Source organism: Catenulispora sp. GAS73, assembly GCF_041262085.1.
Lineage (GTDB): Bacteria > Actinomycetota > Actinomycetes > Streptomycetales > Catenulisporaceae > Catenulispora.
Genome location: NZ_JBGCCM010000008.1, coordinates 286,838 through 344,111, shown reverse-complemented (window position 1 = coordinate 344,111; position 57,274 = coordinate 286,838). Strand labels below are relative to the sequence as shown.

The following is a 57,274-nucleotide window of genomic DNA, read 5'->3' as shown; positions in this document are numbered from 1 at the left end:
GGCCACACCATCGGTGCCGCCATAAGCCGCATGCGAACCAACCACACCTTGCTCAGCGACCGCAGCCTCGGCAGCCTCGGCCGCGGCAGCCTCAGCCGCCGCGCTTTCCGCAGCCGCAGCAGCCTCCGCCTCATCCGCGCGGTTCGCCGCGGCCACCATCTCCGCCAGCAACGCGGCCTCCTCGGCCGCCGCCGCCTCGTTCGCTGCGGCGAGTGCCGCTTCCTCGTCCCCGGCTTCCGCGGCGGCCACGGCCTGCGCGGCGAGCGCCACCGCCTTGTCGTCCACGAATTCCGCGGCCGCGTCGGCGATTTCCGCCGCCAGCTCCGGGGCGCCTTCCTCGGCCACATCGTCGGCTTCGCGTTCAGCTTCAGCTTCGGCTTCAGGTTCGGCTTCGGCCTCCACCGCCTCGGCGGCCGGCTCGCCGTCAGCAACCACCGCGGCCTCGACCTCAGCCTCAGCCTCAATCTCAGCCTCAGCCTCAGCGACGACCTCAACCTCAGCCGCCGCGCCGACGATCACCTCCGCCGCCAGCTCCCGCCGCACGCCCTCCGCCGCCGCCTCCAGCACCGCGCGCGCCAACGCCCGCAGCGCGTTCTCGTCCGCCGCGTGCAGGGCGGCCAGGACTTGGGCTTCGGCCGCGGCGACCGCCGTGTCGAGGACGCCGCCGGCGTTCAGGACCTCGGCGAGTTCCGAGTCGATCGACTCCGACACGATCGCCTGCGCCATCGCCTGAGCCGTGGCCGCTTCCGTGAGGGCGGAGGCCGAGGCGAGTGCGTCGGCCGCGGCGGCGTCCGCGAGGACCGCCTCGACCGTGGCCATCGTGTCCGGCTCGGATTCCGTCTCCGGGGTGGCGGCCGCGGCTGCCGCCTCGGCGAAGGCCTCCTCGACCGCCGCTTCCACCGCCGCCTCGGCCGCGGCCTGGCCGACGGCGCCCGCCGCCTGGGCCATCAGCTCGGCTTCGGCGTGCACCACGCCGCCGACGATGCCCGCGATCGCGTCGGCCTCGTGGCGGCGGGCACGTTCGGCTTCCTCGACGCCGGCCTGCGCGACCGCGTCGCGCTTGTCGGCCGGGACGCGGTCGCCGAGGGCGCCGAACAGGGCCTTGTCCGCGGCCAGCGCCATGGTGGCGACGTCCCAGTTCTCCGGGACGGTGGACAGCAGCGGGTTGTCGCTGAGGTCCAGCTCCTTCAGCGTCAGCTTCTGCCAGTTGCTGGTCGGGAGGTCCGACAGCCGGTTGCCGCGCAGGACCAGCGTCTCCAGCTTCGGCAGGTCGCACACCGAGCGCGGCATCCAGGTCAGCTGGTTCTCGGCGACGTCCAGTTTGCGCAGCGACTCCAGGCCGCCGAGCGCCCGCGGCAGCGAGGACAGCTCGTTGTCCGCCAGGTCCAGGTTCACCAGATTCCGCAGCATGCCCAGGGTCCGGGGCACCCACGCCAGCTGGTTCGAGGCCAGGTTCAGCGTCGTCAGCGCGCCGAGGCCGGACAGCTGGAAGGGCAGCTCCCGCAGGTTGTTGCCGACCAGGTCCAGCGTCTCCAGGCGGTGCAGCCCGCCGAGTCCGGCCGGCAGCGTCTCCAGGTCGCAGTACGCCAGCGACAGCCACGTCAGCCGCTTCAGCGCGCCGACCGAGGCCGGCAGCGACGTCAGCGGGTTCTGCGCCAGGTTCAGGGTGTCCAGGTTCGCCAGGCCGTCGAAGCTGTCCGGCAGGTCGCGCAGGCTGTTGCGGGAGACGTCCAGCGACGTCAGCACCCGCAGCGCGCCCAGCGACGGCGGCAGCTCGGTGAGCCGGTTGTACGTCAGGCTCAGCTTGTCCAGCGACGCCAGCCGCCCGATCGCCTCCGGGACGTGGGTCAGCCAGTTGTCGGCCAGGTTCAGGTCGGTCAGCCGGCTCAGGTCCGCCACCGAGGCCGGCAGCTCCTCCAGGTGGTTGCCGCTGAGCGCGAGGGTCTGCAGCTCGCTGAGGTTGCCGATGGACGCCGGCAGCGTCTGCAGCTGGTTCTTCTGCAGGTACAGCTTGGTCAGCGAGGCCATGTCCCCGATCGACGTCGGCAGCTTGCGCAGCCGGTTGCCGGTCAGGCTCAGCTCCTGCAGCCGGATCAGGGCCCCGATGCTCGGCGGCAGCTCGGTCAGCACGTTGTCGTCGGCGGACAGCGTCACCAGGGTCTGGGTGTCGCCGATCCAGTCCGGCAACTCGGTGAGCCGGTTGCCGTCCACGACCAGCGAGCGCAGGCTCGGCGCGCCCAGCGAGTTCGGCAGCCCGGGCAGCTGGTTCTTCTGCAGGTACAGGTCGGTGAGGTTGGCCAGCCGCCCGACCGCGTCCGGCAGGGCCGCGAACGCGTTCTCGTCGAGCCAGAGGCTGACCAGCCGCTCCAGCTGGGCGAAGTCGTCAGGGAGCGTGGACAGGCCGTTGCCGGTCAGGCTCAACTCGACCAGGCCGGTCAGCAGGGACGTCTGCGGCGGCAACTCTCCGCACTCGTTGTTGTCCAGCCACAGCCGACGCAGCCCCGACAGCTCGCCCAGGGTCTCGGGCAGCGCCCGGAGCCGGTTGCCCGACAGGTTCAGGAAGGTGACCGGCGCGAGCTCGGGCAGACGGCCGAACTCCGCGGGCAGCCCGGTCAGACCCAGATTGGACAGGTCCAGGCCGACCTCACCGTTGTCCTCGGTGGTGAGACGGTCACTGATGAGCCTTCTGATGTGGTCGATGTCCGGATTCACAGTCCGTCCCCCTGCGTCGTTCTGAAGTGGCAACCGCAATGCGTTCGGCGATCACAGACTGCCATCCCCGACAGGCGTATGTCGCATTGACGCTACCTTGCTTATAGTCCGCGCCGTGAGCGAACCGAAGAGGAACGCCGAAGCCGCACCGGACGCCACCCGCCCCCGGACCAGCACTCGCGACCCCGAAGCGCTGCGGGCCGCCCTCGAACCCTGGCTGGCCCGCCGGACCGGCGGCACCGATGTCCGGATAACCGATGTCCGAACACCCCAAACCAACGGGATGTCCTCGGAGACGTTGTTGTTCGACGCCCGATGGAGCCTCCCCGACAGCGAAGCGCAGTTCTGCCAATGCGTGGCGCGACTGGCACCCGCGTCCGACGCTATGCCCATCTTCCCGGAATACCGGATGCGGGATCAGTTCACTGTCATGGCGTTGGTCGGCGAACGCACGGCCGTCCCCGTCCCGCGAACTCTTTGGTATGAATCCGACCCGGAAATCCTCGGTGCGGAGTTCTTCGTCATGGAGCGCGTCGAGGGGCTGGTACCACCGGACATCCTGCCCTACACGTTCGGCGACAACTGGCTCTCGCAGGCCACCGACGACCAACGCCGACATCTCCAGGACGCCACAGTCGCCACCCTCGCGCGCATCCACGCCATCCCCGCGACGGCTGAGGAAGTCACCTTTCTGGGCGACCTCGGCGCCGACGGCGACGCGGCGCTGCGCGCGCACGTCGACGGCTGGCGCTCCTATTACAGGTGGGCCCACGGCGAGCATCCGATCCCCATCCTGGAGAAGACGTTCGCCTGGCTGGACGCGCACTGGCCGACGGACGTCGACGCCCCGGTCCTGAGTTGGGGCGACGCCCGCATCGGCAACATCATGTACCGGGACTTCACTCCGGCCGCGGTCCTGGACTGGGAGATGGCCGGGATAGCGCCGCGCGAGGTGGACCTCGGCTGGCTGGTCTTCCTGCACCGCTTCTTCCAGGACCTCGCGGAGTTCTTCGAGCTGCCGGGCCTGCCGGGCTTCCTGACGTTCGGCGACGTCGCCGCCGAGTACACCGCGCTGACCGGATACCGGGTCCGCGATCAGGAGTTCTACGAGGTCTACGCGGCACTCCGGCACGGGATCGTGATGGGGCGCGTGAACCAGCGCCGCATCCGGTTCGGGGAACAGGAGGCGCCCGACGAACCGGATGGGCTGGTGAACCATGCGGCCACCCTTGAGCGCATGATCGGGGAGGGTTATTCGTCCTGAAGCGAGAACGGCGGGTAGGCGTCGGTCAGGAGATAGCCGTAGCTCGACACGCGCGTCTGCCAGCGGATGAGGCCGGAGGTGAAGTCGAACAGGCCCCGCGGGTACCGGCCGGTGAACAGGATCGCGAACCACGCGATGATCGTCACGAAGTAGGCGCAGATGCCCAGCACCAACAGCACGATGAAGTGCGGGATGAGAAGCAGGCCCTTGACGAAGATGAGCAGACGGCTCAGCTTCTGCGGGTATTCGAACTGCACCTTCACCGGGTAGCCGGCAGCCTGCGGGGGCTGGCCGTAGGGGTTCGGCCCGGGGCCGTAGCCCGGGCCGCCCTGACCGTAACCGGGTCCGTACTGATCTGAAGACATGTGATCCCCTCCGTAAGTCGACTGAGTAGCGTAGGGAACCTACTGTGTGATCATGGCTCGCGGATAGGGAATCCATTAGGTGGAAGACCTCGATCATCAGCAGTCTTCACCGCGATCATCTCCCCGTAAACCGTCAACCCCGTACTTCGTCGGCCACCTTCTGCGGCTTCCCGGGCTGCCGGTCGACCGGGGTGATCACATCGATCTGGGCCTCCGAGCTGCGCCGGGGGCCCGACCAGCGGGCCGGGACCGCGTCGATCCGGTAGGCCAGGGCGTACGCGACCGCTTCGTAATTCACCCGCCAGCCCTGGAAATGCGGCCAGGCCTCATCGGGCGTGCGTTCGAACTCGTATCCCTGAGCCCGCATCCGTTGCACGCCGTAAAGGAACTCTTCCTTCGTGAGCACGATGGGATCGTCCGGAGAGGGGTCCGGGTTATAGGGAACGCGTTCCGTACGTGCGATCTCCCGCAGAGTCACATATCCGCTCCGCAACGCCATGCGGATCTCCCCGACGTTCTGCGACGGATTGAACGACACGTGGAGCGCGGCGGCGTCCAGAACGGCCAATAGCGCGATGAGCCAGTTGCGCTGCGCGCGGGGAGAACGGAAATAGATGAGAACCGGATAGCTCGTGTGGCTCTCCGAGACGTCGGCCGTCCACCGCTCCCACCCCCGGTAGAGGTCGGGGAGCTGGTCGTTCAGATTGACCATCGCGTAGCGCGCCAGGATCTCCGGGCCCCAGGCCGGTCCCCCGGCGCGCGCCTCCAGCATCGTCACCTCGGTCTCGCGCCGGGCGTAGGCGGCGTAGAGCGCCGGCAGGTATCCGACCAGCAGGCCGATGGAGACCGGTCCGGTGACCGCGGCGCAGAAGTCGATGGCGTTCAGCCGGGACTTGTCGGCCGAGGCGAAGCCCAGGGTGAACAGCGAGGAGCCGGCCTCGCGGATCGAGGCGCGCAGGTCCAGGGCGCCCAGCGAGAAGTTGAGCATGGAGTAGCCGGCCAGGAAGGACCCGAGCCAGCCCACCAGCTTGGCGACCACCGACAGCGGCCCGGCGTAGGCCAGGATCCGGTCCTTGGTCTCGTACCGCTCGAAGCGGTTGGCGAGAAGCTGGAACGACACGTACACGGCGCGCCCCAGCATGTTCGACATCCCGGGGCGGAAGACGCGCGGGACCACCAGGGTCCGCACCTCCGACATGAACGTGCCCAGCACGATCAGACCCCCGGCCACGCCCCAGATCGTCCGCACAGCGCCAGCTCCGTTGATCGTCGATACTGCGTTTGAACCGCGGCCTGCCCCGCTCCTTCCTGGGGTGATCGTAATAGGCTCGGAGACATGTTGCGTCTCGGCGTCTGCGTCCTGCCCGACCGTCCCTTCCGTGAGGCCGCCGCACGCTGGCGCCGGGCCGAGGAACTCGGCTTCGAACACGCCTGGACCTACGACCACATCACCTTCAGCAGCATCCCCGACGGCCCCTGGTACGACGCGGTCACGACGCTGGCCTCGGCGGCCGCGGTGACCGAACGGATCAAGCTCGGGACCCTGGTCGCGTCCCCGAACTACCGCCATCCGGTCCCGTTCGCCCAGGAGATCATGTCGCTGGACGACGCCTCCCGGGGCCGCTTCATCCTCGGCTACGGAGCGGGTTCCTTCGGTCCGGACGCCAAGGTACTCGGCTACGGCCCGGACGGCGCGGGCTGGTCGGCCAAGGAGCGCGGCGAGCGCTACCGGGAGTCGGTGGAGATCCTGGACCTGCTGCTGCGCGGGGGCGCCGAGGGCCGGACGCGCAGCACCTACCGCGGCACCTACTACGAGGCGGTCGACGCCCGGATGGAGCCGGGCTGCGTGCAGCAGCCGCGGGTGCCGTTCGGTCTGGCCGCGACCGGGCCGCTGGGCCTGCGCACCGTGGTGAAGCACGCGCAGATGTGGATCGCCGACGACACCCTCGCCGGCCGCGACGGGGAGGGCCCGACCGCGGCCGACACCTGGGCCGCGCTGGAGAAGGTGAGCAGGAAGCTCGACGACGTCTGCGAGAAGGAGGGCCGGGACCCGGCCTCGCTGCCGCGGCTGCTGCTGACCGGGCTCTCGCCGTTGCGGACCATGGAGTCCAAGGCCCGGTTCGACGAGGTGGCCGGGCGAGTGGAAGAGCTCGGCTTCACCGACTTCGTGGTCCACTATCCGCGGGAATCAGGGGCTTACGCCACCCCCGCGCACGTCCTTGACGAGATCGCGCCCGCCAACGCCTGAGGACTGCTTTACCCTATGTCACCATGGCGAACATAGACGTCCAGGGGTATCTTCGCCGCCTGGGCACGGAGCATCCCGGAAAGCCCACGATCGAGGGGCTTTTCGCGCTGCACCGCGCGCACGTGGAACGTGTCGCGTACACCTCCTTGCAGCTCCATCTCGGCCAGCGCACGACACCGGACCCGTACGACTCCGCGGCCCGCATCGTGGCCGGCGAGTCCGGGTACTGCTACCACCTCAACGGCGCGTTCGGCGCGCTGCTCGAAACGCTGGGCTATGACGTGACCACCCACCGCGGCCGGGTCTGGCGCGCGGCGCCGGAGGGCAAGGGGCTCGGGCCGATCACCGACGAACCGAACCACATAGTGCTTCTCGTGGAGGCCGAGAACACGCTCTACTACTGTGACGCCGGACTCGGCGACGGATTGCACGAGCCGCTGCTGTGCGTGCCGGGAGAGACGACGCAGGGCCCGTACACGTACAAGCTGGAGCGGACCCGCTTCGAGAACGGCGCGTCCGGCTGGAGCTTCACCCACGACCCGAAGGCGGACTCGTTCACCGGCATGGTGTTCGAGGAGCGGATCGCGTCCCTGCCGGACTTCCTGGCCCGGCACGAGTGGATGGAGACGGACCCGGAGTCCGGGTTCGTGAAGAACCTCGACGTGTACCGGCGCGACGCCACCGGCGTGGACCACCTGCGCGGATGCGTGCTGACCCGCTCGGACGGGACCACTGTGACCAAGCGCGAGATCACCGACTCCGAGGAGTGGTTCGACGCCCTGGCCGACGTGTTCGGGCTGCGGCTGCCGGGGGTCGGAGACGTCGCGCAGGAGCGGCTGTGGAAGCGGGTGTGGGAGCACCACGTGGCGTGGGCGGCGCAGCAGGGCTGAGGGATCGGGGAGCGAGGCGATGGGGTGGTTCCGGAGGCGGCGCGCGGCTGCGGCGGCGCGCGGGCCGGAGGGCGGCGACAGCATGCGCCGCGTGGCCGAACCAGATCCCGGGTCCGGCGCTCGGCAGGCGCCGGAAGCGGGGCGCTCTGACTTCGGAGAGGAGCCGGCCGCGGCGGCCGGGGCCCCGGTCCCGGCCCCGGACCGCATCCCGTGGCGCGGCCTCGACGGCGGCGTGTACCCGCGGCTGCTCGGTCCGCTCGCGGACGACCCTGGCGTCGGCGCGCTTCTGGACCACTGCGAGCTGGGCTCGCGGGGGCGGCCCGGCATCGCGCAAAGCCTGGTCGGGCAAGCGCCGCGGGCCGGGGAGGCGCTGGGCCGGCTGGTCGGCCGGGAGCAGCCCGCCGGGCTGCGGTCCGCGGAGTTCGTCGCCGGGGTGATCAGGGTCCTGCCTTTGCTGCCCGCCGAGGAGGCGGTGCCGCTGCTGGTGCGGCTCGCGGCGCAGGAGTCCGGGCTCACGGCCGAGTCGATGCCGTCGGCGCGCGCCGCGATCCGAGCGCTCGCCTCGGTGCCCGGGGAACTGGTGCCGCCGGCTTTGCACCGGCTGGCTTCGGAGTCTCCGTTGGCGGCGTTGCGGAAGGCGGCCTACGCGGAGCTGAAGCGCCGCCTGCGCACGCTCTCCGACGCGCCGGAGTGGACCGTCGACACCTTCGGCCTGGACGGCGACAGCCGGCTGCGGATGGCGGTCGGGCCGGATCACGTCGCGGTGGTGCGGGTCGAGCTCGGCGGGCGGGTGAAAGTCGGCTATCACGAGAGCCGCGGCCGCGCCTCGGCCGGCGGACGCGCCCTGGCCGGGAAGCCGACCGCCTCGACCGTCGACCAGGACACGCTGCGGGACGTCACGGAGCTGGCCGCCAAGCTGCGGGCCGCGGTCCGCGCGGCTCGGACGCGCCTGGAATCCGCCCAGAAGGAGCGTCGCGAGATCCCCACGGCGGACTGGATCGAGCACTACATCACGCATCCGGTGACCGGCACGCTCGCCAAGACCCTGTTGTGGGAGACGCGGGACGGCGACGCCGACGACGGGGCCGGGTGGCGCATGGGCCTGCCCCGCCAGGTCGAAGGCCGCTGGGGACTGGTCACCGAGAACACCGAGCGCATCCTGCTCGGGGACGGCGACGTGCTGCGGGTCGCCGCCCCGATGCGGCTGCCGGCGGCGCGGGCCCGGGCCTGGGAACGGCTGCTGGCCAAGGCGAAGGTCGAGCCGGCGCTGAAGCAGATCCAGCGCGGCTGAGGCTGGGGCTGCGGCCGAGACTGAGGCAGACGCTGGGGCTAAAGCCGAGGCAGACCCGGCGCGGCTGAGGCTGGGGCTAGAGCCGGAGCTGGAGCAGAGGCAGGCCCGCCACCGCCGCCGGGCCGCCCCGCCTCAGCGCCCGGTGGTCCCGTCGATCTGCTCCCGCAGGATGTCCGCGTGGCCGGCGTGCCGGACGGTCTCGCTGGTCATGTGGGCGATGACCCAGCGCACCGACTGGCTCGTGTCCCCCGGCGGGAACGCGGTCGGCGTGCCGAGGTCGTCGACGGCGCGGACCACGGCGTCGCTGGCCGCGATCGCCGCCTGGTAGTCCGCGAGCACGCGCTCCGCGCTGTGGCCCGCGGGCACCTCCATGTCGACGTCGCCGGGGTCCTCCTCCTCGCGGCCGGCCACGTAGTAGCCGAACCAGAGCCGCTCGGCGAGGGTGAGGTGGTGGACCAGGCCCAGGAGCGTCGTGCCGGAGTCCACCAGGACTCGGCGCAGCTGTTCCTCGGTCAGTCCGTCGGTCTTCTTCACCACGCATTCCCTGGCGAACGCCAGGAAGGCCAACGCGGTGTCGCGTTCGCCGGCGTCGTTGCGGGGTACCGGGCGGCGCTGGGTCTCGGCCATGGCACGCACTTTAGCGACGGGTCGCCGACTAGCTCTCCAGCCACCGCTCCACGAAATCGGCGGTGTCCTGCCAGTTCTTCACCGACACCGAGCGGATGCCCATCGCTTCGACCGGGTGGTCGTTGCCCTGCGGGTCCAGGCGGTCGCCGACGAAGACGATGACCTCCATGCCGACGTGCAGCTCGGCCATCAGCTTGCGCATCCCGTAGGCCTTGTCGATGCCCTGGGCGGTGACGTCGATCGAGGTGCTGCCGCCGCTGCGGACCTCCAGGCCGGGCAGGCGCTCGGCGGCCCAGGCGCGCAGGCGCTCCTTCTTCGAGCCGTCCGGGTCCCAGTCGGTCTTGGCGGCCACCGGGGCCTGCTGCCCGAGGGCGGAGAAGGTGATCTGGCTGCCGCGGTCCTCGATGATGTCGCCCCAGGTCTTGTCCTCCCACAGGCCCAGGGTCTTCGCGCCCTCGGTCAGCACGTCGACGACCTCGCGCTTGGTGGCGTCGGGCAGGTCCTCGGCGTAGATCTCGCGCCAGGTGCCGTCGCGGTAGAGGTAGTAGCGGGTCCCGTTGGTAGGCATCAGGTTCAGCTTGGCGAGCTGTGGCGGGGTGGCGTCCAGATGGTCCAGGACCTGCGTCTGGAACTGGGGGAAGGCGCCGCCGGAGATGACGCAGACCTGGACCTCGTCCAGCAGCCGGACCAGCAGGCCGGCCATGCGCGCGGTGATCGCGGACTTGGACTCGGCGAGGGTCCCGTCCAGGTCGAAGGCCATGACACGGGCATCAGGATCGTGAGACGTCATGCCTCCACTTCACCCCATAAAGTCCGAATGTGCCAAGGGCGATCTCAGAAGAACGGGAGCGAAGAAGACACCGGCCCCCGGCAGCTCCTGAGCAGCTGCCGGAAACCGGTGTCCCGTGAGCATTAATACTCCCCCGGACTACAGTCGCGCGACCCCGTCGCGCCGGGCGGCGTCGGCCACGGCCGCGGTGACCGCCGGGGCGACCCGCTCGTCGAAGGGGCTGGGGATCACCTTGTCGGCCGACAGCTCGCCCGCGACCACGGCGGCCAGGGCCTCGGCGGCGGCCAGCTTCATGCCCTCGGTGATCCGGGAGGCGCGGACCGACAGCGCCCCGGCGAAGACGCCGGGGAAGGCCAGGACGTTGTTGATCTGGTTGGGGAAGTCGGAGCGGCCGGTGGCCACCACGGCGGCGTACTTGTGGGCGACGTCGGGGTGGATCTCCGGGTTGGGGTTGGCCATCGCCGCGATGATCGCGTTCGGGGCCATCGTGGCGACGTACTCCTCCGGGACGCGGCCGCTGGAGACGCCGATGAAGACGTCGGCGCCGCGCATCGCCTCGGCCAGGCCGCCGGACAGGCGCCCGCGGTTGGTGATCGCCGCCAGTTCGGTCTTCACCGGGGTCAGGTCGGCGCGGTCGGCCGAGACGATCCCGCGCGAGTCCACCACGGTCAGGTCGCCGATGCCGGCGTCCAGCAGGATCTTGGCGATCGCGACACCCGCCGCGCCGGCGCCGGAGATCACCGCGCGCAGGTCCGCCAGCGGCCGGTTCACGACCTTGGCGGCGTTGCGCAGCGCGGCCAGCAGCACGATCGCGGTGCCGTGCTGGTCGTCGTGGAAGACCGGGATGTCCAGCCGCTCCTGCAGCCGGCGCTCCACCTCGAAGCAGCGCGGGGCCGAGATGTCCTCCAGGTTGATGCCGCCGAAGGCCGGGGCCAGCCGGACCACGGTCTCGACCAGCTCGTCCACGTCGGTGCAGTCCAGACACACCGGGACCGCGTCCACGCCGCCGAACTGCTTGAACAGGACCGCCTTGCCCTCCATCACCGGGAGCGCGGCCAGCGGCCCGATGTCGCCGAGCCCGAGCACGGCGGTGCCGTCGGTGACCACCGCGACGGTGTTGGCCTTCCAGGTGTAGTCCATCGCGAGCTCCGGACGCTCGGCGATGGCGGTGCAGACCTCTGCGACACCCGGCGTGTAGGCCAGCGAGAGGTCCGCGCGGTCCCGCAGCGGGACCGTGGCGCGCACCTCCATCTTGCCGCCGCGGTGCAGGTCGAAGACCGGCGATTCGCCCACGACGGAGCCTCCGGCGGTGTCACTCTCGATGGACTGGGTCGGGATGAGCTGCCCTGACATGGCTTACCCCTTAGCTGCCGCGAGCGGCGTGTTGAGGGAACGGAAAAGGGGCGGACTGTGAACCTGTTGAGGGATGAGGGGGAGGTTCGCCGGGCCCGCTTCGCTGCCGTCGGATGGTGGTCCGTACCGCGTTCCACGAGCACCGTTCAGTCCGTTCGACGCTGTCGCATCGACGACGCGGGGTTCGCCCGTGATGCGATTTTTACATGGCTGCCTATGTTCAACGGCCAATTAGCGGTGCAAGGATTCCAGCACCGTACCCCATGAACGTTGCTTGAGCGGGTAATGGATCACCCACAGGAGGAGAACATATGCGAGCCGGGAGAACTTCCAGGGCCGTCATAGTCGGGGCCGCGGGGATCGCGCTGGTCCTCACCGCCGCAGGTTGCGGAAGCGGCAGCAAGCCGGGGAGCTCGTCCACGACCGGCGCGTCGACGAGCTCCGGGTCGTCTTCCACCGCCTCCTCCTCGGGTTCGGGCGCGGTCGACGCCGCGGCCGCGGCCCTGGTGCCGGCGACGATCAAGAGCAAGGGCGAGATCAGCATCGCGACCGACCCGAGCTACCCGCCGAACGAGTCCAAGGACCAGAACGGCAAGATCACCGGCTGGGACGTGGACATGGGCAACGCCATCGCGGCGAAGCTGGGCCTGAAGGCCAACTTCCAGGAAGTGACCTTCGACAACATCGTGACCGGCATCCAGACCGGCAAGTACGACGCCGGCATGTCCTCCATCACGGACAACAAGACGCGCGAGGGCGTCGACGACTTCGTCACCTACTTCAACGCCGGCACCAAGCTGATGGTCGTCAAGGGCAACCCGAAGAACCTCACGGACACCTCCCCCACCGACCTGTCGCTGTGCGGACTGACGATCGGCGTGGAGAAGGGGACGATCCAGGAGAGCCCGGACATCCCGAACCGCACCAAGGCCTGCCAGGCCGCCGGGAAGCCGGCCGTCAAGGCGCTGTCCCAGGACACCCAGGACCAGATCAACGAGTCGCTGCAGTCCGGCCGCTGCGACGCGGTGCTCGCCGACTCCCCGGTCGTCGACTACTACGCCAAGAGCGGCAACTTCCAGGCGGTCGGCGACATCTACTCCGGCGCCCCCTACGGTATCGCGATCTCCAAGAGCAACAGCGGGCTGTCGCAGGCGTTCCTGGCCGCTTTGAAGGACCTGGTGGCCGACGGCACCTACCACAAGCTCACCAGCCAGTACGGGATCCAGGCCGGCGACTACACGACCCCGGGCTTGAACCAGGCGACGAGCTGAGCCGCGCGTGACTGAGAAAAATCCGGCGGCGGGCACGGACGACGTGTTCGCCGCCCCGGACATGCCGTTCGCGCCCGCCGCGATCCGCGCGGTGCCGGTGAGACGTCCGGGACGATGGATCAGCGCGGCCATCCTGCTGGTGTTCGTGCTGATGTTCTTCAACATGCTGGCGTTCAACAAGAACTTCGGCTGGGACCTGGTCCGGCAGTGGCTGTTCTGGCACACCATCGTGCAGGCCGTGGTGGTCACCCTGGAGCTGACCGTCTACGCGATGGTCATCGGGATCGTCGGCGGCGTGCTGCTGGCGGTGATGCGGCTGTCGAGCAATCCGGTTTCCTCCAGCGCCGCATGGGTCTACACGTGGTTCTTCCGCGGCACCCCGGTCCTGGTCCAGCTGTTGTTCTGGAACAACATCGCGGCGCTGGTCGGTCAGCAGATCGGCTTCGGCATCCCGTTCGGGCCGCAGTTCCTCCACCTCAACACCAACTCCACGATCACCGCGTTCACCGCGGCGGTGCTGGCCCTGGGCCTGAACGAGGCGGCCTACATGTCCGAGATCGTCCGCGCCGGCCTGTTGTCGGTGGACGAGGGGCAGACCGAGGCCGCGGCGTCCCTGGGCATGCGCCGGGCGAAGATCATGCGCCGGATCGTGCTGCCGCAGGCGATGCGGGTGATCATCCCGCCGACCGGCAACGAGACCATCAGCATGCTGAAGACCTCGTCGCTGGCCTCGGTGATCGGCGTGGTGGAGCTGACGGACGCCAGCGAGTCGGCGATCCACCTGTACTTCAAGGCGATCCCGTTCTACGTCGTGGCCTCGCTGTGGTACCTGTTCTTCACCACGGTGCTGTCCATCGGCCAGTACTACATCGAGCGGCACTACGCGCGCGGCTCCAGCCGGAACCTGCCGCCGACGCCGTTCCAGAAGCTGATGCGGATGAACCTGTCCTTCCGGCGGCGCGCCTACACCTACGCCCCTGCCGGCACAGAGAAGGGGCCGTCATGACCACCATCAGCGTGCCCCAGAGCGACGGTTCCCCCGGGACCGCGGACCGCCCGGCGGTCGAGATCAGGGACGTGTACAAGGCCTTCGGCCGCGTGCCGGTCCTCCAGGGCGTCTCCATGACGGTCCGCGAGGGCGAGGTGGCCTGCCTCATCGGCCCCTCGGGCTCGGGCAAGTCGACGCTGCTGCGCTGCGTGAACCATCTGGAGAAGATCGGCGCCGGGCGGATCAGCGTGCACGGCCAGCTGGTCGGCTACCACGAGAAGAACCAGCGGCTGCACGAGATGCACGACCGGGACGTCGCCAAGCAGCGGCGCACGATCGGCATGGTGTTCCAGCGGTTCAACCTGTTCCCGCACAAGACCGCCCTGGAGAACATCATCGAGGCCCCGCTCCAGGTGCTCGGCAAGAGCAAGGACGTGGCCGTCGCAGAGGCCCGCGAGCACCTGGAGAAGGTCGGCTTGTCCGACAAGGCGGACAACTACCCGACCCAGCTGTCCGGCGGGCAGCAGCAGCGGGTGGCGATCGCCCGGGCGCTGGCCATGCAGCCGAAGCTGATGCTGTTCGACGAGCCGACCTCGGCGCTGGACCCGGAGCTGGTCGGGGACGTGCTGGCGGTGATGCGCGGGCTGGCCGAGTCCGGGATGACGATGATCGTCGTGACCCACGAGATGGGCTTCGCCCGGGACGTCGGCGACACCGTGGCGTTCATGGACGGCGGCGTGATCGTGGAGCACGGCGACGCCCGGCAGGTCATCGCCGAGCCACAGCACGCGCGGACGCAGGCGTTCCTGGCGAAGGTGCGCTGACGCGGCTCCGACCAGGCATGTCCGAAACGGCCGCGGATCGTTTCCAAGAGCGTTCCGCGGCCGCCTCTTTGGACGTTCTCCACAAAGGTCGGACGACTCGGTTGTTGAATCGACGATGAATTGACCCTCGCGCAGCGTCCTCGAACGGCGTACCGTCAGGGCTACTAAACGAGCAGAACGTCGGGCATCGGACGCCTGACGCTAACTAAAGGCGAACAAGGACGAAGGCCGTGGAACTCGCATCCTACGCAGATCGGGCGGTGTCGCTGGTGAACACCGCCGACCCTTACCGGCACCGGGACACCCTCACCACGTGTGAGCAGGCCAAGGAGCTGCTGGCGCCGGAGGGCAGGTGCCGCGTCACCAATGCCGACGTGGCGGAGCTGCGCGCGATCCGCGACCGGCTCCGCGAGGTCTTCGACGCCGCCGAGTCCGGCCGCGTGCCGCGCGCCGTCCAGGTCCTCAACTCCCTGATGAAGCAGTACCCGATCCGCCCCGTGGTCACCGACCACGACGGCGCCTCGTGGCACCTGCACCTGGCCGAGGGCGCGCCGACCATCGCGGCGGTGTACGGCGCCAAGGCCGCGATGGGGCTGGCCGTGCAGGCCACCGAGCTCGGCTTCGACCGGCTGGGCGTCTGCCAGGCCGCACCGTGCCGCGAGGTGTTCATCGACACCTCGACGAACCGCTCGCGCCGCTACTGCTCGGACCGCTGCGCCACCCGCGCGAACGTGGCCGCCTACCGGGCCCGGCGCAAGGAGCAGGCACGGGCCGCCGCGGCGGCCGGCGAGGCCGAAGCCGCCGCGACCGCCGCCGGCAAGGTGATGGCCGCCGCCGGAAGCGCCGCACCCGGCCGCTGACGAGCTCCCAGCCCCACTGGGAGCTCGCAGGAGCACCGGGCGTCCGCGATCGGCTCAGCGGCCCTCACCGGCCGTGCGGGCCGATCCGCGGTTCGCGGACGAACTTTCTTCAGCGCTTTCGGCGTTGCCGGCGCTCCGGCTGCGTCAGCGCTTCTCCGGGATCCGGGCGATCCGGCACGGATCCCGGAGCCGCAGCACGGCGCGGGCCAGGACCAGATCGTCCGGCACCGCGCCGAACTCGCGCGAGTCCGACGTCACGAACTCGTTGTCGCTCAACAGCCACCAGCCCCCGCTCTCGCGGCGGTCGACCCGCTTGACGACGAGCAATCCGTCGGCTCGCAGCGGGTGCCGCGCGACCACCACGTCGCCCGGTCGGATCTTTCCCAGGCGCACCCCGCGCACCACGACGAAGTCGCCGTCGCGCAGCGCCGGGGCCATCGAGGGGCCGCTGACGCGGTGCACGGACCACCCCCGGGCCCGGCGTGGGACAAGTCTCACGGACGCCACCATGCCACGCGTCGGATCAAGGGGCGCAGTAGGGTCGTGTAGTCCGTTGTCCGAGTATCCGGCGCATCAGATAGGGGAACCTGACATGTTCTCGCGGATCTTCTCCCGCACCACCGCTGTCCACGCTCACTGCGACCTCCCGTGCGGCGTCTACGACCCGGCGCAGGCCCGGATCGAGGCCGAATCGGTCCTGGCCATCACCAAGAAGTACGCCGACAGCTCCGACGAGGCCTTCCGGACCCGCGCCATCCTGATCAAGGAGCAGCGCTCCGAGCTGGTCAAGCACCACCTGTGGGTGCTGTGGACCGACTACTTCAAGGCGCCGCACTTCGAGAAGTACCCGCAGCTGAACACCCTGTTCAACGAGGCCACCAAGCTGGCCGGCGCGGGTGGCACGAAGGGCAGCATGGACCCGGCCGTGGCCGAGCAGCTGCTGGGCAAGATCGAGGAGATCTCGAAGATCTTCTGGGAGACCAAGCAGGCCTGACCGGTCCTTGATCGGCCGCTGAGCGATCAGCACGGTCCCGCGAGCCGTCCCGCGCCGGATTTTCCCCGGCGCGGGACGGCTCGTCTGTCCCCCGTTCGGGGTACGTTGAGTGTGAGGGACGAGCACTGAGGGTGCGTCCGGGCCACGCCCGGGCACGCGTTCGGCGTACGATCCGCAGCAGAATGATTCACTCCAGCAGCGGAGGTGTCGTGCATCAGCACTCTGCCCAGCGGACAGCCGTCCCCACAATCGCCTCAACGAGCGCAGGAAGCGGAATGGGACAACAAAACGGTGCCCCGCAGGACTTCGTCGAGGTACGCATCCCGGCCGAGGGAGCGTACCTGTCGGTGCTGCGCACAGCGACCGCGGGCCTGGCGGCCCGGCTGGACTTCACTTTGGACGAGATCGAGGACCTGCGCATCGCCGTGGACGAGGCGTGCGCGATCCTGCTCACCAAGGCGGTGCCCGGATCCGGGCTGACGTGCCGCTTCGAGCTGCGCGACGGCGCGCTCGCCGTGGACGTCTCGGTGCCCACGCTGGACGGCCGGCCGCCGGCCCGGGACACCTTCGCCTGGACCGTGCTGGCGGCGCTGGCCGGCCAGGTGGACGCGAAGGTCTCCGACGCGGAGGGGCCCGACGGCCCGGCCGGGAACAGCATCGGCCAGATCGTCACCATCAGCATGCTCAAGCAGCGCGGCGTGGGAGCTTCGTGAGCGCCGCCGAGGAGATCCCAGTGCGCGCCTTCGAGCCCGACGAGATCCCGGCCGCCCGCCGGGCCGGGTACGGCGAGGGTCAGCGGGGCACGCCCGCGGCCGCCGCCGGCGCGGCCGGGGACGACGACGTCCCGGACGCCCCGGACACCCCGGACGAGCCGGACGCCGACGTCGAGGACGCCGACTTCGACGAGCCGGTCCTGGAGCTGGAGGACCTCGCCGCAGACCTCAGCGCAGACCTGGTGGAGGCCGAGGACCCGGACACCGACGCCGACGCCGAGACCGTCGCCCCGGTCGTCGCCTCCTTCCCGCTGCGCCGGACGCCGCGCCAGGGCGGCCCGCACGCCGAGGCGCACGCCCGCGCCCGCGAGCTGTTCGCCCGGCTGAACGAGCTCCCCGAGGGCTCCACCGAGCGCAAGCAGATCCGCGACGAGCTGGTCCAGATGCACCTGCCGCTGGTGGAGCACCTGGCCCGGCGCTTCCGCAACCGCGGCGAGCCGCTGGACGACCTGACCCAGGTGGCGACCATCGGCCTGATCAAGTCGGTGGACCGCTTCGACACCGAGCGCGGCGTGGAGTTCTCGACCTACGCCACGCCGACCGTGATCGGCGAGATCAAGCGCCACTTCCGCGACAAGGGCTGGGCGGTCCGGGTCCCCCGCCGCCTGCAGGAGCTCCGGCTGTCGCTGACCAGCGCCACCTCCGAGCTCTCGCAGCGCAACCGGCGCTCCCCCACGGTGGCCGAGCTCGCCGAGTACCTCAAGATCTCCGAGGAGGAGGTCCTGGAGGGGCTGGAGTCGGCGAACGCCTACTCGACCCTGTCCCTGGACGTCTCCGAGGGCGGCGACGAGGACTCGCCGGCCGTCGCGGACTCCCTCGGCAGCGAGGACGAGGCGCTGGAGGGCGTGGAGTACCGCGAGTCGCTCAAGCCGCTCCTGGAGCAGCTGCCGCCGCGCGAGAAGAAGATCCTGCTGCTGCGGTTCTTCGGCAACATGACGCAGTCGCAGATCGCCGAGGAGATCGGCATCTCGCAGATGCACGTCTCGCGCCTGCTCGCGCGGACCCTGGAACAGCTCCGGGCCCAGCTGCTGGTCGACGAGTGAGCCGGCGAGTGATCGGTTAGGCGGAGAAGCAGAAGAGCGGCGGCCCGACCGGGCCGCCGCTCTTCTCACGTCCGCTCGGGACTCGTCGTCTCATGTCCCCTCGGGGCTCTCGTCCTCGCGCCAGTGCTTGGTCAGCGCCGCTGTGGAGGCGGGAGTGAAGATGCACACCAGCCCGACGACCGCGGCGGCCACGGTCGGCACCGCGCCGATCCAGAAGTGCGCCTGGACCATGAAGTAGGCGACCCACAGCGCCAGCAGCTGCATCATCACGGCCGGGGTGCGGGCCCGCATGCTCGCCCGCGCCAGGCCGCGCGGAACCAGCGGCAGCGGGACGGCGAAGATCAGGAACGTGACGGCGACCGCGATCGCCTGCCCCCGCTCCCGGGGCGTGCCGACGAAGGCCTCGACCAGCAGCCAGACCACGTACACCAGGGCGACCAGGCTCTCCACCGCCGTCACCGCGGCGGCGCCCAGCAGCGGACGCGGGATCTGCTCCCGGACGCCGGGAACGGCGGGCGCGGCCTGCGGGGTCGGATTGCTCGGCATAGACACCGAGGGTACCTCCCGACGCAGCACCGGCCGCGTGCGGGCGGGTCGCATACCGCAGTCGTAATACGAACCAGTAACGTGTGCCCATGCGCGCGCTCCTGGTCATGAACCCCAAGGCGACCAGCACCTCCGAACGCACGCGTGAAGTGCTGGCGCACGCCCTGGCCGGGGAGCTCGACACCGAGATCGGCGAGACCGCCTACCGCGGGCACGCGGTCGAGCTGGCGCGCGCCGCCGCCGAGGACGGGTTCGACCTGATCGTCGCGCTCGGCGGGGACGGCACGGTCAACGAGGTCGTGAACGGCATACTGACCGCGCGGATCCCGGAGGGCGGCCGGCTGCCCGATCTCGGCGTGGTCCCCGGCGGGTCGACGAACGTCTTCGCCCGCGCGCTCGGGCTGCCGAACGATCCGGTCGAGGCCACGGGCGTGCTGCTGGACGCGATCCACGAGAACCGGCGCCGGCCGGTCTCCATGGGCCTTGCCGACGACCGCTACTTCACCTTCACCGCCGGGTACGGCTTCGACGCCGCGGTGGTCGGGATAGTGGAGGAGCGCCGCAGCGCCGGGCACAAGTCGACCGGTTCGCTGTACATCCGTTCGGCGCTGCGCCACTACTGGCACGGCCTGGACCGCAGGAATCCGCCGATCGGCATGAAGATGGCCGACGGCACGGAGATACCGCGCCTGTTCATGGCGATCGTCACGAACACCTCGCCCTGGACCTATCTCGGGAACAAGCCGATCGTGATCACGCCGGAATCCTCGTTCGAGGACGGTCTGGACTTGTTCGGCGTCACCAGGATGTCCGGCCGGGCGGCGTTGAGGATAGTGCGGCAGATGTTCACGTCCACTGACAAGCTGGTCCGCGGGAAGAATGTCAGCCTGCAGCACGACCTGACGGAATTCACGCTCACCGCCGAGGTCCCGACCGACTTCCAGGTCGACGGGGACCACTTGGGGCTACGCGAAAGTGTGACGTTCCGCGCGATTCGCGACGCGCTGCGCGTCGCGATGTGATGACATGGAGTCACAGCCGGTCGCCGGGGTCCTGACGTTGCCGAGGATTCTCAGGTACTAGCTCGCTCTAGTGCCTTTGGACTAGTCATCGGCACCTCGTTACCCCCTTGGAAGGCAAGGTGTGAGCGAGGAGACACCCTGGAATCCAAAAACATCAGACCAACCTCTTGTGCACCGGCCGGATCCCCTGACACCCTTTGTGAAGGCACCTGTCGGAGGATCACCCGGCTTGGTGCGGTTGGGCGCGAGGGAAAAGCGGCACGGATCTTGTCCGGGTCGCGGTTCTCCCTTTGCGTCATGCCTTCGTCTGTGGAGCGCGTCAGCGATCTCCGCGCCAGGCCAACTGCCCAGTAGTTCGAGTGGTCGCAGATCGCCGGGGTTACTAGTGAAAGCGTTCACATTCACAAGGTGGACGCCGGAACGGGGAACCCGCGCGGCGGTCGTCCAGTGGCGGGCCCGCCGCCACACAGGTAGAGCCGTACAGAAGACGTACAACAGCAGGACCCACAGTGACCGGACACCCGCGTCCGGCGTTGTGGCTGTAGTAACCGGCACATCGGACGCGACCGGACCCGCCAGGGCCGTGGGGGACCTGGTCGAGTCGCCGCTTCCGTGCCGGCGGACGAGCAAACATACGTACACGACTGAACCGAAGGAGTGGACCCCATGGACTGGCGCCACCGCGCTGCCTGCCGTGACGAGGACCCAGAGCTCTTCTTCCCCATCGGGAACACCGGGCCCGCGTTGCTGCAGATCGAAGATGCCAAGGCCGTATGCCGCCGTTGTGACGTGGTCGACCAGTGCCTTCAGTGGGCTCTGGAGAGCGGCCAGGACGCCGGCGTGTGGGGCGGGATGAGCGAGGACGAGCGTCGCGCGCTGAAGCGTCGCGCCGCGCGGGCCCGCAGCCGGATGGCCTGACCAGGCCCTCGGCTTCCCACCCCCGGCAAGCTCTCGCACGACCGCACGACAACTTCAAACGTATCTCCGTGCTGCGGCGGTCTTGGACCGCAGTACGGACGCCGAGACTGAGCGGTCCCAATAGGGCCGCTCTGTTGGTTTTCCCGGGGTCTTTCTCCGGGGCTTCCGCTCATAGCGTAGCGGAGTCCTGTTACCACTCTGTTGCGCCCCCGGGTAGCCCCTCTCGCCCAATCTCAGCTCTTCGGTTGAGACGCCGCTCAGCTCTTCGTCTGAGGCACCTCGCCGACCTCCAGGTCCAGCACCGCCACCGCGCCTCGGCCGCTGGGGGCCGGCCGGAGATCGAAGGTGCCCTTCAGATCGCCGTGCACAAGTGTTCTGACGATCTGAAGTCCGAGGTTCCCGGCCGTGGCGGCGTCGAAACCCGCCGGCAGCCCGTTTCCGTCGTCGGTGACGATCACGCTCAGCCGGGGTCCGGAGCGCCGCGCCTCGACCTCCAGCGATCCCCCCTGGTCGGCCAGGCCGTGCTCCAGCGAGTTCTGCAGAACCTCGGTCAGCACCATCGACAGCGGGGTGGCGATCTGCGCGGACAGGATGCCGAAGCGGCCGATCCGGCGCGAGCGCACGGTCACCCCGCCGGGGCCGCCCGGACCGCCGGCGCCGACGTCCACCACCATCTCCAGCACCCGGTCGGCGATCTCGTCGAAGTCGACCTGCTCGTCCAGGGTCTGCGACAGCGTCTCGTGGACCAGGGCGATCGAGCCCACCCGGCGGACCGCCTCCTCCAGCGCGGCGCGGCCGGTGCCGTCGTCGATGCGCCGGGCCTGGAGGCGCAGCAGCGCGGCCACGGTCTGGAGGTTGTTCTTCACCCGGTGGTGGATCTCCCGGATCGTCGCGTCCTTGCTGATCAGCTCGCGCTCGCGGCGGCGCAGCTCGGTGACGTCGTGCACCAGGACCAGCGCGCCGGTGCGCTCCCCCTGCGGCCGCAGCGGGATGGCCCGGAGCTGGACCACGGTGCCGTTGCCCTCGACCTCGGCCTCGCGCGGCTTGCGACCGGAGGCCACGACTTGAAGTGCCTCCTCCATCGCGCCCTGGACCGGGGCCAGGGTCGCGGTCAGGTCGCCGAGGTGCTCCCCCACCATGTCGGCGGCGTAGCCGAGCCGGTGGTAGGCGGACAGCGCGTTCGGGCTGGCGTAGACGACGGCGCCCTCGGCGTCGAGCCGGATCACGCCGTCGCCGACGCGCGGGGAGTTGTCCTGCTGATCGCGCGACTCCGGGTAGGGGAAGATCCCCTCGGCGATCATCCGCGAGAGGTCCGCCGCGGTCTGCAGATAGGTCAGCTCCAGCCGGCTCGGGGTGCGGGCGGCGAGCAGGTTGGTGTTGCGGGAGATCACCGCGATGATCCGGTCCCCGCGGCGCACCGGGATCGCCTCGACCCGGACCGGCACGTCCTCGCGCCACTCCGGGTCGCCCTCGCGCCGGATCCGCCCGGAGTCGATGGCCAGGTCCAGCATCGGCCGCTCGCCCCGCCGCAGCGTGGAGCCGACCAGGTCGGCGGTGTAGCAGGTGGGGCCGGTGTTCGGGCGCATCTGGGCCACCGCGACGTAGCCGGGGCCGCCCAGCGCGGCGGGCTCGGCGTCGGTGCCGCCCTCGGTCCGCAGCGGGGCCCACAGCACCAGGTCGGCGAACGACAGGTCGGCCAGCAGCTGCCAGTCCGCGATCAGCAGGTGCAGCCAGTCCAGATCGGCCGCGTCGAGGTCGGTCCGCGTGTGGATCAGGTCGTTCATGGACGGCATGCTTCTTCGTATCACAAGCCGGCGCCCACAACTGATTGTCGGCCCGGACAGGCCCCCCACGATCGTTTTGGAAGTTCCGGCAGGTCCGGAGCCCTGCGGGGGCGGGTAGCCTCTTGGCTTCGTGAGCACCCTCGACCAGCCTTCCCAGCACCCGCTGTCCTGGCTCGCCGGCCGCGCGGACGAGCGCCGCGCCGCCGGGCTGCGCCGGACCCTGGTCCCGCGCGGCGCCGACTCCGCGCTGATCGACCTCGCGGGCAACGACTACCTCGGCCTGACCCGGCATCCGGAGGTCGTCGAGGGCGCGGTCGAGGCGGTGCGGCGCTGGGGCACCGGCTCCACCGGCTCCCGGCTGGTGACCGGGACCACGGAGCTGCACGCGGAGCTGGAGGCCGAGCTCGCCGCGCACGCCGGCATGGAGGCCGGCCTGGTGTTCTCCTCCGGCTACCTGGGGAACCTGGGGGTCATCACGGCGCTGGCCGGCCGCGGCGACCTGATCGTCTCGGACAGCCTCAACCACGCCTCGATCATCGACGCCGCGCGGCTGTCGCGGGCCCGGGTCGCGGTCACGCCGCACAGCGATGTGGAGGCCGTCTCCCGGGCGCTGGCGGAGCGGTCCGAGGAGCGGGCTCTGGTCGTCGTCGAATCCTTGTTCTCGGTGGACGGGGACACAGCACCCCTCAGAGAGCTCCACGAGGCCTGTAGAGCGCACGGCGCGGTCCTTGTGGTGGATGAGGCGCACGGGTTCGGTGTGGCCGGTCCTGAGGGCCGTGGAGCCGTTTTCGACGCCGGGCTCGCCGGACAGCCGGACGTGATCGTGGCCGCGACCCTGTCCAAGGCGCTGGCCTCGCAGGGCGGGGCGATCCTGGGCTCGGCGGAGCTGGTCGCGCATCTGGTGGACGCGGCCCGGTCGATGATCTTCGACACCGGGCTGGCCCCGGCCGCGGCCGGGGCGGCGCTGGCCGCGCTGCGGGTGATCCGGCGCGACCCGGGGCTGCCGGAGCTGGTGCGGAAGCGGTCGTGGGAGATCTACGAGCTGGCGCTGGCCCTGGGGTTGGAGGCCACTCCCCCGAGCGGCGCGGTGACGTCGATCATCATGGGCGCACCCGAGGCCGCGGTGGCCGCGCGGGACTTCTGTCTGGAGCGCGGACTGCACGTCGGCTGTTTTCGGCCACCGTCCGTACCGGACGGTAAGTCACGCCTAAGAGTGACGGCACGTGCGGATTTGTCCGACCTTGAAGCAGAGCTGATCCGTTCGGTCTTGAGCGAACTCGCGGAGAATCCCGCACAGGTCTAGACATCCACAAATGGTCTAGTCCACAATCTTTTCTCGTGACCAGCATCTCAGCTCCGCGCGTCCTTCTCGACGGGCGCCTGGCGGGACCCGCCACCGTCGTCGTCGACGACGGCGTCGTGGCCGAGGTGCTGGACGGCGCTTCGCCCGACGCCGACATAGTCCTGGACTCCGGCGTGCTCGCGCCGGGTCTGGTGGACATCCAGACCAACGGCTGCTTCGGCGTCGACTTCATCACCGCCTCCGACGACGACTGGCGGCTGGTCTCCGACCGGCTGCCGAGCACCGGCGTGACGGCGTTCCAGCCCACGTACATCACCGCGCCGCTGGAGACCCTGCTGGCGGGGGTGGAGCGGGCCGGTGCGGTCTTCGGCTCCCTGCGGGGCGCGCAGGCGACGGGGGTCCACCTGGAGGGGCCGTTCCTGTCGCCGCTGCGCCCCGGGGTCCACGACCCCCGGTACCTGGTCGAGCCGACGCCGGAGCGCGTCGGCTCGATCCTGGCGACGCGGTCCGCCGAGGGCACGCGCGGCGTGGTCACGATGGTGACCCTGGCCCCGGAACTCGCCGGCGCGCCGGAGGCGGTACGCCGGCTGTCCGAGGCCGGGGTGCGGGTCTCGCTGGGGCACACCGACGCGCTGGCCGCGCAGGTGCTCGCCGCGGCGGACGCCGGGGCGACCCTGGTCACGCACATCTTCAACGCCCAGCGCCCGCTGAACCACCGCGAGCCCGGGGTCCCGGGCGCCGCGCTGTACGACTCCCGGTTCACCTGCGGGCTGATCGCCGACCTGCACCACGTGGCCCCGGAGATCTGCACGCTGGTCTGGCGCGCGGCCGGCGGCCGGGTGGCGCTGGTGACGGACGCCATAGCGGCGGCCGGAATGCCGCCCGGCGAGTACGAGTTGTCGGGGATCAAGGTCCACCTCGGCGAGGACGGCGTGCCGCGCGACGCGGCCGGCGTCATCGGCGGCTCGGCGCTGACCCTGGACCGCGCGGTCCGCAACCTGGTCGGCATCGGCCTGGACGAGGCGTCGGTGCTGGTCGCGGCCACCCGGGTGCCCGCCGACGCGCTGGGCCGGACCGATCTGGGCCGCATCGCCCCCGGCGCCCGCGCCGACCTGGTGTGGTTCGACGACGGGTACCACCCGCTGCACACCTGGGTCGCAGGGCGTAGCGTATTCGAGGCCGGTTCCGGCGCCCAGGCGTCGGACGGGCCCCACAGACTGGCGAGGGAGCACCAGCCCGCCTAGCCCTGACAGGCGCGGGACGGGTGTTTCCGACCAGGCCGCCACCCGGCGGCAACGCACGACGAGGCTCCGCACGCCTCGCCGGACGGCCGGGACGGCGGCGAACCAAGAAGGCCGCGGGCTAGCGCGGCGGTGGAGGTTGAGGGGCCGAAACCGCCGCGGGCCCGGGGCCGGGGGCTTTCGGAGCCCGCTGCAGACCATGTGCCGGGGCGTCTCGCGCCCCATGAGACGCCCTATGGCGAAGGCCCGCCGAACATCTCGGCGGGCCTTCGCCATACCTCGCGCTACTTCTCCAGCGCCTGCTGCATCTCCGCGAGGACCTTCGCGTCACCGACGGTGCTCTGGAAATCGGTGCCGGACTGCATCACTCGCAGCAGCGCGACCCGGTTGTCGGACTGCACCAGGTACTGGTGGCCGACGGACGGCACGTGGTTCACACCGCCGTCCTGTTGCGTCATCACCCACGACACCCCGTCGGCGGTGTTGACGCCGGGCGAGGTGGCTTCCGCGCCGGAGACACCGGCGCAGCCTCTCGCCGAAACCGCGGTGCGAGCGTCCGCCATGAAGGCGGCTGCCGCGTCACCGTTGGCGAAGGTGAACACGATCTCATTGGCGTCCAGCTTGTGCGCGGTGTCGTACTGGGTCCCGAACTGCACGAACCTCCGGATCTGGAACGACGCGCCCGGGGTGCACTGCCCCACGTATTCGCCGACCTTGACCTGCTTGACATCATCGGTCGGGTCCCCCGCACGGCATTTCGACCGGTCGGCGGCGGCACAGGCCGCCGACAGCTTCCAGTGCCCGAGGTCGTAGCCCGGCCACTGCGCGGCCGGAAGGATGCCTTCGTCGGCGTGGACGCTCGACCCCGTTCCGGCCCGCACCGACCCCGCTCCCCCACCGAGCGCCCCGGCGCCCCCGAGCGCGCCGGCGACCACGGCGACGCCCAGCACCGTGACCCCGCTGCGGGCCCGCAGCGATCGCCTCCGGCCCCGCCGGACCGCGTCCGCGGCCCCCGGCAGCCCGCCCCGCGCGATGCCGTCCTGCACGGACTGTGCGAGCGCTTCATCGAACTCAGACATAGTTCTCCGCTTCCTGGTGCTCATCGGCGTACTCGGAAACGTGGCCAGCCAGCGCACGGCGGCCCCGGGCCAGGCGCGACTTCACCGTGCCGGTCGGGGTGGAGGTCTCCGCGGAGACCTCCTCCACGGTCAGGCCCACCAGGTGGTGCAGCACGATCGCCCGCCGTTGTTCGGCGGGGATCTCGCGCAGCGCCGCGACCAGCGCCAGCCGGTCCGGCGAGGCGCCCGGCGCCTCCTCCAGCCGGGCGCCGCGCCGGTGCGCGCGCAGCCGGTTGGCCGTCCGGCGCCAGGAGCTCACCGCGATGCGGTAGGCGACGGTGCGGACCCAGGCCTCCGGGTCCTCGTAGTCGGCCACCCGGCTCCAGCGCTGCCAGGCCCGCGCGTAGGCCTCCTGGAGCGCGTCCTCGGCCTCGGCCAGATCGCCGACCATCGCGTACACATGGCCGAGCAGCCGGCGTGACGAGGCGCTGTAGAAGGCCTCGAAGTCCGCCTCCGATCTCGCTGAACCCATCAGATCCCGCCCCTTGTCCTCCGATGGTGGCGATCGGCGCCACCGATCGGACACGCCCCGGCCGCCTCGCGGGTTCCCCGGGAGGAAAGAAAATCTCGGGAGGCCCGGAAAAAGACCCGGGGCCCGCCGGTCGTTTCGGACCGGCGGGCCCCGGGCCCACTGAAGCAGAGGCAGCTCAGTGCGTCTGCGTCACCTTCGCCAACGCCCGCGGCGCGTCCGGGTTCAGGCCCCGGCTCATCGTCACGTGGTAGGCCAGTTGCTGCAGCGGCAGGATCTCCAGGATCGGAGCCAGCTCCTCCGGGACGCCCGAAGGGAGCACGAAGCCCGCCGTAGCCCCGGCGACGTGCTCGGCGGATCCGACCACGACCAGGTCGGCGCCGCGCTCGCGCAGCCGCTCCAGCACCGGTTCCAGCGCCGTGCCGCCGGCGCCCTCGGACGCCACCGCGACCACCGGGCTGACGTTGTCGACCATGGCCAGCGGGCCGTGCAGCAGGTCCGCGCCGGAGAAGGCGTGGGCCGGCAGGTAGCTGGTCTCCATGATCTTCAGCGCCGCCTCGCGCACCGTCGGGTACGAGTACCCGCGCGCGGTCAGCACCAGGCGGGAGGCGAAGCGGTAGCGCTGCGCCAGATCGACCACCTCGGACTCCCGGGCCAGCACCGCGGCGGCCAGCTCCGGCAGCGCCCGGGCCGCCGCACCGTCGCCGCCGCGCAGCGCGTCCACCAGGAGCCACAGCGTCAGCAGCTCCGCGGTGTACGTCTTGGTCGCCGGAAGAGCCAGCTCCGGACCCGCCAGGACGTCCAGAGACAGCTCAGAGGCCTGGTTCACCGGGGAGCCGGCGACGTTGGTGACGGCCAGCGTCAGCCCGCCGCGCGCCTCGGCCATCTCGGTGTACGCCACCAGGTCCGGCGAGCCGCCGGACTGCGAGACCGTCACGCACAGCACGTCCCGCAGGTCCGGCTCGGCCCGGTAGGCCGTCGTGGTCGACATCGACGTCAGCCCGACCGGCAGCCCGAGCGCGATCTCCATGAGGTACTTGGCGTAGTACGCCGCGTTGTCGCTGGTGCCGCGGGCGGTGAGCAGCGCGAAGCGCGGCCGGGCCGCCCGCACGCGCTCGGCCGTCTCGCGGATGCGCGGCAGGCCCTCGGTGAGGATCCGTTCGAGGACCGCCGGTTGCTCGGCGATCTCGCCGGCCATGATTTCGCCGGGCATGACGTCGCTCACGTCGCTCACCTAGACCGATCCCTCCGTCAGGAGCCGGGCGACGGCGAGCCCGGACACCAGCGCCGCGCCGTGCGTGGCGATCAGCGTCGCCCCGCCGGACTTCTCCCCCCGACCGTAAGCGATCCCCATCTCGACCACGATCGCGTCGGGCCGGAGGGCGGTCACGGCGGTCACGGCGGAGGCCATCCAGGCGTGCCGGTGCGCGTCGCGCACCACCAGCACCAGCGGACGGCCCGCGGCGGCGGCCACGGCCTCCGACACCCCGGCCGGGGTGTAGGGAAGCGCGACCAGCCTGGGACGCACCGCGGCGAGCGCCTCGGCGGTGTCCTCGTCGCCGGCGAAGCTGGTCGCGGCGCCGGGCTCCACGAACCGCGCGGCCACGGAGCCGGCCGGGAGTTCGGCCAGCACCGGGCTCAGACCCCAGGGCACCGCGTTGCCGGCCGCGTTGTTGGCCAGCGGCACGAACTCCAGGATCGACACCGGGCCGGTCAGCGGGACCAGCGGGGCGCCGGAGACGGTGACGGCGCGCAGGGCGGCGTTCAGGCCGATCTGCTCGGCGTCTTCGGAGTCGGCCGAAGCCGATACCGACACAGCCGATGCCGCCGACGAAGCCGAACCCCCCACGGAAGCCGGAACGCCGTTCGACGACGCCCCGCCCGAGGAACCGCCGGCGCCGGCCTCACCCCCGGCAGCGTGCGTCCCCTCCACGGTCGCACGCTGCGCGGCGGCCCACGCCCCCAGCTCCCGCACCCGCGTCGCGGCGTCGTGCAGCCGCTCGGCGGGCAGCCGGCCCTCGCGCACCGCGTCGACCAGCGCGTCCCGCAGCATCAGGTAGTCGCACTCGTCGCGCAGCCCGCCGCCGACGCAGACCGCGTCGACGCCCGCGGCCAGCGCCAGGACCGTCCCCTCGGCGATCCCGAAGGTGTCGGCGATGGCGGACATCTCGATGCCGTCGGTGACCACCAGCCCGGTGAAGCCGAGCTCGCCGCGCAGCAGGTCCACCAGGACCTTGCGGCTCATGGTCGACGGGAACTCCGGGTCGTAGCGCGGCGCCAGGATGTGCGCGGTCATCACCGACTTCACCCCGGCCTCGATCGCGGCCCGGAACGGCGCCAGGTGCTTGGCCCACTCCTGTTCGGAGTGCTGCACCAGCGGCAGCCCGTGGTGCGAGTCCACGGCGGTGTCGCCGTGGCCGGGGAAGTGCTTGGCGCACCCGGCCACGCCGGCTCCCTGCAGGCCCCTGACATACGCCGCGACGTGCCGCGCCGCCACGCCCGGGTCGGACCCGAAGGACCGGGTGCCGATCACCGGGTTGTCCGGGTTCGTGTTCAGGTCCGCGTCCGGCGCGTAGTTCAGGTTGATGCCGGCGCGCCACAGCGAGCGCCCGATCTGCCGGGCGACCGTCTCGGTCAGCTCCGGGTCGTCCACGTACCCCAGGGCGTAGTTGCCCGGGAACGCCGACCCGGTGGCGACGTCCAGCCGGGTGACGTCGCCCCCTTCCTCGTCCACCGCGACCAGCACGTGCGGGTTCTCGGCCCGCAGCGCCGCCGACAGCTCGCCGGTGCGTTCCGGCGTCGCGGCTATGTTCCGTCCGTAGTAGGCGACCCCGCCCAGGCCGTCCTCCGTCAGGGCGCGACGCACCCAGTCGGGAACCCGGCCGGAGTCGTCGTTGACGAACCCCGGCTGGAGGACGGCGGCGGCGTCGCGCAGCAGTTGTTCTCCCACGCGCGCCGTTCCCCCTACCCCTTCACCGCGCCGGCGGTCAGACCGGTCGCGATGTTCTTCTGGATGGCCAGGAACAGGATGACCACGGGGATCGAGGTGATCGTGGCGCCGGCCATCAGCACGCCCCAGTCGGTGCCGCGCGAGCCGGTGGCGGTCTGGACCAGCCACGCCATCATGTTCTGCTTGCGGGGGTCGTGGTTGATGGTGGTGATCAGGATGAACTCGTTCCAGGCCTGGATGAAGCCGTAGACCGAGGTGGCCACCAGGCCGGGTCCGGTGAGCGGCAGGATGATGCGGTAGAAGGTCTGCCAGCGGGTGCAGCCGTCGACCATCGCCGCCTCGTCCAGCTCGCGCGGGATGTTGGTGATGAAGCCGCGCAGCGTCCAGACCGTGTAGGGCACCGAGAACACCAGGTAGGTGAGGATGATGCCGTACAGGGTGTCGGTCATGTTCAGGGTCTGCAGGGTCTGCGTCACCGGGATGACCAGCACGATCAGCGGGACCATCTGCACCAGCAGGACGGTGAAGATGATCACCTTCTTGCCGGCGAAGTGGAAGCGGGCGATGGCCAGCGCGCCGAAGAACCCGACGACCAGGGAGACCACCACCGCGCCGAGCGTGATCACGACGCTGTTCCACAGGTCGATGCCGAAGTTCGAGGCCTGGAAGGCCCCGGAGAAGTTCTTGAGCGTGGGGTGCTCGGGGATGAAGTGCGGCGTGTAGTTCTGCCATTCGCTGAGCCGCTTCAGCGAGGTGTTGAGCATCCAGTACACCGGGAAGCCCATGACCACGAAGACCAGGATGCCCAGGGTGTTCCAGGCGGCCTTCTTGGTCTTCTTGCGGGCCGCGCCGGGGCGCGGGGCGACGGTCCGGCGACGGCCGGGATTGATGTCGACGCTCATCAGTCAGCGTCTCCGATCCGCAGCATCTGCCGCACGTAGAAGATCATCATCCCGAGCATCGCCAGGATGGTCAGGATCGAGATCGCGGCGCCGAGCCCGTAGTCGCTGTGCCCGAACGCCTGGGTGTAGGAGAAGACGCTGAGCACCTGGTAGTCCGGCTCCGGCTTGGTCTGCCGGATCACGAACACCTGGTTGAACAGCTGGAAGTCCCAGATCACCGACAGCGAGGTGGCGATGATCAGCAGGGGCTTGATGGTCGGGTAGGTGACCGTGCGGAACACCTGGAACGGGTTGGCCCCGTCCATGCGCGCCGCCTCGCCGAGCTCCTTGGGCACCATCGACATGCCGGCGGTCAGCGTCACGGTCAGGAACGGCAGCGCCTGCCAGACCACCAGCGCGATGATGACGATCCAGCCCTGCACCGGGTCCACGAACCAGTCGTGCGTCTTGAACCCGTGGAAGCCCAGCTTGTCCAGCATGTAGTTGATGACGCCGAAGTTCGGGTCGGTGAACCACACGAACAGCTCGACCGCGACGATCTGCGGGATCGCCCAGACGAACAGAAGCAGCGCCATCAGCGGCGTGCGGACCCAGCGGGAGAGCTGGTTCATCATCAGCGAGAGCAGCAGCGCGACGGCCATGGACAGGACCACCAGGACCGCGCAGACCACGAAGGTCCGCTCGACCACGGACCAGAAGTCCGAGCTGCCCAGGACGTCGGAGAAGTTCTGGAACCCGACCCAGTCGCCGGGCTTGTTCGTGTAGAGCTCACGCTTGGTCTGGTGCTGGAAGGCCAGCACCACGATCTTGTAGAGCGGGATCCCCAGCGTCACGACGATCACCAGGAGCGTCGGGATCACCAGGACGTACGGAGTCGATTCGAACCGTCGGCGCTTCGGCGGGCGCTCGTCGCCCAGCGTCGGAGGCGGTTCGAGGGGGCCTACAGCCTTCCCCACTACCGCGGTCATGTGCACACCTCACCTCGTTGAAGAGGCCGTGCCGCGAGTGCGCGGCACGGCCCCCACCGGAAAACTCACCCGGGTGTCGCGGACACCGCCTCCTCGAAGGCGGCGTCCGTACCCCTGAAGAAGTGCTGGATCAGCTCTTGTTCAGGATCGAGGTGATCTGGTCGTCCGCGGCCTTGGCCGCGTCGGCGACCGAGGACTTGCCGGTCGCGATGCTCTCCGCCATGTTCTGCAGCACGTTGCTGGACTCCACGTCGGCCCAGTTCGGGGCGACCGGGGTGAACCAGCTGGACGCGGCCTGGTCGGCCACCTGCTGGCTGATCGCCGGGCCCACCGCCTTGGACAGGTCGGTCTGGTTGTTCGGCAGGTTGCCCAGCGCGCCCTCGGCGGCGTTGGAGGCCGAGTTGGTGTAGGCCTGGATCCACTCCGCGGCCAGCGCCTGGTACTTCGACTTCTGCGCGATGCCCAGGACCGAGCCGCCGAGGAAGGCCGGCGACGGCTTGTCAGCGGTGACACCGGGCAGCGGCATGGTGGCGACCTTGCCCTTGACCTTGGTGTCCTCCAGCGGCGACTTCGGGTCGTTGGGGTTCTGGTTCACCTGCTGCACGGCGCCCAGGTGCCAGGCCGCGTCGTACTCGGCGAAGACGTTACTGGTCTCGAACAGGGTGTCCTGGTCCGACTCGTCCTTGGTGTGGCTGGCCGCGGTGGAGTACTTGGAGACCAGGTCGGACCACTGCTGCAGGCCCGAGATGGACTTGGGGTCCTCCAGGTCGCCCTTCCACTTGCCGTCCGAGCCCTTGACCGCGAACGAGCCGCCCTGGCCGTAGACGAAGGAGCCGACCTGGTACCAGTCCTTGCCCGGGGCGTTGTAGGTGACGAAGTTCGCGTTCGAGGCGTTGGCGGCCTTGACCTTGTCCAGCGCCGCGGTGAAGTCCGACCAGGTGGTCGGCGGGGTGGTCACCCCGGCCGCGGTCAGCAGGTCGGTGCGGTAGATCAGGGTGCGGGTGCCCGCGTAGTACGGGATGCAGTACAGGTGGCCGCCCTGGGTGCAGGGCGCGGACAGGCCGTTGAGCCAGGTGGCGTTGTTGTCGAAGGTCGACTTCGCCGACGAGACGTCGGCCAGCGCGCCGTTGAACGCGTACTTGGGGGCCTCGGTGTTGCCCAGCTCGACGATGTCCGGGACGTCGCCGTTGCCGCCGAGCGTCGCGTCCAGGTTCGTCAGGTGGTTGCTCCAGGTCTGCCAGATGATGTTGATATCAGCACCGGTCTTGGCCTTGAAGGCGGCCGTCGCGTTGTTGATGATCGCCATCCACTTGGGGTTGTCCTTGGGGTCCGAGACCAGCCAGACGTTCAGCTTGACGCCGGTGGCACCGGTCGCCGGCCCGGTCAGCGCCGGGGCGTTGGTCGCGGTCACCGAACCGCCCTGCGAGGGCGCGCCGTTGGACGAGCTGTTGGACTTCGACGAGCTGCACGCGGAGGCCATGAGCGCCACGGCCGCGGCGGCCGACGTCAGGGCTATGAGCTTGCGCCTCATGCCGTACTCCTTGGTGGGTGTGGACGACCCACTGCGACCAACGGAGATAGACCGACCGCGCGACACGGCAACCCTGAGCGATGCCGTCCCGTGCTGCGTTGAATCGGTGTACCCGGTCTCGTGGATCTGGTTGTGGTGTCGAGCTGTCGGGAAAATGCAGAGCGAGTTCCTGCGAAGAAAAGGCGCCTCCTGAAGCGCCTCCCGGCCTTTCCCGATTGGTTTAGACCAGTCCGGAGACTGGCATAGACCACTGGGGTCGTCAAGAGAGCGCGACCCCGGTTGTCCAACCCGTTACCAAGACGCAACCAGCACTGACACACACAATCCCGCCCCAGGTAAACACCGGTTTCCGAACAAAGTCGGCGCCGAGATCAACCCGGCTGGACACACACGCGGGTCCATGGCACTTTGGGCCACGAGGAGGGGCCGTTCAATGACCGCAGAACCCGCGAACATCGCTCTGGAGACGCAGGGCCCGCAAGGGCCGGCACCGGCACTGGAGTCAGGGCTGGAATCGGCACTGGAAACGGTGCGCGTTCCCAAGTACTACCGCCTGAAGCAACACTTGCTGGACCTCACCCAGACGATGCCCCCGGGCACGCCGGTCCCCCCGGAACGCCTGCTCGCGACCGAGTTCGACACCTCGCGCACCACCGTCCGGCAGGCGCTGGCCGAGCTGGTCGTGGAGGGCCGCCTGGAGCGGATCCAGGGCAAGGGCACCTTCGTGGCCAAGCCGAAGGTGGCGCAGTCGCTGCAATTGACCTCCTACACCGAGGACATGCGGGCCCAAGGTCTGGAGCCGACCTCGCGGCTGCTGGAGATGGAGTACGTGGCCGCCGGGGTGGAACTCGGCGAGCGCCTGGGCATCCGGGCCTCGGCGAAGGTGCTGCGCATCAGCCGTCTGCGACTGGCCAACGGCGAGCCGATGGCGATCGAGACCACGCACCTGTCGCAGCAGCGCTTCCCCAACCTGCGCAAACTGCTGGGGCGGTACTCCTCGCTGTACACGGCGCTGGCCGAGGAGTACGGCGTGCACCTGGGCGAGGCCGAGGAGACGATCGAGACCGCGCTGGCCACCCCGACCGAGGCCGGCCTGCTGGGGACCGACACCGGGCTGCCGATGCTGCTGCTGTCGCGGCACTCGATCGACACCGAGGGGGAGCCGGTGGAGTGGGTGCGGTCGGTGTACCGGGGCGACCGGTACAAGTTCGTGGCGCGGTTGAAGCGGCCGGACGGCGAGTGACGCGAGCCGGGGCGTGACCCGACTCACCCCGCGATCGCACGGTCGGGGCCTCAGCCTCCCGTAAAGTCGCGTCGTGTCCATCGTCGTAGTAACCGGAACCAACACAGACGTCGGCAAGACCGTCGTCACCGCCGCCGTGGCCACGCTGGCCGCGACCCGCGGCACCTCCGTGGCCGTCGTGAAGCCGGCGCAGACCGGGGTCACGCCCGACGGGCCGGGCGACCTGGCGACCGTCCAGCGGCTGGCCGGCGTGACCGATCTGCACGAGTACGCCCGCTACCCGGACCCGCTCTCCCCCGCGGCCGCGGCGCGCCGCTCGGGCCTGCCGCCGCTGGACTTCGACGAGACCGTCCGCCGCGTCCGGGAACTGGCCGAGAGTCGCCGCCTGGTGCTCGTCGAGGGCGCCGGCGGCCTGCTGGTCCGCAACGACGAGGACGGCAGCACCCTGGCCGACCTGGCGCACGCGCTCAAGGCGCCGGTGCTGCTGGTCGCGCACCCGAACCTGGGCACCCTGAACATCGCCGCGCTCACCCTGGAGGCGATGGCCGCCCGCGGCCTGGACCTAGCGGGCATCGTGCTGGGCTCCTGGCCCGCCGACCCCGACCTGGCGATGCGCAGCAACATCCGCGACCTGGAGACGATCGGCGCCCGCCCGCTGGCCGGCGCGCTCCCCGAAGGCGCCGGCGCCCTGGACCCGGCCGAGTTCCTCCTCGCCGCCCGGGCCTCCCTGGCCCCGGCGTTCGGCGGCACCTTCGATCCGGCAGAATTTCGGCAGACCTGGGACCCTCGGAAGGCGGCCTGAACCATGACAACCACCGAACAAGACCTCGACATCCTCGCCGAGGCCCGGCGCCAGGTCCTCGACGAGGGCGCGGGGCTGACCGAGGAGCAGGTGCTGCGGGTGCTGCGGCTCCCCGACGAGGCGTTGCCGGAGCTGCTGCAGCTGGCGCACGAGGTCCGCGAGAAGTGGTGCGGCCCGGAGGTCGAGGTCGAGGGCATCGTCTCCCTCAAGACCGGCGGCTGCCCCGAGGACTGCCACTTCTGCTCCCAGTCCGGCCTGTTCCCCTCCCCGGTCCGCGCGGCCTGGCTCAACATCCCCGAACTGGTCGAGGCGGCCAAACAGACCGCGGCCACCGGCGCCACCGAGTTCTGCATCGTCGCGGCCGTCCGCGGCCCCGACGCGCGCCTGATGAAGCAGATGCGCGAGGGCGTGAAGGCGATCCAGGACGCGGTCGACATCCAGGTCGCGGCGTCCCTGGGCATGCTGACCCAGGAGCAGGTCGACGACCTGGCCGACATGGGCGTGCACCGCTACAACCACAACCTGGAGACCGCCCGCTCCCACTTCCCCAACGTGGTCACCACCCACACCTGGCAGGAGCGCTGGGACACCCTGACCATGGTCCGCCAGGCCGGCATGGAAGTCTGCTGCGGCGGCATCGTCGGCATGGGCGAAACCCTGGAACAGCGCGCCGAGTTCGCCGCCCAGCTGGCCGCCCTGACCCCCGACGAGGTCCCGCTGAACTTCCTCAACCCCCGCCCCGGCACCCCCTTCGGCGACATGGAACCCCTGAGCGCGCACGAGGCCCTGAAAACCATCGCGGCCTTCCGCCTGGCCCTGCCGCGCACCATCCTGCGCTACGCCGGCGGCCGCGAGATCACCCTCGGCGACCTCGGCACCGAACAGGGACTGCTGGGCGGCATCAACGCCGTCATCGTCGGCAACTACCTCACGACGCTCGGGCGCTCGCCCGAGGAGGATCTGGCGTTGCTGACGAAGCTGGAGATGCCGATCAAGGAGCTGTCGAAGACGCTGTAGGGCGGCTTTCGCAGTCCGGGTCGGGATGCCGACCCGGACTGTTTGGTTTCCGGCTCCCGGCGAGGCTGGCGGCGCGCGGGACGGTTCGCTGCGACCGGCGGCCCGCGAGATGCCGGCTGCGGCTGGTGCGTACGCCCGCCACCGCGAACGTGGTCCGGGTCGGTCAGCCGATCCGCACCGTCTGCGCCCAAGCCGCCAGCAGCTGCAAGGCCGCCTCGGCCGGCGAGCCCTCCGGCACGGTCTGCATGATCAGCGCCTGATCCGGGTCGTCGGGGGCGCGGAAGGTCTCGTAGTCGAGCGTGATCTCGCCGATGACCGCGTTGCGGTACGTGTAGCTGCCGTGTGTCTTGTCGCGCACGTCGTGCCGGGCCCAGATCCGCGCGAACTCCTGGTTCCGGCACAGTTCGGCGACCAGCGCGCCGAGCGCCGGGTCGTCCGGGTGCCGGCCGATGTCGAAGCGCACGTAGGCCGCGACGTCCGCCATCTTCTTGGCCGGGTCCGCGAACAGCGCGCGGAAGCCCTCGTCGTGGCAGACCAGCCAGGCGAGGTTGCGCTCGTGCGGAGCCAGCGTCCCGAAGTCGGTCAGCAGCGCGGCGGCCAGCCGGTTCCACGCCAGCACGTCGGTGCCCAGGCCCACCACGTAGGCCGGCACGTCGGTCGTGGACTCCAGCAGCCGCCGCAGCCCTGGCCGCACCTCCTGCGGCTCGTGCTTACCAGTCCCCTGATACACGTGCGCCTGGTACGGCCGCGCGAGCCGGTACAGGTGCTCGCGCTCCGTCGCGTCCAGCTGGAGCGCCCGGGCGACCGCGTCGAGGACCTCCTCGGAGAACTGCAACGTCCGGCCCTGCTCCAGCCGCACGTAGTGGTCCACGCTGACCCCCGCCAGCAGCGCCAGCTCCTCACGCCGCAGCCCCGGGACCCGACGCCGGCCGCCGTAGTCGGGCAGCCCCACCTCGGCCGGGTTCAGCCGGGCCCGCCGGGACCGCAGGAACTCACCCAACTCCGCACGCCTGTCGATGCTCACGGTCCTGCCTAACACGCGCGGCGCATCCTGGTCATCCCGTGCCTAGGCATCGCGCGGTCCTGGGTAAGCCGGCGCGCGAGGCGGATCGTCGGAGCCATGACGAACGAGACCATGAACACCGTGCCGGACACTGCATCGCACACGGCACTGGACACCGCCCGCCTCGGCACCACCGACATGACCATCACCCGCGTCGGCTTCGGCTCCTGGGCCGTCTCCGGCAGCGGCTGGACCTACAGCTGGGGCGCCACCGACGACGCCGAGTCCGTCGCCGCGATCCGCCACGCCGTCGACTCCGGCGTGAACTGGATCGACACCGCCGCGGTCTACGGCCTCGGCCACTCCGAGCAGCTGGTCGGCAAGGCGATCGCGGCCTACTCCGACGCCGACCGGCCCTATATCTTCACCAAGGTCGGCCTGGTCTGGGACCCGGAGGATCCGCAAGGCGCGCCGATCCGCACCATGAAGCCGGCCAGCGTCCGCCGCGAGCTGGAGGACTCGCTGCGCCGCCTCGGCGTCGAGCGCATCGACCTGTACCAGGTGCACTGGCCGGACACCGGCGAGGCCTTCGTCTTCGGGGCCGAGGAGGAGGGCGCGGCCTCCCCGAATCACACTCCGCTGGAGGAGTACTGGCAGCTCATGGCCGACCTCAAGGCCGAGGGCAAGATCCGGGCGATCGCCTTGTCGAACCACGACGCCGAGCAGCTGACCGTCGCCGAGTCCATCGCGCACGTCGACGCGATCCAGCCGCCGTTCTCCGCGATCAACCGTTCGGCCGCGCCGGACATCGCGTGGGCGAAGCAGCACGACACCGGCGTCATAGTCTACTCGCCGCTCCAGTCCGGCCTGCTCACCGGGACCTTCTCCGCCGAGCGGGTGGCGAGCCTGCCGGCCGACGACTGGCGCCGCGCGAGCCCGGACTACACCTCCGGCCTGGCCGCGAACCTGCGCGTCGCCGACGCCCTCAAGCCGATCGCCGCGCGGCACGGCGTGAGCGTCGCCGAAGTCGCGATCGCCTGGACGCTGGCCTGGCCCGGCGTCACCGGCGCGATCGTCGGCGCCCGGACCCGCACCCAGGTGGACGGCTGGGTGAACGCCGGCGCGGTAAGGCTGACCGCACAGGACCTGGCCGAGGTCGCCACGGCGATCGGTCTGTGACCCGAGCGATGAACCCGGCCGGCGTCCCCGGCCGGGTTTATCGTGCGCCTATGACGGACCCGACGACGACCATCACCGTTGTTCCCGCCAACCAGGCCTCGTGGGAGGACCTGCGCACGGTCTTCGGCGAACGCGGGGACCCGTATCGCTGCCAATGCCAGTGGTTCAAGTTCCCCTCCAAGGAATGGCGGTCCATGCCGCGGGAGGAGCGCCAATCCCATCTGCGCGACCAGACCCACTGCGGCGAGCCCGACTCCGAGAACACCACCGGCCTGGTCGCGTACCTCGACGGCGAGCCGGTCGGCTGGTGCGCCGTCGAGCCCCGAACGGAGTACCCGCGGCTCCGGACGCTGCGAGTCCCGTGGACCGGCCGCGACGAGGACCGCGACGACCCGGGCGTCTGGACGGTGACCTGCTTCGTGGTCCGCACCGGATACCGCCGGCGCGGGATCAGCCGGGCCCTGACCGAGGCCGCCGTGGAGCACGCCCGGGACCACGGCGCCACCGCGATCGAGGGCTACGCGCTGATCACCGAGCCCGGCAAGGAGATCGTGTGGGGCGAACTGTTCGTCGGGGCGAAGAGCACCTACGAGACCTGTGGCTTCCAGGAAGTCAGCGCTCCGACGCCCCGGCGCCGGGTGATGCGGATCGAGTTCGAGCGGTGAGGATCGGCTTCGAGCGGTGCGGCGACCCTTGCGGAAGCCAGGTGCGGGCGGAAAGCTACTGACTCGTAACTTCGCCCCCGTCCGCCCGAGCCCCCGCAGGTGACCGTCGTGACCGAAGCACAGCCCGAAACCCCGCAACCGCTGCACGGCGGCCAGATCTCCGTCGAGGTGGCCCGAGCCCACGGCGTCGAGACGATGTTCACGCTCTCCGGCGGACACGTCTTCTCGCTCTACGACGGCGCGGTGAAGGCCGACCCCCCGATGCCGATCCTGGACGTCCGGCACGAGCAGACCGCGGTCTTCGCCGCCGAGGCCACGGCCAAGCTGACGCGCAAGCCGGGGCTGGCCGTCCTCACCGCCGGCCCGGGCATCACCAACGGCGTCTCGGCGGTCACCACCGCGCACTTCAACGGCTCGCCGGTGGTCGTGCTCGGCGGCCGGGCCGCGGACTCCAACTGGGGCAAGGGCGCGCTGCAGGAACTGGACCACCCGCCGCTGCTGGCGCCGGTGACCAAGCGCTCGGCGACCGTGCACACCACCGCGACCCTGGCCGCGGACCTCGACGACGCCTTCACGCTCGCCGACGCCCCGCACCGCGGCCCGGTCTTCCTCGACCTGTCGCTGGAGGCCGCGTTCGACGTCGACGCCAAGCCGCTGCCGACGGTCGGTGCGCGCGAGGCGGTCACGCCCGACCCCGACGCCCTGGCAGCCATCGGCGACCTGCTGGCCCGCGCCGCCAAACCGGTGCTGGTGCTGGGCTCCGACGTGTGGATGGACGGCGCCGAGGCCGCCGCGCTGGCGTTCGCCGAGGAGACCGGGGTCCCGGTCATCACCAACGGCATGGGCCGCGGCATCCTGCCGCGCGGCCACCGCCAGCTGGTCACCCGGGCCCGCTCGGCTGCGTTCGGCGGCGCGGACCTGGTGATCGTCGTCGGCACTCCGCTGGACTTCCGGCTGGGCTACGGACTGTTCGGCGGCCGGGACGGCGACCCGCTCGCGCCGGTGGTGCACCTGGTCGACTCCCCCGGGCAGATCAGCGGTCACATCGGGCTGGCGGCGAGCGCCGCCGGGGACCTGGCCGCGGCGTTCGACGGCATCGCAGAGTCCTGGCGCAGGTCCGCTAAGTCGGGGGCGTACGCGGACTGGCTGAACGCTTTGCAGGACAAGGCATCCGCGGCCATCGCCGCGGACCTGGACCTGCTGACCGCGGCCTCGGACCCGATCCACCCGGCCCGCATCTACGGCGAGTTGCTGCCGCGGCTGGCCGACGACGCGGTGGTGATCGGCGACGGCGGCGACTTCGTCTCCTTCGCCGGCCGGTTCGTGGAGCCGGGGCGTGCGGGCTGCTGGCTGGACCCGGGCCCCTACGGCTGCCTGGGCACCGGGCTCGGGTACGCGATCGCCGCGCGGCTGGCACGGCCGACGTCGCAGGTGGTCCTGATGCTCGGCGACGGCGCGGCCGGCTTCTCGCTGATGGACGTGGACACCCTGGTGCGGCACGGACTGCCGGTGGTGATGGTGATGGGCAACAACGCGTGCTGGGGCTTGGAGAAGCACCCGATGCAGGCGTTGTACGGGTACGACGTCGCCGCCGACCTGAACCCGGACGCGCGCTACGACAAGGTGGTGCGGGCGCTCGGCGGCGGCGGGGAGTTCGTCACCGACCCGGCGCAGATCGGGCCGGCCCTGGACCGGGCGTTCGCCTCGGGCGTCCCGTACCTGGTCAACATCGCCACCGACCAGGCGATCGCCTATCCGCGATCGACCACGGGGCTGTGAGTTCTGTAGCCTCCAGCGCGTGACTGACTGGGTGACCATATCCTCGCTGGCCACCGCCGGGACCACGGTGATCCTGGCGGCGGCCACGCTGAAGTCGGTGCGCTCGGCCTCGCGCGCCGCGGCCGCCGCCGAGCGGGCGGTGCTGGTGGGGCTGCGGCCGGTGCTGCTGAACTCGCGGCTGACCGACCGGGACGAGAAGATCTTCTGGGCCGACGACCACTGGGCGGTGGTGAGCGGCGGACGGGGCTACGCGGAGATCGTGGACGGGGTCATCTACTTCGCGATCTCCGTGCGCAACGCGGGCGCGGGGCTGGCGGTCCTGCAGGGCTGGGCCGTCTCGGACGAGCGCCGGGGACCCGAGGACCAGCACACAGCGCCGCAGGACTACCGACGGATGATCCGCGACCTGTTCATCCCGGCGCACGACATCGGCTACTGGCACGCCGCGCTGCGCGACGCCGACGATCCGCAGTACGCGGCGATGGAGGCGGCGATCAAGGAGCGGCGGGTGTTCACCGTCGAGATCCTGTACAGCGACCACGAGGGCGGGCAGAGCAGCATCTGCCGGTTCGTGCTGCGGCCTCGGGACAAGGACGGGAACCTGGCGGACTGGATCACCGGGGTCGGGCGGCACTGGAATCTGGACCGGCCGGATCCTCGGGCTGTGTGGTCTGTGTGAGTCTGTGTGAGTCTGTGTGAGTCTGCATGAGTCTGCGCGAGGGGATTATCCCTTTGTTCACGGGATGTGGGCCGACTAGCGTCGGGTGTCATGAGCACTGAGACGACCGCCGCACAACCCGATCCGGAGAAGTGGCTGGAGTACAACCGGGCCAACTGGGACGAGCGGGTGCCGATCCATGTGGACAGCCAGTTCTACGACCTGGACTCGTTCGTCGCGGGCCGGGAGACGCTGGAGCCGTTCGAGCTGACCGAGGTCGGCGACGTGCGCGGCAAGAGCCTGCTGCACCTGCAGAGCCACATCGGCGTCGAGACGCTGGGCTGGGCCCGGCACGGCGCGGTGGTCACCGGGCTGGACTTCTCACAGCCGGCGATGGAGGCCGCGGCCGGGCTGGCGAAGCGGATCGGCGTCACGGACTCGCGGTGGGTCACGTCGAACCTCTACGACGCGGCCGAGGCGCTCGGCGGGGAGCAGTTCGACGTCGTGTACACCGGCAAGGGCGCGCTGTGCTGGCTGCCGGACATCGAGCGGTGGGCCCGGGTCGCGGCTTCGATGGTGAAGCCGGGCGGGTTCTTGTACGTGTCGGAGTTCCATCCGTTCGGGAACACACTCGACGACGAGGACGGGCGCACGGTCGCGTACGACTACTTCGACCGGTCGCCGCAGGTGTGGGACGAGCCGGGGACGTACGCGGACTTCGAGGCGCAGACGCAGCAGAACGTGAGCGTGGAGTTCAACCACGGCATCGGGGAGATCGTCAGCGCCCTGATCGGGGCGGGGCTGCGGCTGGAGTTCCTGCACGAGTACGACGTGACGCTGTTCGCGCGGTTTCGGGCGCTGGAGCAGCGGGACGGGGTCTATCGGCTGCCGGAGGGGCGGCCTCGGGTGCCTTTGATGTTCTCTTTGCGGGCTTCGAAGCCCGAGGTGGGCTAGGCGGCTAGGCGGGCTGGGCGGCCTAGGCGGTCGGCCCAGAGATCAGAGCTCTGATGTTTCACTTTCCCGCAGCACTCTTCACAGCTTCGCCATGAACCGTTCGGCGTTGACGATGACGCGGGTGATCTCGCCTTCGCCGACCAGGCGGCCGTCGGCGTCGTGGGCGGCCACGGTGAAGCGCAGGAGGCGGTCGTCGCGGTGCGCGAGGTCGGCGGTGGCGGTGACGGTGCCGCCGACCGGCGTGGGGTAGACGTGGTCGAAGCGGATGCGGGTGCCGACGGTGGTCTGGCCTTCGGCCAGGAGCGGCGCGGCGGCCGCGACCGTGGCCTGCTCGGCGAGGGCGACGAGGCGGGGCGTGCCGAGGACCGGGAGGTCGCCGGAGCCGACGGCTTGGGCGGTGTCGGCGGCGGTGACGCGCAGGGTGGTGTGCGCCTGGAGTGGGGCGCTTTCGCCGGCGGGGGCTGGGGCGGCTGGAGCGGCTGCGGGCGTTTCGTCGGCGCGGGCTTCGTGGGCTTCGGTCACGCGTCGACCCTACACAGGCTGTGGAAGGCGCCCCGCTCGCGCATGAGCTCCGTCCAGGTGCCGCGCTCGACAACGCGGCCGGCGTCCAGGACGACGATCTCGTCGACGTGCTCCAAGCCGGTGAGGCGGTGCGTGACGAGCAGCGTGGTCGTCGGCAGCGCGAGCAGATCGCGCAGGAGCGCGTCGGCGGTGGCGGGGTCGAGGTGCTCGGTCGGCTCGTCGAGGAGCAGGACCGGAAAGTCGGCCAGCAGCGCGCGAGCCAGCACGAGCCGACGGTGCTGGCCGCCGGAGAGGCGCGCGCCGTGCTCGCCGACGAAGGTGTCGAGGCCGGCCGGGAGGGTGCGGACCCAGTCGGCGAGGCGGGCGCGGGTGAGGGCGTCTTCGAGGTCTGAGGTGCTGGCGGCGGGACGCGCGAGGCGGAGGTTCTCGCGCAGGGTGCTGTCGAAGACGTGGGCATCCTGAGCGCAGAGGCCGATGACCCGGCGGACTTCCTCGGCGCGGAGGGCGGTGGTGGGGGCGCCGCCGAGGGTGATGGGAGGCTCGGCGGCCGGGTCGGGGTCGACGAGGCGAAGCAGGGCACTGATGAGGGTGGTCTTGCCGCAGCCGCTGGGACCGACGACGGCGACGTTGCGGCCGGGCGCGAGGTCGAGGTCGAAGCCGCGCAGCGCGGGCTGCTCGCGACCGGGCCAGGTGACGCTGAGGCCGCGGACGCGGATGGTGTGGTCCGCGGGCAGCGATCGCGGGTCTGTGGGCTCGCGGACGGCATCGGGGGCCGCGAGGACCTCGCGGACGCGGCGCTCGGCGGCTCGGGCGCGCCGGAGGTGCTGGAGGGCTTGCGGGAGGCCGGCGGTGGCTTCGGCGAGGGCTAGCGGGGTGAGGATGAGGACGGCTAGGAGGGTGGCGGGGAGGGCTGCGGTCGCGTGGCCGGCGGTCGCGGCAGCGGCGTGGCTGGCGGTCGCGGCAGCGGCAGCGACTTGACCAGCGGCAGCGTGACCGATGGCAGCAGCGGCATGGCCAGCAGCCGCACCGGCTTGCTCGGCGGTCGCGGCGGCGTGGCTGACGGCGGCGGCAGCGGCAGCGTGGCTGACGGTCGCGGCGGCGGCAGCGACTTGACCAGCGGCAGCGTGGCCGATGGCAGCAGCGGCATGGCCAGTAGCCGCACCGGCTCGCCCGGCGGCTTGGACCGCTTGCCCTGCCGTGGTGGCGACCTCGGCGCGCGGAGACTGGTCGGTCGTGGCCACCGATCCGGCGTGTGCCACCGCTCCCCCGTGCAGAGCCCCCAGCGCGGTGTATGCGGCGGCCCAGACCGTCGCGCCGGTGGCCAGGATGGCGAGGCCGGTGCCCATGCCGCGGGCTTTGGCGGAGCGGCGTTCCGTGGCGGTGAGGTCGTGGTCGGCGGCCTTGATGCGGGCGAGGCGGGGTGGGACCGCGTCGGCGGCGATCAGGTCGGGGGCGCCGCGCAGGAGGTCGTGGAGTTCGGTGGTGAGGTGGCCCTTCGCGGGCGCCACGTGCTGGTCGGCCTTGGCCGAGATGCGCGACGCGGCCTGGGGGATCGCGACGCCGCTGACGAGCAGGCCGGCCGCCGTGATCGCCGCGACGCTCGGGAGTGCCTGCGCCAGCGCCGCCACGACGAAGGTGCCGGCCGTCGCCGCCGCGATCGCTGGGAGCAGGAACCGGAGGTAGCGGTCCTGCACCGCGTCGACGTCGGCCACGAAGCGCGCCAGCAACTCCCCCCGCCGACGCCCCGGCGCCTGGCGGGTGAGGCGCTCGTAGGTGCGGGCACGCAGGTTGCCGAGAATGCGGTACGCGGCATCATGCGCGACCAGCCGCTCGGCGTAGCGGAACACGGCGCGGCCGATGCCGAGGGCACGCACAGCGGTGATGGCGATCATGAGGTCGAAGATCGGCGGCCGCTGCGACGCCCGCGAGATGAGCCACGCGGACGTGGCGGTCAGACCGACCGCGGAGGCCAGCGCGGCAGCGCCGAGGGCTGCTGCGAGGGCGAGGCGCGCGGTGGGGTGGCGGTCGGGGCCCGGTCGCTCATCCGGCCGAATCTGAGCGCGGATTTCCTCGGCAGGGTCTTGACATGGTAACGAATTGCGAAGATTGTTGTTATTGAGGCGGTGCGCCCCCTGGGTGGGCGGGGCCTGAGGGGGGTGTGTTCCGCGACTGCTCGCGGCGGGGCCGACCTGGACCACGCGATCCGCGAGCGCCGCCAGCGCCGTGCGGTGCGCCACCACGATCGCGGTGCGGCCCTTGATCAGGCTGCGGATGCTGGCCACGACCTCGGCTTCGGCGATGGCGTCCAGGGATGCCGTGGGTTCGTCGAGCAGGAGCACAGGGCGGTCGGCCAGGAACGCGCGGGCGATGCCGAGGCGTTGGCGTTGGCCTGCCGACAGGCCGTGGCCGCCTTCGCCGATGCGAGCTGACAGGCCGCCGGGGAGCGCTGCGACGAAGTCTGCTGCCGCGGCCGATCGGAGGGCTGCCCAGACCGCTGCGTCCGATGCCTCTGCGCGCGCTAGGCGCACGTTCTCCGCCACCGTCCCCGCGAACAAGTACGGATGCTGCGGCAGCCACGCAACCGGGCCGGCCGCGGGCGCCACGGTCGCCGAGCCCGACGACGGCTCCACGAAGCCCAGCAGCGCCTTCAGCACCGTCGACTTCCCCGCGCCCGACGCCCCGACCAGGGCCACGCACTCCCCCGGCGCGACCGTCAGCGAGAAGTCCGACAGTGCCGGTTCGGTGCGGCCCGGGTAGCGGACTGTCAGGTTATTGATTTCAATGCCGGCGGGGGCGGTCGCGGATCGCTGGCTGGGTACAGGAGCAGGCGCGAGCGCAGGCGGGGCCAAGTCCAGAAGCCCCAAAGCCTCCGCCGCAGCCGCCTTCCCCTCCGCACTCGCGTGGTAAAAAGCCCCCACCTGCCGCAGCGGCCAGTACGCCTCCGGCGCCAGGATCAGCACCAGCAGCCCCGTCCGCAGGTCCAGCGAGCCGCCGACCAGCCGCAGCCCGACCCCCACCGCGACCATCGCCACCGAGATCGTCGCCGCCAGCTCCAGCACCAGCGACGACAGGAACGCCAGCCGCAGTGTCCGCAGCGTCGCCGCCCGGTCCTCGTCCGTCGCGCGCCGGATCGCGGCGGCCTGGGCCCGGGCCCGGCCGAACACCAGCAGGTCCGGCAGTCCCGCGACCACGTCCAGGAAGTGCCCCGCCAGCACGTCCAGGGCCCGGCGGCGGCGCTCCACGTGCGTCCGTGTCGCCACGCCGACCAGCCACAGGAACAGTGGGATCAGCGGCAGCGTCACCAGGACGATGAGCCCCGATTCCCAGTCCGCGCCGAACAGCACCGCCAGGACCGCGGCCGGCACCGTCGCCGACAGCACCACCTGCGGCAGGTAGCGCGCGAAGTAGTCGTCGAGGCCGTCCACCCCGCGCGTCGCCAGCGTCACCAACGGGGCTGTCTTGCGCGTCGCCAGCCAGCGCGGGCCCAGCGCCATCAGATGCGCGGCCAGCCGCAGACGCAGCGCCGACTTGACCGACGCCGACGCCCGGAACGCCGCCGTCTCCGTCGCCCAGGACAGCGCCGCCCGCGCACAGACGCAGCACCCCAGCACCGCCAGCCACGGCCACGGCCACGCCCATGCCCACGGCCACGCCCCCGGCCAGACCGCAGCCGACGTGGCCGCCGCCCGCTGCGCGAACCCCGCCGCGATCAGCGACGCCAGCGCCCACGCCTGTCCGATCACCGCCAGCGCCGACAGCGTCCCGAGCACCGCGCACAGCGCCACCCACGGACGTACCGCCTCGGCCTCCCGCGCCAACCGCCGATCGAGCATCAGCTGCCCACCGCAGGGAAAAGCAGCCGCATCAGTGCGCCGCCGGAATGTTCCGGACCCCGATGCGCTTCCGGAACACCCAATACGTCCAGCCCTGATAAAGCAGCACCAGCGGCGTGAAAACGCACGCCACCACACTCATCACCGTCAGCGTGTAGTGCGACGAGGCCGCCGAGTGCACCGTCAGCGACCACTGCGGATCCAGCGACGACGGCATCACGATCGGGAACATCGCGATGAACATCGACGCCACCATCGTCGCCACCGCCGCCCCCGACAGCACGAACGCCCACCCGTCCCGCCCGAGCCGCACCACCGCCGCGCACGCCAGCAGCGCCACCAGCGGCACCACCCCCACCGTCCACGACAGCGGCCCGCCCCAGTGGCCGTTGATCCGTCCCAGCAGCACCCCGACCAGCACCAGGCTCACCAGCGCGCCCGGCACCGCCAGGCGCCGAGCGCTGTCGCGGATGGGCCCGCGCGTCTTCAACGCCGTGTAGACGGCGCCGTGAGTCAGGAACAGGGCCAGGAAAGCCAAGGCCCCGACGAGCCCGTCGAAGGTCGTGAGGAAGTCCGACATCCGGCCGTGGAAGTTCATGTCGTCGCCGATCTTGGTACCGGAGAACATACAGCCGAACACCAGGCCCCACAGCAGCGGCGGGAGCAGCGAGCCGAGGAAGATACACCAGTCCCACCACGGCCGGTGCCGGGCGTCGCTCTTGCCCCGGTACTCGAAGGCGACGTTGCGGACGATCAGCGACAGCAGCACCAACAGCAGCGGCACGTAGAACCCCGACAGCAGGGTCGCGTACCAGTTCGGGAACGCCGCGAACGTGGCCCCGACCGCCGTGATCACCCACACCTCGTTGCCGTCCCACACCGGGCCGATGGTGTTGATCAGGACCCGGCGGTTGGTCTCGTCGCGCGCCAGGACCTTGGTCAGGATCCCGACCCCGAAGTCGAAGCCCTCCAGGAAGAAGTAACCGATCCACAGCACCGCGATCAGCAGGTACCAGAAGTTCACCAGGCTCACGGCCGTCTACCTCTCAGTGCTCAGCGCTCGGTACGCGGGTCGGCATCAGCGGCTCAGTACGCGAACGCCAGCGGCTGGTCCTCGTCGCCGTCGCCGTCCCCGGACAGGGACGGCGGCACAGCGGCCGGGACGACGTCATGGGCTCCGGCGCGGGCGTACTTCACGCACAACCCCACCTCGACCACGGCCAGCACCGCGTAGAGAGCCGCGAACAGGATCAGCGAGGTCAGCACCCGGCCGGCCGGCACCGACGTCGAGACGCCCTCGCGGGTGCGCATCAAGCCGTACACGATCCAGGGCTGGCGCCCGGTCTCGGTGAAGATCCAGCCCCAGGCCGAGCCGATCACCGGGAACACCAGGGTCCACAGCCCGAACCGCCAGAACCAGGTGCCCCAGCGGCCCGACGGCGCGCGGCCACGCCGGGTGAACCAGAGGCCGAACAACGCCACCAGCACCGAGAACATCCCGAAGCCGATCATCCAGCGGAAGGACCAGTACGCCATCGGGATCCACGGCCGGTAGTCGCCGGGGCCGTACTTGGCCTGCTCGGCGGCGTTGGTCTGGTTGATGCCGGGGACCGGGTCGTGGAAGTTGCCGTGCGCCAGGAAGGACAACAGCCGCGGGATCTCGATCTCCACCGAGTTGCGGCCCTTCTCGACGTCGCCGACCGCGAACACCGAGAACGGCGCCGGTCCCTGCGTGTCCCACAGCGCCTCGGCCGAGGCCATCTTCATCGGCTGCTGCTCGAACATGACCTTGCCCTGCTGGTCCCCGGTCAGCGCGACGCCGACGCCGGCGATCAGCAGCGCCCACAGGCCGACCAGGAGCGAGGGTCGGAAGACCGCGGGCTGCTGCTTCTTGCGCAGGTGGTAGCAGGAGATGCCGACCAGGGCGGCGCCGGCGCACAGGAAGCAGGCGGTCAGGACGTGCAGGAAGGTGATGACGGTGGTCCGCTGGGTGATCACGGCCCAGAAGTCGGTGAGCTCGGCGCGGCCCTTCAACTCGTTGAACACGTAGCCGATCGGATGCTGCATGAAGGAGTTGGCGGCCAGGATGAAGTAGGCGCTGGCCATGGTCCCGAAGGCGGCGATCCAGATACAGGCCAGGTGCACGCCGCGGGGCAGCCGCTCCCAGCCGAAGATCCACAGGCCGAGGAACGTGGACTCCAGGAAGAACGCCAGCAGCGCCTCGACGGCCAGCGGCGAGCCGAAGATGTCGCCGACGAAGCGGGAGTACTCCGACCAGTTCATGCCGAACTGGAACTCCTGCACGATGCCGGTGACCAGGCCGAGGGCGAAGTTGATCAGGAAGAGCCGACCCCAGAACTTCGTAGCCTGGTAGTACTGCTCCTTCCCGGTGCGGTGCCACGCCGTCTGGAAGCCCGCGACCAGGAACGAGGTGCCGATGGTCAGCGGCACGAACAGGAAGTGGTACACCGTCGTGATCGCGAACTGCCAGCGGGCCACCGACACCGGGTCCATCGCGGCGGTCACGGACTGGTGCACGGCTCGGCCTCCTACCGACAGACTGACGCGGTCAGCTGATCACGCAGGGTAGTGGAGCCGAGTTCTGTGATGTCAAAGGCACGTCACCTGTTCGGCGGCACGACCAGGCCGGGTGTAATTTTGCCTGCATGGATTTCTGCGGACAGTGCGGCGAGCCGACAGCCGCGACCGGCCACGAGCGGTGCGCCGCGCGGGCGGAGCTGGAGCCGCCGCGGTACTGCGGGCGCTGCCGCCGCCGGATGGTGGTACAGGTCGTGCCGACAGGGTGGTCGGCGCGCTGCGTCGAGCACGGGACCGTCACCAGCTGACAAAGAGCACCGTTCTCCGTGGAACGGTGCTCCGGACTGTCAGGACCCTCAGCCGATCACGGCGATGAGGTCGCCCTCCTGGACCACGTCGCCCTCGGCCACGGCCAGGCGCGACACCTTGCCCGAGACCTCGGCCAGGACCGGGATCTCCATCTTCATGGACTCCAGGATCACGAGGGTGTCGCCGTCCTCGACCTCGTCACCCTCGGCCGCCACGATCTTCCACACGTTGGCCACCATCTCGGCGCGGACTTCCTCGGCCACGTTCGATGCTCCCTCGCAGTCACAAGCTAATGATGTACGTGCGCATCCAATCACGCCGTACCCGCTCCATGCCCGCGCAGGGGCCGCCAATCACTCCCCGACCATCCTGCTCAGCGACTCCACGACCGCCGGGTCGTAGTGCACCGCCAGCCCGAGCCGGATGTGGCGCAGCGCCTCGGTGCGCTCGGCCGCCTCCGGTGTCGCGCCGGCCAGGTCGTCGTAGTCGTTGGCGACCCGGAGTATGCGGCTGGGCAGCGGGCCGGCGGCGCCGAACGGGTCCGGGTGGTGCTCCACGATCTCGGCGGCGTTGCCCAGCGCCCCGGCGCGGCGGATCACCTCGGCGCCGGCCCGGGCCAGCTCGCGCTGGCGCAGCAGGGACAGCGGGGCGGTGCGGCCGCCGTGCACGGGCTCGGCGACCGAGAGCTGCCCGATGTCGTGCATCAGCGAGGCGTACTCCAGGTCCAGCAGCTGCGCCTCGCTGAGCCCGAGCTCGCGGCCGATGCGCAGGCAGGTGCGGGCCACCCGGCGGGCGTGGCCGGGCTGGGTCAGGCCGGCCACCTCGGTGATGCGCGACAGCGCCCTGATCGTCTCCAGGTGAACTTCCTTGATCCGGGCGAAACGGCGCAGCGCCAGCTGGGTGAAGGCCAGCGGCAGGCACAGGGCCGGCAGGACCCAGATGGACATGGTGCGCGAGGCCAGGGTGACCAGCAGGGCGGTGGCCACCACGGCCAGCCCGACGCGGGTGGTGAAGGTCAGCTCGTCGCGCGCCGCGGCCAGGATCGGCCGCCGGTGCTGGCCGGCCTGCAGGATCGAGCCGACCACGCCGTCGCTGACGATGGCCAGCAGCAGGAATCCGGCGGTCGCGCCACCCACGGCGAGGCTCTGCAGGTGGTGGGTCAGGTACTCCTGGTCGACGCTGACCGCCTTGGCCAAGACCGGGTCGTCGGGTCGGGTGCCGAGCACCCAGCGCAGGTAGAACATGCGGAACAGCCACGCGGTCAGGGCGACCATCAGGAACCGGCGGACGGTGTAGTCCAGGGTGGTCGGGCGCCGGACCGCCAGGTGCGGCACGGAGCCGACCAGGAAGCCGAACGCCGCCACCGCGACCGCCTGCGGCGCGTTGTGCAGCGCCGGCTGGTGGCCGATCTCGGTGAGCACGGCGTAGGCCAGGCCGGTGGCCGCGCCGAGCGGGGCCGCCTCGCGTCCGCCGGGCAGCCGGACCCGGAACGCCTCGCCGGCGGCGATGATCGCGCCGAAGGCCAGGGCGTAGCCGGGCTGGCTGAAGCCGTGGACCGCGCAGGACACGACCGCGGCGAACGCCACGAAGCTGGCCAGGACCAGCAGCAGCGGGTTGCTCTGCGCCCAGGCGGTCTGCGCGTCGCTGTCGGATTCGAAGGCCCGGTGGCTCGGGGGCTTGGCGTGGTTCATGCCGAGGATCCCTCGGAGTCCTTCGCGTCGGGATCGCGCGGCGGCCACGCGGCGTCGCCGGTGCCGAAGAAGTGGAGGGTCGGGGACGATCCGCCGGCGCCGCGCAGGAACCAGGAGGGGCCGGCGGCGGACCCGGTGCGGCTCTCGGCCTCGGCGGGGTCGGCGGCTTCGGCGGCCTTCGAGGCCTCGGCCGACGGCTCGGGCACGGTCCACGGCTCGGGGGACGGGGTCCAGGCCTCGGGGTCGCCGGTCTTGGGCGGGTGCACCGGACCGGGGCCGTCGCCCTCGGCGGTCGGCTCGACGACGGATCCTGCGACGGATCCTGACATATCAGGGCACGGAGCGACCGGCTTGCGGAGGTCGAAGTCGGCCGCGGGCTCGGCGGACCCGCGCGGGTCGGACTCGGCGGCCGGAGTCGCGGCGCGCACACGCATCGAGCCGCGGGGGTCGCCGCGCAGGCCGGGGTCGACCGGCCAGCGGGCGGATGCGCCGGAGGCGCGCTGGGGTTCGGCGGCTTTCGCGGGCTCGGACTCAGCCTCATGTTCGGAGTCAGAGTCAGGTCCGGGATCAGGCTCGGGCTGAGAACCGAACGCTGCCGCCAGATCGGCCAGATGCTGCAGGAAGGCCGAGCGATCCGCCACGGGCTGCGGCTCGACCGGGATCTGCAGATCGGGCTCGGCTCCGAACTCCACCATGACTCGGGACCCGGGATCGTTCTCGGGCTCAACCGGAATACGAGAACTGGGATCGACCGGCGGTTCGGGCTCGGGCTCGGCATCGGGCGCCACCTCGGCGCCGACCACCGCGGCCTCGGCATCCGCGTCTGCGTCCGCGTCCGCGTCGCTCTGGTGCAGCACGGACTCGGCCGGCGGCAGCTCGGCGCCCGCAGCCTCCGCACCTTCCGCGGCCTCCGGTTCGGAGCGCTCCGCCACGACAAGCTCCGTCTCGCCGCCGAGCTCCGCCCCGCCGTCCCAGGCCCACCCCTCGTCGGGCTCCGGCCCCGCTTCGCGCACCACGGCCGAGTGCATCCGCTCCGACCAGCCGTCGTCGAAGTCCGCGCTCACCGCACCGGCCTCCTGCTCCGGCTCCGGCTCGGTCACCCGCTGCCCCGGGATCCCGCCCAGCAGCTCGGGCACGGGCCGCGCGCCGTCCTCCGGGCCCGGCTCCGCGCCGTGCTCCAGCCAGCTCGGGTACCAGTCCGAGAACCACTCCACCGGCACGAACGGGTCGTCGTGGTCTGCGAAGGAGAAGCCCGGCACCCGCTTGGGCAGCGGCCAGGGGCCGGACGCCGCAGCGGCGGTCGCCTCGTCCTGCGGGGGCTCGGCGGGCACCAGTTCCGTGGGCAGCCAGGGCTGGCCCGAGCGCTCCGCGAGCTGAAGCGCGGCCTCGAAGGCCTGGACCAGCGCCGGGTCGAACTGGGTCCCGGCGCCGCGGCGGAGTTCGGCCACCGCCTGCTCGACCGAGCGGGCCGCGCGGTAGGAGCGGGTGGAGGTCATCGCGTCGAAGGCGTCGGCGACGCCGATGATGCGGGCGAACTCCGGGATCTCATCGCCCGACTTGCCCGTCGGGTAGCCGCGGCCGTCGAGGCGTTCGTGGTGGTACAGGACGCCCTCGTAGACCTCGGTGAGGAACCGGATGTCACGCAGCACCGCGACCCCGTGGTTGGGGTGCATGCACATGAGCTTGAACTCTTCCTCGGTCAGCCCACCGGTGCTGGTGAGCAGCCGGGTCGGGACGCCGAGCTTGCCGATGTCGTGCAAAAGCCCGGCGAAGCGGAGCATCACCAGGCGGTCCTGCGGCATCTTCAGCTGCTCGGCGAGCATCTCCGCGCCGCGCGCGACCCGCTCGCTGTGACCGCGGGTGTAGGAGTCCTTGATCTCCACGGCCTGCACCAGCGCGGCGATCGTGCCCTCGTGCGCCGCACCTTCCTTCGCGTACTGCGACAGGCTCCAGTGCGCTATGTACATCGGGACGACCACCAGCGGGGCGGTGTACCAGCCGATGTCGTCCCACAGCGACAGGAAGATCAGCGCCAGCACGCCCGAGGAGTAGTACGGCATGGTGGCGCGCTTCAGGTCGCCGCGCAGCGCGTCCACGAACCGGATGTGCGTGGCCAGTCCGGAGTAGCCCGCGATGATCAGGCCGTTGACCACCAAGGAGGTGGTGACCGCGGCCGCGGAGGGCCACAGGAATTCCGGGAAGGACAGGAAGTGCCCCGGGGCGTGGCCGCCGGCCAGGTGGCACACCGCCGCCCCGGACGCCGGCACCAGGCTCAGCATCGCGGAGTTGACGATCTGCTTGGTCCAGGTCCAGCTCGGCGGACGGGGCCACGGGACGGAGCTGGCCAGCCCGACGATCGCGGCCGCCGGCGGTGCCAGGACCAGCACCGTGATCAGCGTGACGACCAGGGACACCGACATGGTCCAGCCCGACGTGCCGATCTGCACACGGGAGAGCCGCTCGGCGACGAGCACCAGCGCGCACAGCGCCAGCAGCAGGGGCAGCTGGGTTCTGGACAACGGCAGCGTGGCGATGGCCGCCAAGGCCACCGCCACCAAACCGAAGATGTAGCACCGCACGGAGAACGGCATCGGTCATCCTCTAGTCCGCGCAGGGAGCGCGTCGGTACCGGTCAACGCAAAACCCTGTCACGAAACTCCCGGTGGGTCCACAGGCCGACACATGGGGCGGCGCCGGCCCGTGGCACCGCTGGAGCGGGGATCACCCGACTCAGAGACCACCGCCGTCGAGCTTAATCATCGCGGACCACCATCCCTCGAATTCGCCCGCGGCTGTCTGCCAGACCGCGGGAATGGATCAAAGCACGTACGAGTACAGAGGAAAATCGGCCGCCAGTCAAGAAAAGATCCACTCGTACGAGTGGATCCGACCGGAACGCGCCAGGGGCACGCCATAGGCGTGCCCCTGGGCCGTTCCCGCTACCGCTATTCTCCCGCGCCGCCCACGGCCACCTCGCCGCGCACCTGCCGGATCCGGGCGAGCACCTTGTCGCGCAGGTCGACCGGCGGCTCGTCACACCCGCAGCAGCGCTGCACGAGCTTCTTCACCATCGCGTCCAGCCCGTACTTCTCCAAACAGGGCTGGCACTCGTCGAGGTGGCGCTTTACCGCCGCACAGTCCTCATCGGGCATCTCGTTGTCGATGTACTCGTAGAGATGGTCGAGGACCTCGGTGCACGGCGTCTCGTGCGGCTGCCCGCAGCTCATGGCGCTTCAGTTCCCTTCCGCCGCGGCGGCCACCAGGCCGCGCTCCCGCGCGTAGTCCTCAAGCATCGCACGGAGCTGCCGGCGCCCGCGGTGCAACCGCGACATCACGGTGCCGATCGGGGTGCCCATGATGTCGGCGATCTCCTTGTAGGCGAAGCCTTCGACGTCGGCCAGGTAGACCGCGATGCGGAACTCCTCGCCGATGGCCTGCAGGGCTTCCTTCACGTCGGAGTCCGGCAGGTGGTCCAGCGCCACCGTCTCGGCCGAGGGCAGACCCGCCGAGCTGTGCGACTCGGCCCGGGCCAGCTGCCAGTCCTCGATCTCCTCGGTCGGGCTGACCTGGGGCTCGCGCTGCTTCTTGCGGTAGCTGTTGATGAATGTGTTGGTCAGGATCCGGTACAGCCAGGCCTTGAGGTTCGTGCCCTCGCGGAACTGGTGGAAGGAGGCGAACGCCTTGGCGAAGGTCTCCTGGATCAGGTCCTCGGCGTCGGCCGGGTTGCGGGTCATGCGCAGCGCGGCCGGGTAGAGCTGGTCGAGATACACCAGGGCGTCGCGCTCGAAGCGCTCGTTGCGCGCGTCCTCGGACTCACCAGGATCCACGCGCGGCGCATCGGCCGCGCTCTCGGCGGATGCGGCGGACACAGCCTCGGCGACCGGAATCTCCTCGGCGATGACGGCCTCGCCACGTGCGTCGTCAGCGGTCACGGCGACCGTCCTCACCTCCTCGGGGGTTCCCGAAGAGCTTATCCAAGGCGAGACCCCCGACAAATCGATCTTGACTGCCGGACGCCGCTGCTTCAGTGCCAAAGTCATTCCTGTCCCCTCGACAACGTGGTCGGACCCTTGAGGGTTCAAGCGTTGTAACCGAGGACAGGGCGGGTGTATTCCCGCGCACGGACCGCTGTGAGCTGGGCCGTACCCGGTGTGACGAACGCCTCACGCGGCGTCGGTGATCTCCCGCGCGGCCTTGCAGTCGTCGGCCATCCGGTCCAGCAGGGCCTCGACCGAGTCGAACTTCAGCGTGTCGCGCAGGCGGGCGGCGAACTCCACGGCCACGTGCGTGCCGTACAGGTCCAGGTCGTCGCGGTCCAGCGCGTACGCCTCGACCCGCCGGTCGGTGCCGTCGAAGGTCGGGTTGGTGCCGATGGAGATCGCGGCGGGGTGCCGGACGGACTTCTCCGGCTTGTCGACGTCGGTGATCAGCCAACCCGCGTAGACGCCGTCGGACGGGATCGCGGCGAACGGCACGGTCTCCACGTTCGCGGTCGGGTAGCCCAGCTCCCGGCCCCGCTGGTCGCCGCGCACCACCACGCCCTCGACCCGGTGCGGCCGGCCCAGCAGCGCTCCGGACTCGGCCACCGCGCCCTCGCCGATCAGCGCGCGCACCCGGGTCGAGGAGAAGCGGTTGTCCGCGCTCTCGCCCTCCGGGCCCCGCAGGCTGACCGGCACGACCTCGAAGCCGTACCGGGTGCCGGCCTCCTGCAGGGCGGCGGCGTCGCCGGCGGCCCGGTGCCCGAAGCGGAAGTTGGCGCCGACCACGACGGCCCGCGCGTGCAGGTGCTCGACCAGCACCAGCCGGATGAACTCCTCCGGCGCCCAGCGCGAGACCTCCAGGCTGAACGGCAGCACCAGCACCGCGTCCACGCCCTCGGAGGCCAGCAGTTCGGCCCGGTGGCGCTGGGTGGTCAGCAGCGGCGGGTGGCTGCCCGGCCGCACGATCTCGCTGGGGTGCGGGTCGAAGGTGAGCACCACCGTCGGCAGACCGAGCGCGCGGCCTTGGGCGACGGCCGTGCGGACCACCTCGCGGTGGCCGCGGTGGACGCCGTCGAAGACGCCGATCGTGACGACCGAGGGGCCGAAGTCCTGCGGGACCTCGGCGGTGCCGTGCCAGCGTTCCACGGGGGTGCCTGCCTTGTGGTTGAGAGAGGTTGCCGACACACAAGAGTGCCATCCGGGGCCCGCTGACGCGCAATCGGTCCCCGGCACGATCTGTATCCCGACATTCGAAATCTGTGGCCTAGGACTTTTGGGCCATGGATGCGCCCTCTGGTGCTCTGGTCAGATGAAGACAGCCACCGGCTTGGCTTTCTTCCCGCTCGGCAGGTCCTCGTACAACGCCAGGAACCGGCCGTCCGGCCCGAACACCGCCACCGGCTCCCCGGGCCGTTCGGAGGCGGCCAGGAAGCCGCCGTGCGCGACCGCACCGGCCTGCTCGGCGGTGAGCTCCCGGGCCGGAAACGCGGCCCGCGCGGCGGCGTCCAGCGGGACCACCGGCAGTTCCCCGCCGCCGTCCACCAGCTCGGTCAGCTCGGCCAGCGGGCGCGCCAGGTCCAGGCCGTAGGGCCCGACCGCGGTGCGCCGCAGCATCGTGAGATGCCCGCCGACGCCCAACCGTGCGCCGAGGTCGCGCGCCAGGGCCCGGATGTAGGTGCCGGAGGAGCACTCGACGGTCGCGTCGACGTCGACCAGCGCGCCCTCGCGGCGGATGCCGTGGACCTCGAAGCGGTGGATCGTCACCGGCCGCGCGGCCAGCTCCACCGTCTCACCCTCGCGCACCCGCTTGTAGGAGCGGACGCCGTCCACCTTGATCGCCGAGACCGCCGACGGACGCTGCAGGATCTCGCCGGTGAATGACGGAATCGCGCCACGAACCATGTCATCTGACACACCCGAGGCGTCCGCGCTGTCGGTCAGCTCGCCCTCGGCGTCGTCGGTGATCGTGCTCTGACCCAGGCGGATGGTGGTCTCATACGTCTTGCGGGTGAGCGCGAGGTGGCCCAGCAGCCGCGTGGTCTTCTCCACGCCCACC

The 57,274-nt window shown here is 70.9% G+C and carries 51 protein-coding genes and 1 pseudogene (2 of these 52 cut by a window edge); 24 read left to right on the top strand and 28 right to left on the bottom strand.

Annotated features, from left to right (window positions below):
* A protein-coding gene (locus ABH935_RS15060) for a hypothetical protein (protein WP_370378486.1) crosses the window boundary here: on the bottom strand, nt 1-2,712 show its 5' portion. 999 nt of this gene lie to the left of the window's left edge; only the first 2,712 of its 3,711 coding nucleotides appear in the window; the start codon lies at nt 2,710-2,712; its stop codon lies off the left edge, out of view.
* A gap of 115 nt (nt 2,713-2,827) precedes the next feature.
* Here ABH935_RS15060 and ABH935_RS15055 point away from each other — a divergent pair, with 115 nt between their 5' ends.
* On the top strand, nt 2,828-3,976 hold the full coding sequence (locus tag ABH935_RS15055; protein ID WP_370378485.1) for a phosphotransferase family protein: 1,149 nt from the start codon (nt 2,828-2,830) through the stop codon (nt 3,974-3,976).
* Here the strand turns inward: ABH935_RS15055 and ABH935_RS15050 are convergent.
* Nucleotides 3,964-4,341, bottom strand: coding sequence for a DUF4389 domain-containing protein (locus ABH935_RS15050; RefSeq protein ID WP_370378484.1), 378 nt, complete (start codon nt 4,339-4,341; stop codon nt 3,964-3,966). The two genes, ABH935_RS15055 and ABH935_RS15050, sit on opposite strands and share 13 nt — an antisense overlap.
* A 133-nt stretch (nt 4,342-4,474) precedes the next feature.
* Nucleotides 4,475-5,590 carry a hypothetical protein gene (locus ABH935_RS15045; protein WP_370378483.1) on the bottom strand — a complete coding sequence of 372 codons (1,116 nt, stop codon included), beginning with the start codon at nt 5,588-5,590 and terminating at the stop codon, nt 4,475-4,477.
* Nucleotides 5,591-5,677: 87 nt separating this feature from the next.
* On the opposite strand from ABH935_RS15045, the gene ABH935_RS15040 reads away from it, so the two are divergent.
* The 3 genes from ABH935_RS15040 (at nt 5,678) to ABH935_RS15030 (ending at nt 8,770) form a co-directional block, all read left to right on the top strand.
* Nucleotides 5,678-6,589 (top strand): LLM class flavin-dependent oxidoreductase, encoded by a 912-nt coding sequence (locus ABH935_RS15040; protein ID WP_370378482.1) that lies wholly within the window; start codon nt 5,678-5,680, stop codon nt 6,587-6,589.
* 23 nt (nt 6,590-6,612) lie between these two features.
* Nucleotides 6,613-7,479: an arylamine N-acetyltransferase gene (locus tag ABH935_RS15035; RefSeq protein WP_370378481.1), complete on the top strand. Its 867-nt coding sequence runs from the start codon at nt 6,613-6,615 to the stop codon at nt 7,477-7,479.
* A 91-nt stretch (nt 7,480-7,570) separates the two neighbouring features.
* On the top strand, nt 7,571-8,770 hold the full coding sequence (locus ABH935_RS15030) for a DUF4132 domain-containing protein (protein ID WP_370378480.1): 1,200 nt from the start codon (nt 7,571-7,573) through the stop codon (nt 8,768-8,770).
* Between the two features lie 132 nt (nt 8,771-8,902).
* On the opposite strand, the gene ABH935_RS15025 is transcribed toward ABH935_RS15030, so the two are convergent.
* The 3 genes and pseudogenes from ABH935_RS15025 to ABH935_RS15015 all read right to left on the bottom strand — a co-directional run.
* Nucleotides 8,903-9,397, bottom strand: a complete 495-nt coding sequence (locus ABH935_RS15025) for a DinB family protein (protein ID WP_370378479.1) — start codon at nt 9,395-9,397, stop codon at nt 8,903-8,905.
* Nucleotides 9,398-9,425: 28 nt separating this feature from the next.
* Nucleotides 9,426-10,187: an HAD-IIB family hydrolase gene (locus ABH935_RS15020; RefSeq protein ID WP_370378478.1), complete on the bottom strand. Its 762-nt coding sequence runs from the start codon at nt 10,185-10,187 to the stop codon at nt 9,426-9,428.
* 138 nt (nt 10,188-10,325) lie between these two features.
* Nucleotides 10,326-11,468 (bottom strand): annotated as a pseudogene (locus ABH935_RS15015) (NADP-dependent malic enzyme); the annotation flags it as partial.
* 383 nt (nt 11,469-11,851) lie between these two features.
* On the opposite strand from ABH935_RS15015, the gene ABH935_RS15010 reads away from it, so the two are divergent.
* From ABH935_RS15010 to ABH935_RS14995, 4 genes are all read left to right on the top strand, one after another.
* Nucleotides 11,852-12,811: an ABC transporter substrate-binding protein gene (locus ABH935_RS15010; RefSeq protein WP_370378477.1), complete on the top strand. Its 960-nt coding sequence runs from the start codon at nt 11,852-11,854 to the stop codon at nt 12,809-12,811.
* 61 nt (nt 12,812-12,872) lie between these two features.
* Complete coding sequence (locus ABH935_RS15005) at nt 12,873-13,817, top strand: amino acid ABC transporter permease (RefSeq protein ID WP_370378510.1); 945 nt, start codon at nt 12,873-12,875, stop codon at nt 13,815-13,817.
* Nucleotides 13,814-14,623 carry an amino acid ABC transporter ATP-binding protein gene (locus ABH935_RS15000; RefSeq protein WP_370378476.1) on the top strand — a complete coding sequence of 270 codons (810 nt, stop codon included), beginning with the start codon at nt 13,814-13,816 and terminating at the stop codon, nt 14,621-14,623. The genes ABH935_RS15005 and ABH935_RS15000 overlap by 4 nt, the downstream gene beginning before the upstream one ends.
* 230 nt (nt 14,624-14,853) lie before the next feature.
* Complete coding sequence (locus ABH935_RS14995; protein WP_370346902.1) at nt 14,854-15,483, top strand: CGNR zinc finger domain-containing protein; 630 nt, start codon at nt 14,854-14,856, stop codon at nt 15,481-15,483.
* A 144-nt stretch (nt 15,484-15,627) separates the two neighbouring features.
* Here the strand turns inward: ABH935_RS14995 and sodX are convergent, their stop codons facing one another.
* On the bottom strand, nt 15,628-15,981 hold the full coding sequence (gene sodX / locus ABH935_RS14990; RefSeq protein ID WP_370378475.1) for a nickel-type superoxide dismutase maturation protease: 354 nt from the start codon (nt 15,979-15,981) through the stop codon (nt 15,628-15,630).
* 94 nt (nt 15,982-16,075) lie between these two features.
* Here sodX and sodN point away from each other — a divergent pair, with 94 nt between their 5' ends.
* The 3 genes from sodN (at nt 16,076) to ABH935_RS14975 (ending at nt 18,293) form a co-directional block, all read left to right on the top strand.
* Complete coding sequence (sodN, locus tag ABH935_RS14985) at nt 16,076-16,477, top strand: superoxide dismutase, Ni (RefSeq protein ID WP_370378474.1); 402 nt, start codon at nt 16,076-16,078, stop codon at nt 16,475-16,477.
* A gap of 275 nt (nt 16,478-16,752) precedes the next feature.
* Entirely contained in the window at nt 16,753-17,190 is a 438-nt protein-coding gene (locus ABH935_RS14980) for an anti-sigma factor (protein WP_370378473.1), read from the top strand.
* A complete protein-coding gene (locus ABH935_RS14975; RefSeq protein ID WP_370378472.1) occupies nt 17,187-18,293 on the top strand; it encodes an RNA polymerase sigma factor SigF in 1,107 nt (368 codons plus the stop codon). Before ABH935_RS14980 ends, ABH935_RS14975 begins: the two co-directional genes overlap by 4 nt.
* Nucleotides 18,294-18,383: 90 nt before the next feature.
* Here the strand turns inward: ABH935_RS14975 and ABH935_RS14970 are convergent, their stop codons facing one another.
* Nucleotides 18,384-18,839 (bottom strand): hypothetical protein, encoded by a 456-nt coding sequence (locus tag ABH935_RS14970; protein ID WP_370378471.1) that lies wholly within the window; start codon nt 18,837-18,839, stop codon nt 18,384-18,386.
* An 89-nt stretch (nt 18,840-18,928) separates the two neighbouring features.
* On the opposite strand from ABH935_RS14970, the gene ABH935_RS14965 reads away from it, so the two are divergent.
* A complete protein-coding gene (locus ABH935_RS14965; RefSeq protein WP_370378470.1) occupies nt 18,929-19,861 on the top strand; it encodes a diacylglycerol kinase family protein in 933 nt (310 codons plus the stop codon).
* Between the two features lie 666 nt (nt 19,862-20,527).
* The gene (locus ABH935_RS14960) at nt 20,528-20,779 is read left to right on the top strand and encodes a WhiB family transcriptional regulator (RefSeq protein WP_015796260.1); all 252 of its coding nucleotides are present in this window, start codon (nt 20,528-20,530) and stop codon (nt 20,777-20,779) included.
* A gap of 257 nt (nt 20,780-21,036) precedes the next feature.
* Here the strand turns inward: ABH935_RS14960 and ABH935_RS14955 are convergent, their stop codons facing one another.
* Nucleotides 21,037-22,563 carry a histidine kinase N-terminal domain-containing protein gene (locus ABH935_RS14955; protein WP_370378469.1) on the bottom strand — a complete coding sequence of 509 codons (1,527 nt, stop codon included), beginning with the start codon at nt 22,561-22,563 and terminating at the stop codon, nt 21,037-21,039.
* 130 nt (nt 22,564-22,693) lie between these two features.
* Here ABH935_RS14955 and ABH935_RS14950 point away from each other — a divergent pair, with 130 nt between their 5' ends.
* On the top strand, nt 22,694-23,866 hold the full coding sequence (locus ABH935_RS14950; RefSeq protein ID WP_370378468.1) for an 8-amino-7-oxononanoate synthase: 1,173 nt from the start codon (nt 22,694-22,696) through the stop codon (nt 23,864-23,866).
* Between the two features lie 35 nt (nt 23,867-23,901).
* On the top strand, nt 23,902-25,110 hold the full coding sequence (gene nagA, locus ABH935_RS14945) for an N-acetylglucosamine-6-phosphate deacetylase (protein ID WP_370378467.1): 1,209 nt from the start codon (nt 23,902-23,904) through the stop codon (nt 25,108-25,110).
* 281 nt (nt 25,111-25,391) lie between these two features.
* Here the strand turns inward: nagA and ABH935_RS14940 are convergent, their stop codons facing one another.
* From ABH935_RS14940 to ABH935_RS14910, 7 genes are all read right to left on the bottom strand, one after another.
* On the bottom strand, nt 25,392-26,186 hold the full coding sequence (locus ABH935_RS14940) for a hypothetical protein (RefSeq protein WP_370378466.1): 795 nt from the start codon (nt 26,184-26,186) through the stop codon (nt 25,392-25,394).
* Nucleotides 26,179-26,697: a SigE family RNA polymerase sigma factor gene (locus ABH935_RS14935; RefSeq protein ID WP_370378465.1), complete on the bottom strand. Its 519-nt coding sequence runs from the start codon at nt 26,695-26,697 to the stop codon at nt 26,179-26,181. The genes ABH935_RS14940 and ABH935_RS14935 overlap by 8 nt, the downstream gene beginning before the upstream one ends.
* A gap of 175 nt (nt 26,698-26,872) precedes the next feature.
* Complete coding sequence (locus tag ABH935_RS14930; RefSeq protein ID WP_370378509.1) at nt 26,873-27,907, bottom strand: SIS domain-containing protein; 1,035 nt, start codon at nt 27,905-27,907, stop codon at nt 26,873-26,875.
* A 21-nt stretch (nt 27,908-27,928) separates the two neighbouring features.
* Entirely contained in the window at nt 27,929-29,644 is a 1,716-nt protein-coding gene (locus ABH935_RS14925) for a glycoside hydrolase family 3 protein (protein WP_370378464.1), read from the bottom strand.
* Between the two features lie 14 nt (nt 29,645-29,658).
* Entirely contained in the window at nt 29,659-30,546 is an 888-nt protein-coding gene (locus tag ABH935_RS14920; protein ID WP_370378463.1) for a carbohydrate ABC transporter permease, read from the bottom strand.
* A complete protein-coding gene (locus tag ABH935_RS14915) occupies nt 30,546-31,514 on the bottom strand; it encodes a carbohydrate ABC transporter permease (RefSeq protein WP_370378462.1) in 969 nt (322 codons plus the stop codon). The genes ABH935_RS14920 and ABH935_RS14915 overlap by 1 nt, the downstream gene beginning before the upstream one ends.
* 130 nt (nt 31,515-31,644) lie before the next feature.
* Nucleotides 31,645-33,045 (bottom strand): extracellular solute-binding protein, encoded by a 1,401-nt coding sequence (locus ABH935_RS14910; protein ID WP_370378461.1) that lies wholly within the window; start codon nt 33,043-33,045, stop codon nt 31,645-31,647.
* A gap of 433 nt (nt 33,046-33,478) precedes the next feature.
* On the opposite strand from ABH935_RS14910, the gene ABH935_RS14905 reads away from it, so the two are divergent.
* From ABH935_RS14905 to bioB, 3 genes are all read left to right on the top strand, one after another.
* On the top strand, nt 33,479-34,288 hold the full coding sequence (locus tag ABH935_RS14905) for a GntR family transcriptional regulator (protein WP_370378460.1): 810 nt from the start codon (nt 33,479-33,481) through the stop codon (nt 34,286-34,288).
* A 73-nt stretch (nt 34,289-34,361) separates the two neighbouring features.
* The gene (gene bioD, locus ABH935_RS14900; protein ID WP_370378459.1) at nt 34,362-35,090 is read left to right on the top strand and encodes a dethiobiotin synthase; all 729 of its coding nucleotides are present in this window, start codon (nt 34,362-34,364) and stop codon (nt 35,088-35,090) included.
* A 3-nt stretch (nt 35,091-35,093) separates the two neighbouring features.
* A complete protein-coding gene (gene bioB / locus ABH935_RS14895; RefSeq protein WP_370378458.1) occupies nt 35,094-36,107 on the top strand; it encodes a biotin synthase BioB in 1,014 nt (337 codons plus the stop codon).
* A 163-nt stretch (nt 36,108-36,270) separates the two neighbouring features.
* Here the strand turns inward: bioB and ABH935_RS14890 are convergent, their stop codons facing one another.
* Nucleotides 36,271-37,131: a helix-turn-helix transcriptional regulator gene (locus ABH935_RS14890; protein WP_370378457.1), complete on the bottom strand. Its 861-nt coding sequence runs from the start codon at nt 37,129-37,131 to the stop codon at nt 36,271-36,273.
* A gap of 96 nt (nt 37,132-37,227) precedes the next feature.
* Here ABH935_RS14890 and ABH935_RS14885 point away from each other — a divergent pair, with 96 nt between their 5' ends.
* The 5 genes from ABH935_RS14885 (at nt 37,228) to ABH935_RS14865 (ending at nt 42,345) form a co-directional block, all read left to right on the top strand.
* Complete coding sequence (locus tag ABH935_RS14885) at nt 37,228-38,289, top strand: aldo/keto reductase (protein WP_370378456.1); 1,062 nt, start codon at nt 37,228-37,230, stop codon at nt 38,287-38,289.
* A 50-nt stretch (nt 38,290-38,339) separates the two neighbouring features.
* On the top strand, nt 38,340-38,954 hold the full coding sequence (locus tag ABH935_RS14880; RefSeq protein WP_370378455.1) for a GNAT family N-acetyltransferase: 615 nt from the start codon (nt 38,340-38,342) through the stop codon (nt 38,952-38,954).
* Between the two features lie 99 nt (nt 38,955-39,053).
* Entirely contained in the window at nt 39,054-40,733 is a 1,680-nt protein-coding gene (locus ABH935_RS14875) for an acetolactate synthase (protein WP_370378454.1), read from the top strand.
* A gap of 19 nt (nt 40,734-40,752) precedes the next feature.
* The gene (locus ABH935_RS14870) at nt 40,753-41,412 is read left to right on the top strand and encodes a hypothetical protein (protein WP_370378453.1); all 660 of its coding nucleotides are present in this window, start codon (nt 40,753-40,755) and stop codon (nt 41,410-41,412) included.
* A gap of 90 nt (nt 41,413-41,502) precedes the next feature.
* Nucleotides 41,503-42,345, top strand: a complete 843-nt coding sequence (locus ABH935_RS14865) for a class I SAM-dependent methyltransferase (protein WP_370378452.1) — start codon at nt 41,503-41,505, stop codon at nt 42,343-42,345.
* A gap of 78 nt (nt 42,346-42,423) precedes the next feature.
* Here the strand turns inward: ABH935_RS14865 and ABH935_RS14860 are convergent, their stop codons facing one another.
* The 4 genes from ABH935_RS14860 to ABH935_RS14845 are packed head-to-tail and all read right to left on the bottom strand — an operon-like array spanning nt 42,424 to nt 49,226.
* Entirely contained in the window at nt 42,424-42,867 is a 444-nt protein-coding gene (locus ABH935_RS14860; RefSeq protein WP_370378451.1) for a thioesterase family protein, read from the bottom strand.
* Nucleotides 42,864-46,700 carry a thiol reductant ABC exporter subunit CydD gene (gene cydD, locus ABH935_RS14855; protein WP_370378450.1) on the bottom strand — a complete coding sequence of 1,279 codons (3,837 nt, stop codon included), beginning with the start codon at nt 46,698-46,700 and terminating at the stop codon, nt 42,864-42,866. Before cydD ends, ABH935_RS14860 begins: the two co-directional genes overlap by 4 nt.
* 31 nt (nt 46,701-46,731) lie before the next feature.
* A complete protein-coding gene (cydB, locus tag ABH935_RS14850) occupies nt 46,732-47,733 on the bottom strand; it encodes a cytochrome d ubiquinol oxidase subunit II (RefSeq protein WP_370378449.1) in 1,002 nt (333 codons plus the stop codon).
* Nucleotides 47,734-47,786: 53 nt separating this feature from the next.
* A complete protein-coding gene (locus ABH935_RS14845) occupies nt 47,787-49,226 on the bottom strand; it encodes a cytochrome ubiquinol oxidase subunit I (protein WP_370378508.1) in 1,440 nt (479 codons plus the stop codon).
* 140 nt (nt 49,227-49,366) lie between these two features.
* On the opposite strand from ABH935_RS14845, the gene ABH935_RS14840 reads away from it, so the two are divergent.
* The gene (locus tag ABH935_RS14840) at nt 49,367-49,546 is read left to right on the top strand and encodes a hypothetical protein (RefSeq protein ID WP_370378448.1); all 180 of its coding nucleotides are present in this window, start codon (nt 49,367-49,369) and stop codon (nt 49,544-49,546) included.
* A 48-nt stretch (nt 49,547-49,594) separates the two neighbouring features.
* Here ABH935_RS14840 and ABH935_RS14835 read toward each other — a convergent pair whose 3' ends face one another.
* The 7 genes from ABH935_RS14835 to truB form a co-directional block, all read right to left on the bottom strand.
* Nucleotides 49,595-49,810 carry a biotin/lipoyl-binding carrier protein gene (locus ABH935_RS14835; protein WP_015796282.1) on the bottom strand — a complete coding sequence of 72 codons (216 nt, stop codon included), beginning with the start codon at nt 49,808-49,810 and terminating at the stop codon, nt 49,595-49,597.
* 90 nt (nt 49,811-49,900) lie between these two features.
* Nucleotides 49,901-51,238: an HD-GYP domain-containing protein gene (locus ABH935_RS14830; protein ID WP_370378447.1), complete on the bottom strand. Its 1,338-nt coding sequence runs from the start codon at nt 51,236-51,238 to the stop codon at nt 49,901-49,903.
* Complete coding sequence (locus ABH935_RS14825; RefSeq protein WP_370378446.1) at nt 51,235-53,829, bottom strand: HD domain-containing phosphohydrolase; 2,595 nt, start codon at nt 53,827-53,829, stop codon at nt 51,235-51,237. The genes ABH935_RS14830 and ABH935_RS14825 overlap by 4 nt, the downstream gene beginning before the upstream one ends.
* A gap of 354 nt (nt 53,830-54,183) precedes the next feature.
* Nucleotides 54,184-54,465, bottom strand: a complete 282-nt coding sequence (gene rsrA / locus ABH935_RS14820; RefSeq protein ID WP_194913101.1) for a mycothiol system anti-sigma-R factor — start codon at nt 54,463-54,465, stop codon at nt 54,184-54,186.
* Between the two features lie 6 nt (nt 54,466-54,471).
* Entirely contained in the window at nt 54,472-55,065 is a 594-nt protein-coding gene (locus ABH935_RS14815) for a sigma-70 family RNA polymerase sigma factor (RefSeq protein WP_370378507.1), read from the bottom strand.
* A 336-nt stretch (nt 55,066-55,401) separates the two neighbouring features.
* Entirely contained in the window at nt 55,402-56,364 is a 963-nt protein-coding gene (locus ABH935_RS14810; RefSeq protein ID WP_370378445.1) for a bifunctional riboflavin kinase/FAD synthetase, read from the bottom strand.
* Between the two features lie 159 nt (nt 56,365-56,523).
* Nucleotides 56,524-57,274, bottom strand: the 3' portion of a protein-coding gene (gene truB / locus ABH935_RS14805; RefSeq protein WP_370378444.1) for a tRNA pseudouridine(55) synthase TruB. Its footprint extends 167 nt past the window's final position; 751 of the gene's 918 nt are visible here — the last part of the coding sequence; its start codon lies beyond the right edge, outside the window; the stop codon is at nt 56,524-56,526.

Excerpts from the sequence above, each read along its gene's own strand:
- ABH935_RS14930 (WP_370378509.1), bottom strand. The coding sequence starts at position 27,907 with ATGCCCGGCGAAATCATGGCCGGCGAGATCGCCGAGCAACCGGCGGTC.
- ABH935_RS14865 (WP_370378452.1), top strand. The coding sequence starts at position 41,503 with ATGAGCACTGAGACGACCGCCGCACAACCCGATCCGGAGAAGTGGCTG.
- ABH935_RS14885 (WP_370378456.1), top strand. The coding sequence starts at position 37,228 with ATGACGAACGAGACCATGAACACCGTGCCGGACACTGCATCGCACACG.
- ABH935_RS15020 (WP_370378478.1), bottom strand. The coding sequence starts at position 10,187 with ATGACGTCTCACGATCCTGATGCCCGTGTCATGGCCTTCGACCTGGAC.
- sodN (WP_370378474.1), top strand. The coding sequence starts at position 16,076 with ATGTTCTCGCGGATCTTCTCCCGCACCACCGCTGTCCACGCTCACTGC.
- ABH935_RS15040 (WP_370378482.1), top strand. The coding sequence starts at position 5,678 with ATGTTGCGTCTCGGCGTCTGCGTCCTGCCCGACCGTCCCTTCCGTGAG.
- ABH935_RS14970 (WP_370378471.1), bottom strand. The coding sequence starts at position 18,839 with ATGCCGAGCAATCCGACCCCGCAGGCCGCGCCCGCCGTTCCCGGCGTC.
- ABH935_RS14980 (WP_370378473.1), top strand. The coding sequence starts at position 16,753 with ATGGGACAACAAAACGGTGCCCCGCAGGACTTCGTCGAGGTACGCATC.
- ABH935_RS15000 (WP_370378476.1), top strand. The coding sequence starts at position 13,814 with ATGACCACCATCAGCGTGCCCCAGAGCGACGGTTCCCCCGGGACCGCG.
- cydD (WP_370378450.1), bottom strand. The coding sequence starts at position 46,700 with ATGCTCGATCGGCGGTTGGCGCGGGAGGCCGAGGCGGTACGTCCGTGG.
- ABH935_RS14840 (WP_370378448.1), top strand. The coding sequence starts at position 49,367 with ATGGATTTCTGCGGACAGTGCGGCGAGCCGACAGCCGCGACCGGCCAC.
- ABH935_RS14910 (WP_370378461.1), bottom strand. The coding sequence starts at position 33,045 with ATGAGGCGCAAGCTCATAGCCCTGACGTCGGCCGCCGCGGCCGTGGCG.
- ABH935_RS15010 (WP_370378477.1), top strand. The coding sequence starts at position 11,852 with ATGCGAGCCGGGAGAACTTCCAGGGCCGTCATAGTCGGGGCCGCGGGG.
- ABH935_RS14965 (WP_370378470.1), top strand. The coding sequence starts at position 18,929 with ATGCGCGCGCTCCTGGTCATGAACCCCAAGGCGACCAGCACCTCCGAA.
- ABH935_RS14905 (WP_370378460.1), top strand. The coding sequence starts at position 33,479 with ATGACCGCAGAACCCGCGAACATCGCTCTGGAGACGCAGGGCCCGCAA.
- ABH935_RS14955 (WP_370378469.1), bottom strand. The coding sequence starts at position 22,563 with ATGAACGACCTGATCCACACGCGGACCGACCTCGACGCGGCCGATCTG.
- ABH935_RS15035 (WP_370378481.1), top strand. The coding sequence starts at position 6,613 with ATGGCGAACATAGACGTCCAGGGGTATCTTCGCCGCCTGGGCACGGAG.
- ABH935_RS14940 (WP_370378466.1), bottom strand. The coding sequence starts at position 26,186 with ATGTCTGAGTTCGATGAAGCGCTCGCACAGTCCGTGCAGGACGGCATC.
- ABH935_RS14960 (WP_015796260.1), top strand. The coding sequence starts at position 20,528 with ATGGACTGGCGCCACCGCGCTGCCTGCCGTGACGAGGACCCAGAGCTC.
- ABH935_RS14935 (WP_370378465.1), bottom strand. The coding sequence starts at position 26,697 with ATGGGTTCAGCGAGATCGGAGGCGGACTTCGAGGCCTTCTACAGCGCC.
- bioB (WP_370378458.1), top strand. The coding sequence starts at position 35,094 with ATGACAACCACCGAACAAGACCTCGACATCCTCGCCGAGGCCCGGCGC.
- ABH935_RS14920 (WP_370378463.1), bottom strand. The coding sequence starts at position 30,546 with ATGAGCGTCGACATCAATCCCGGCCGTCGCCGGACCGTCGCCCCGCGC.
- ABH935_RS14880 (WP_370378455.1), top strand. The coding sequence starts at position 38,340 with ATGACGGACCCGACGACGACCATCACCGTTGTTCCCGCCAACCAGGCC.
- ABH935_RS14915 (WP_370378462.1), bottom strand. The coding sequence starts at position 31,514 with ATGACCGCGGTAGTGGGGAAGGCTGTAGGCCCCCTCGAACCGCCTCCG.
- ABH935_RS15005 (WP_370378510.1), top strand. The coding sequence starts at position 12,873 with ATGCCGTTCGCGCCCGCCGCGATCCGCGCGGTGCCGGTGAGACGTCCG.
- ABH935_RS15050 (WP_370378484.1), bottom strand. The coding sequence starts at position 4,341 with ATGTCTTCAGATCAGTACGGACCCGGTTACGGTCAGGGCGGCCCGGGC.
- ABH935_RS14830 (WP_370378447.1), bottom strand. The coding sequence starts at position 51,238 with ATGAACCACGCCAAGCCCCCGAGCCACCGGGCCTTCGAATCCGACAGC.
- ABH935_RS14825 (WP_370378446.1), bottom strand. The coding sequence starts at position 53,829 with ATGCCGTTCTCCGTGCGGTGCTACATCTTCGGTTTGGTGGCGGTGGCC.
- rsrA (WP_194913101.1), bottom strand. The coding sequence starts at position 54,465 with ATGAGCTGCGGGCAGCCGCACGAGACGCCGTGCACCGAGGTCCTCGAC.
- ABH935_RS15025 (WP_370378479.1), bottom strand. The coding sequence starts at position 9,397 with ATGGCCGAGACCCAGCGCCGCCCGGTACCCCGCAACGACGCCGGCGAA.